The following is a 57,671-nucleotide window of genomic DNA, read 5'->3' as shown; positions in this document are numbered from 1 at the left end:
TATCATTTAATGAACGGACTATCTTAACACCAGAGCTGATCATTTCTCCTTGAAGTTCTTCCTGATCTTTTGTAATAAAGTAAGCATCGTACCCATAACCATATAAGTCTCTATTCGGAATGGCCTTTTGTCCATTCGTTTTGATCAGGATTATCTCTGTGGTATCACGATACAGACAAATATGGGGCTCACCCACATTCAAATAAGAAACAGTCTTAAATCCTAATTTCTGCTCATAAAAATTTGCGGTTTTTATTATATCATTAGTTGGAAATATACAATGTGACTCTATTAAAAGGTTCTTCATTTTCTATCTCCTTAAATATTGGTTAGTTTTTTTATTTATTTTAGAATTCCTATTCTAATCAGGATACGTCAAATCAAGATTTTAAATAAAATAAGGAATATAGTATATAAAACTAAATAATATCCCAAGAATAGAAAATAGATAAATTCCTATTAAAACCGGATTAAGTCTTAACCTAAAAACTTTGACTTTATAATCTATTCCACCTTGATACCTATCTGTGACTTGCTGATTATTTCCATGGTAATTACCAAAATAGGAAATCATCCAAGTCAGGCATAATATTAAAAAGCATGCAACAAAGAGCGTATCAATAAAAGAGAAATGGTATATCACAGTTATTGCTAAGATGAATAGTAATTGAATAATCATTGTTATCCCTATCTTTATTACTTTTCTCACTTTAGTTTCACCCTATTCTTTTCAAGTTTACCTGCAATATAATCCCATAAGAAGGCGATGGGAATAAATACAGGTTTAAAAATCCCTACTATCATTATGCTTGTAAATCAGTAAATAGAATCTATTCATTTACTTTAACTGATTACCATCTCGGTACGAAGTCAAAATTATAAAAAGTTACTAATCCCCCATGTATGTTATATAAACTATGAAGTATCATAGAAGGGATGATGGATTTGGTTTTGTACCAAAGAAAAAAAGAAATAAGTGCGAAGAAACCAGTTAGAACTGGTTTATCTATATGCAGCAAAGCAAAAATCACTGCTTGTACAATTACTCCTGACCAGACTGGAATAAATCTGGTTAAGAAAATCATTGCACAAACTCGATTAACTAGCTCCTCCCAAATAGGAATTAGAAGACAAGAATTTAATAAGTACAGTAAAAATTCCGGAAAAGAAATAAATGTATACCTAATCCCTAAGCTATGGAAACTAACTAACTCCTCATTCATAAAGAATCCATATTTAAAGAAAATATGGTTAAGATAATAGAATAATAAATAAGCCAATACAATCCAGAAATAAGTAGAAATTTTTTTCATTACCGAAAAATCTAATACCCTTGTATACAATTTTCTTGTTGGTTTATAGAGGAAGCTAATCAAAATAATAAGAAAAGCTGAGATTATTCTAAATACATTTGGATACAGGTAATAAGAAGTATTCAAAATAGCTCCTGCACTAAAAATAATTGCTACTGCAAATATGTATATTAACAAAGAAGTTGTGGAAATATCCTGCCCCAGTTTTTTTACATTCATTGTGCACTGCACCCCATATTTATTAGTGAACAATCTAATTATACCCATTTTGGAGAATATTTCCAATATAATTTTATTGATTAATCTTAATCTCCCAATTATAATATTTATTTTGATATGTTCATGGAGATAGCTTTTTTGTATCATTTTATTAAACTTATAACTAAATCCCGGCAAAGATTAATTAATCCATGGATCTTAAATTAAGTTATCGCTAAAAAAGAAAGAAGGTTTTTCTATGAAATCTGTTTTACTAATTGGACAATCAAATATGGCTGGAAGAGGATTTATTAAGGATGTATCACCGATTTATAATGAGCACATAAATATGTTGCGAAACGGCAGATGGAAGATGATGGCAGAACCGCTTAATTTTGACCGTCATATATCTGGTGTTGGACCAGCTGCTTCTTTTGCTCAGGCTTGGACGGTGGATCATCCTGGAGAGTCCATTGGGTTGATACCATGTGCCGAGGGAGGAAGCTCTATTGATGAGTGGTCAATTGACGGACTATTAACAAGACATGCGGTTTCTGAAGCAAAATTCGCTATGGAAACAAGTGAAATAGTTGGAATTCTATGGCATCAAGGGGAGAGCGACAGCTATGGAGAACGCTATAAGACTTACGAAGATAAATTGCTTTCATTATTTAAACACTTGAGAGAAGAATTGAATACACCAGATATTCCAATTATTATCGGTGAGCTGGGACATTACCTTGGAAAGACCGGATTTGGAAAAAGTGCTGTAGAGTATAAACAAATAAACCAGATATTATCTAAAGTTGCTTACGACGAAAAAAATTGCTATTTTGTAACATCAAAAGGCTTAACAGCAAATCCAGATGGCATTCATATTGATGCTATCTCCCAAAGAAAATTTGGGTTGAGATATTATGAAGCTTTTTCAAAACAAAAGCATGTTGTAGACATTTTGGATATAGAGCATGAATGGATTGAAGAGGAAGCAAAACGCGAACTGTCTAAAAATGAACGGATATTTCTTCAAAGTATGAAGTTTGCATTAGGACAATTGAGTTTTGAGGAGTTTTCTACTAACATCTCAAGTATTAATGAAAGTGAGTAAGCAAAAATAATTTTATTAATTGATAGTCGATAAAGCAGACATGGACTGTTTGATGCATGATAAACAGGAATTGATTTTTACAAGAGCTAGTATACGCGTTTGATGGCACACTGATTTATGCTTGGAGTGTAACTTACAGAATAAAAAAGCACTTCCCAAATAAATGAGAAGTGCCATAAACGTTGATATAATAATATTAACGCTTCGAGAACTGAGGTGCACGACGTGCTTTTTTAAGTCCGTATTTTTTACGTTCTTTCATACGAGCATCACGAGTAAGGAATCCTTCAGTTTTAAGTGATCCACGATATTCTGGATCTGCCTGTAACAATGCACGTGCGATTCCGTGACGGATTGCACCTGCTTGACCAGTGAATCCACCGCCGTGTACATTTACAAGAACATCATAAGTTCCTTGTGTTTCTGTAGTAGCAAGCGGCTGGTTCAAGATTAATAATTGTGTTTCATATGGAAAATAGTCTCTAGCATCGCGACCATTGATTGTAATGTTTCCTGTACCGGGTACCAGACGTACGCGGGCAGTTGACTTTTTACGGCGTCCTGTGCCATAGTATTGTACTTGTGCCAATTCATTTACCTCCCTTTAATTATCCGCGAAGTTCGTAAACTTCTGGTTTTTGAGCCTGATGGTTGTGCTCAGCGCCTCTATATACATACAATTTTTTCTTCATTTTACGTCCTAAAGGTCCTTTTGGAAGCATTCCTTTGATTGCAACTTCAAGCATTTCTTCAGGATATTTCGTACGCATTTCGTATGCGTTACGAGCTCTCAATCCACCTGGATGATGGGAATGATTGTAGTACATTTTGTCGTTGATTTTGTTACCTGATAATTCAATTTTGTCTGCATTGATGATAATTACATAATCACCAGTGTCTGCATGTGGTGTGTACGTAGGTTTATGTTTACCGCGTAAAATAGCAGCTACTTCGCTTGCTAAACGTCCTAAACGTTGCCCTTCCGCATCCACAACTAGCCATTTGCGTTCGATATTCGCTTCATTTGCCATGAAAGTTGTGCGCATAATTTTTTCCCTCCATATATCAATCATTCTTTACTATTCGTAATCATATTTTTATTCTTAACATAATTAGATTCCGGGGCTAATCATGGTTTAGAAATAAAATGCCATATATCATCTTATATCTTTCAAGACCAAAAGTCAAGCCTAGTATGAAAGTAATTTAAAAAATTCTCGTTTTTTCTTCCTCTTTTTCATTCAATCTCTGAAATGCTTCTTTTCTCCCTATTCATGATACCTTACTTCCCATAAATACAAACCACTCGGAGAAATCGTCTTGCCAAGCTTTCCTCTTTCTTCTGCGGCTAAAAGTGCCGGTATATCCTCTGGATTCCGCTTGCCAGTACCTACATCCAGCAAGGCACTGACCATAATCCGGACCATATTGTATAAAAAGCCGCTTCCGCGAAAAATAAATTCAATATCATTTTCTTTTTTCCTGCAGGAGGCATGATACAATGTCCGCACTTTTGAGCCCTTTACAGTCGATTTTGCTGAAGAAAAGGTAGTAAAGTCGTGTGTACCCTCTAAATACCTGCAGGCGGCTTGTATGGCTTCTATATTGACCCTTTTGGGAAAGTGCAGTGCATAGTTCTGGCGGAATACATCCGGATCTTCCCTGTTTAAGACAATATAATGATACTCTTTCTGCTTCACACTATAACGGGCATGAAATGAATCCTGGACCTTCTCAACATGGCTTATCCAGACATCATCTGGCAGGAGTGCATTGATAGCCCGCTTCCAATTTTGTTCAGGAATCGTTAAAGGTGTATCAAAATGGATGACCTGCCCGACCGCATGGACACCAGTATCTGTCCTTCCTGACGCCTGGATCCGGATTGCTTCGGCTTTATGAATTTTTTCTAAAGCTTTTTCCAATATACCCTGAACAGTCCGTTGGCCAGGCTGTACTTGAAAGCCGGCAAAGCCTGACCCGTCATAAGAAATCGTGCATTTTAACCTTTCCATTTCCAAATTCCTTTCCTTCCATTACTGTCTTAAGAAAAACAACGCAGCCAGCATTAGTACAAAACCGGTTAAAACCAGAATATCCTTTGTACCTATATGCAATTCACGGAGCTTGCTTCTTCCTTCCCCGCCTTGGTAGCCGCGGGCTTCCATCGCCATTGCCAGATCCTCAGCGCGCTTAAATGCACTGACAAACAATGGAACCAATAGTGGGATAACTGCCATTACCCGATCCTTGACAGGTCCTGTACGAAAATCAACCCCCCTGGCTGCCTGGGCACGGGATATTTTATCTGTTTCCTGCATCAGCGTTGGAATAAAGCGCAGGGAAATAGACATCATCAATGCCAGCTCATGGACAGGAAACTTTATCTTTTTCAGTGGATGAAGCATTTCCTCCATCGCATCGGTAATTTCAATCGGCGTTGTTGTTAATGTTAATAAAGAAGTCGTCAGGATAAGCAGGAAAAAGCGTAAGGAAATCGCAAGCCCTTGGATAACTCCACCGCTGTAAATCTTGATAAATCCCCAATTGACTAAAAGGTTCCCTTCATTTGTGATGATTAAATGCAGGATAAAAGTAAAAATAATTAAAAACCAGACGGGCAGAAGTCCTTTTAATATAAATTGCAGCGGCACTCGTGAAATAAGCACACAAAGCACTGAAAATGCCGTTAACAAGCTATAGGAAGGTACATTATTTGCAAAGAATACAATAATAACAAAGAAAAAGACTATTGTAATTTTCGTTCTTGGGTCCAGCCGGTGAATAAGTGAGTTTCCAGGGACATACTGGCCAATAATCAGAGCATTATTCATGAGAACCCACCTCCAGCTGCTTCTTTATCTCTTCTGCTAACTCCGGCATGGATTGATACTGATAGTTCAAAGAAGTGCCGAAGCGTTCATTATACTGATTTAGAAAATGAATGACCTCCGGGACACCTAGTTGGACCTTTTGCAGCTTTTCTGTTTGTTTAAACACATCCAGCGGAGAGCCTTCCATATATTTTTGTCCTTTATTTAGAATAATGATTTTATCAGCATAGGCCAGCGCATCCTCCATACTGTGTGTCACTAATACCGTCGTCAGGTTTTGCTCCTGATGCAGCTGATAGAACATATCCATGATTTCACGCTGTCCGCGCGGATCAAGCCCGGCAGTCGGCTCGTCCAATACAAGAACTTCCGGAGCCATTGCCAATACTCCTGCAATAGCCACACGACGCTTTTGCCCTCCACTTAAATCAAAGGGGGAACGCTCTAATAGTTCCTCAGAAAGGCCTACAGCAGGGAAAAGCTTCTCTATCCTAAGATTGATTTCCTCCTGCTTAACGTCAAAATTCTTTGGACCAAAAGCAATATCTTTGGCAACTGTCTCTTCAAATAACTGATGCTCCGGATATTGAAAAACAACACCGACTTTTCTTCTTAAATCACGGATATTCTTTGGTTTCCCATCTGCACTCAACCGAAAATCACCTATCGTTATTTCTCCCCTGCTCGGAAGGCTCAGTCCATTTAGATGCTGAATGAGTGTTGATTTACCGGATCCTGTATGACCGATAACCGCCACAAATGAACCAGAACCCACCTTAAAGGAGATGTTCTCAAGGGCCTTATGGGCAAAAGGTGTATTCTCTTGATAAATATAACTTACATCTTTGAATTGAATTTCCATAATTCCTCCAACAACTCTTCGTGGTTTAATGCTGCTTCTTTTAATGGAACTCCCTGTTTCCTCAGCTCATCGGTTAATTGGGCAACAAATGGCACATCCAGTCCAATTTCTCGTAATTCCTCGCGCTGTAAAAAAAGCTCTCTTGGTGTTGTTTCCTTCCAAATCTGTCCCTTATTCATCACAATCACACGGTCCGCCTGAACAATTTCCTGCAGATCATGCGTTATGGTAATCAGGGAAAGCCCCTCTGATTCCTGTATATCATTCACCGTGTGCATAATTTCTTTTCTGCCTGTCGGGTCGAGCATAGCAGTTGCTTCATCCAAAATTAGTACCTTTGGAGCTATTGCCAGGACACTGGCAATGGCTACACGCTGCTTTTGTCCGCCGGATAGACGGTGCGGCTCTGTTATTAAGTAATCTTGCATTCGTACAGCGGATAAGGTGCGCTGGATTCTCTCTCTCATCTCTTCTCTGGGAACACCTCTGTTTTCCATACCAAATGCAACATCATCCTGAACAGTCGCACCAACAAATTGATTATCTGGATTCTGAAAGACCATTCCTACATCTTTCCGTATATCCCAGACAGTATCATCATCTACTTTTTTACCATCGACAATGATTTCCCCGTCCTTTGGCATCAGCAGTCCATTAAGCAGCTTGGCTATGGTTGATTTTCCAGAGCCATTGTGGCCGATAATAGCAACCCATTCGCCTTCATAGATATCAAAAGAGACTTGATTTAACACAAGCGCTCCTTCTTCTTCATATTGAAAGGAAACATTCTTAAACTCTACTAGCTTTTTTCTATCCATCCAGACACCCCCTTCTCCTATTGTTTATTATGTAATTCGCTTTATCTATTATGGTTATTATTTTACTCATAGCGGCTGATGAACGAAAGTATTTACTTAAACATTAAACAAAAGTTAATAAAGTTTAAGGGCATCTCTAGCCAACGCTCCGGAAATACACTACGCTTTCCGTGGGCTTGTCCTCAGCCTCCTCAAAAAAAAGAAGTTCGCTTTTTTTCTCCGGGGTCTTCACACTACGCATTCCCACAGGAGTCTTCGTGTATTTCCTCCGCTGGGTATTGAGTAAAAAATTTCGTTCTTCTCTTCCCTATAAACCAAAAACAATGAATATCTTAATCGAAACAATATATATCAAAGCTTAGTGAATAATCATTTTCCAATACAAAAAAAGGGCTTGGATAACCTCTGAGAGAGATTGAGTCCTGCCCCTTGCCGTTTTTAGTAAATTAAACCAACTCAATGATTGCCATTTTAGCGCCATCGCCTTGGCGTTCACCAAGTTTAAGAACGCGTGTATATCCACCTTGTCTATCTTCATAGCGCGCAGCAACATCATCAAATAATTTTTGAATTACGTTGTTTTCTTCATCCGCTTCTTTGTTGTATAAAAATGCTGCTGCTTGACGGCGTGCATGTAAATCGCCACGCTTTCCAAGAGTAATCATTTTATCTACAACCGATCTTAACTCTTTCGCTTTTGCTTCTGTTGTTTCAATGCGTTCATGAATAATTAAATCAGATGCAAGGTTGCGAAGAAGAGCCATACGACTATCTGTTGTACGTCCTAATTTTCTAGCCACGGACTATCCCTCCCTTTTCGAAACTCTACAGGTGACTGGTTTATCAGTCATCATCTCGAAGACCTAGTCCTAGATCCTCTAATTTTACTTTTACTTCTTCTAATGATTTACGTCCTAAATTACGAACCTTCATCATATCTTCTTCGGATTTATTTAATTTCCACGTTCTGTGCCTCATCCGTTAAGCCGACAAAAATATTCAAATGCTCCGTAATAATTTTCGCTCCTAGAGAAACAGCTTCTTCAGGGCGAATACTACCGTCAGTTGAAACATCCAATGTCAGTTTATCATAATTAGCAATTTGACCTACACGTGTATTCTCTACTTGATACGTAACACGTGATACTGGTGTGAAAATCGAATCAATTGGAATAACGCCAATCGGTTGATCATCAAAATTATTTTCATCTGCGGGACGATAACCGCGACCTCTTTCAGCAGTTAACTTCATATGAAGGTTAGCTTTACTGTTTAATGTAGCGATATGAAGCTCTGGATTCATCACTTCTACATCACTATCATACGTTAAGTCTGCAGCTGTTACGACTCCTTCACCTTGAACATCAATTTCTAATGTTTTCGGCTCATCAGAGTAGATTTTAAGTGCAAGTTTTTTCAAGTTAAGAATGATAGTTGTTACATCCTCTACAACCCCGTCAATCGTTGAAAATTCATGCAGTGCTCCGTCGATGTGAACGGTTGTCACAGCAGCACCTGGTAGTGAGGATAGTAAGATACGACGCAAGGAGTTTCCAAGTGTGGCACCATATCCACGTTCTAGCGGTTCAACTACGAATTTACCAAAAGTAGCATCATCGCTAATTTCAAGCGTTTCAATTTTTGGCTTTTCTATCTCGATCATTTAACAAACCCTCCTTTAAAACGTCGAAACCCCGGCTAGACCACAAAGTCTAACCGAAATTCCTCAAATAGGCAGTTGGCGTTTCTGCTCTACCTAAAAATCCTTCGTACGAACTGTCTTTGGAATCTGTTTATCTACAACATGTAGATAACCGTACGTTTTATCAACCATTATGACCAAGGCTGACAAATTCTATACGGTTAAATTAAACACGACGACGTTTTGGTGGGCGGCAACCATTATGAGGAACTGGAGTTACATCAACAATTGCTGTAACTTCTAATCCAGCAGCCTGTAAAGAACGGATTGCAGCTTCACGACCAGCGCCAGGTCCTTTAACAGTAACTTCTAATGTTTTCATGCCATTTTCAGTTGCAGACTTAGCAGCTGTTTCAGCAGCCATTTGTGCAGCAAACGGAGTTGATTTTTTAGATCCTTTAAAACCTAAAGCTCCAGCAGAGCTCCAGCCAATAGCATTACCTTGCATGTCCGTAATTGTAACAATTGTATTGTTAAAAGTAGAACGGATATGAGCAATGCCTGATTCTATATTCTTTTTCACACGACGTTTACGCGTATTTGTTTTACGTGCCATTGTAAGCTTACCTCCTTACATTACTTTTTCTTGTTAGCCATTGTTTTACGTGGGCCTTTACGTGTACGAGAGTTGTTCTTTGTCTTTTGTCCACGAACCGGTAGTCCGCGACGATGACGAATACCTCTGTATGAGCCGATTTCGATTAAACGTTTGATATTTAAAGATACTTCACGACGAAGGTCACCTTCTGTAGTGTAGCTATCAATCGCTTGACGGATTCTTGTTAATTCGTCTTCCGTTAAATCACGGACACGAGTGTCTTCAGAAACGCCTGCTTCTTTAAGGACTTCCTGTGCGGTAGTTTTTCCAATACCATAAATGTAAGTTAAAGAAATTACTACACGTTTATCACGTGGAATATCAATACCTGCAATACGTGCCATAGAATGCTAGCACCTCCTGTTTTTTAGCCTTGTTTTTGTTTGTGTTTTGGATTTTCACAAATTACCATTACTTTACCTTTGCGTTTGATGACTTTGCATTTCTCGCAAATTGGTTTTACAGATGCTCTTACCTTCATCATCATTACCTCCTTTTAGATCGGAGCTCGTTTATTTATAACGGTACGTAATTCGTCCTTTGGTTAAATCATACGGAGAAAGTTCAACCGTTACTTTATCGCCTGGTAAAATGCGGATAAAGTGCATACGGATTTTACCAGATACATGTGCCAATACTGTATGGCCATTCTCAAGCTCAACTTTAAACATCGCATTCGGCAATGTATCTGTCACTGTACCTTCTACTTCAATAACATCATCTTTCGCCATTGTGTGTGATCTCCCTTCTTCAAATCAGTTACAACCTTATCTAAATCAAGGATAAAGCCTCATTTCCCTTTTGTGAGTAGCCGTTCTTATCAACGGTATCCTGAAAGGAAATATTAAACGTACATTTAGCGTACTATCATCATTTGAAATGATTTATTAGAACACTGCTTCCTCCATTGGCCAGCGTAGGACAACCGGCCGTTCACAACCGAGACATCAATTGTACTGACCTGAATCACTATCCTGCCTCATACGTACAAATGAATTCTTGCTAAGAGAATCAATTTGTTAACGTATATCAGCACTCACCATCACCTAGGCAATTGTTCGTTTTATATCAAAAGGTTGATGAACCAATTTTTTAGCGTATTTGATAAAAGCATTCCACATTATCTCACCTATTATAACTCTCAGACCTGAGTTTTGCACCTAATCTGTTCATTAAATAGCTGACTTATTTATCCAAAATGGATTCAATGTCGGAGAAGACGTCGTCGATCTCACGATCACCGTCCACCTTCACAAGATATCCTTTATCTTGATAAAAATCAAGTAATGGCTGTGTTTGCTCTACGTTAACGGCTAATCGTTTTTTCACCGTTTCAGGTTGATCATCATCTCGCTGAATTAACTGGGAGCCATCCTTATCACAAATACCTTCCTCTTTCGGAGGATTGTAAACGACATGATAAGTTGTTCCGCAAGTCGGACAAATTCTCCGTCCAGTTAAACGCTCTACCAATTTTTCTTCTGGTACATCCACATGTAATACATAGTCGATGGTTTTATTCAAATCAGCTGTCAATTCTTGCAGTGCTTCAGCTTGAGCGATTGTACGCGGGAATCCATCTAATAGAAACCCATCTGCACAATCATCCTTCGCCAGGCGCTCTTTGACAATACCGATAGTTACTTCGTCTGGAACAAGATTTCCTTGGTCCATATATTCCTTCGCTTTTTTCCCAAGGTCTGTACCTTCTTTAATAGCTAACCGGAACATATCCCCAGTTGAAATGTGAGGGATATTGTATTTTTCATTAATTTTTTCGGCCTGTGTACCTTTACCGGCACCAGGTAATCCCATTAAGATCAAATTCAATTGTTTCCCCTCGCTTTTGTAGGCAGGAAATTTACTTAATAAATCCTTTATAATGCCGCTTCACAAGCTGACCTTCTAATTGTTTCATCGTTGTTAATGCGACACCGACAACGATTATTAAGCTAGTACCGCCGATCTGTACTGTCGATGGTAAATTTGCAAGACTGCCCAAGATAATTGGGAATACAGCAACAGCTGCTAAGAACAGCGCTCCAACAAAGGTCAGTCTATTGATAACCCTTGTTAAATATTCTTCTGTATTGTGTCCCGGGCGGATGCCAGGGATATAGCCACCTTGTCTTTGCAAGTTCTCTGACATTTGCTCCGGATTAACCTGAACAAATGTATAGAAATATGAGAAAGCAATAATCAATGCCACATAGATTACCATGCCAATAGGCTGTGAGTAATCGAAAACATATGTCACGATATTTGCTACTTGGTTTCCTTCAAAAAATCCAGCAATAGTAGATGGAGCAATCATAAAGGCAATCGCAAAAATAACCGGAATTACCCCTGCCGCATTTACCTTAATCGGTAAATGTGTTGATTGACCTCCTACAGGTGAACGATTTACTAACTTCTTCGCATACTGCACTGGAATTTTTCGTAATGCTTGGTTTACGAAAATAATTCCGACCGTAACCGCGATAATAACCAGTACAATTAACGCTACAATAACGATATTGATAAACAGCTCACTTCCCGGATTAGAGAAGTATTGATTGTACAATTGTCCAGCGCCGTTTGGAATAGCAGCAACGATACCGCCGAAGATAATGACAGAAATACCATTACCAACACCGTGAGCAGTAATCTGTTCTCCTAACCACATAAGAAAAGCTGTTCCGCCTGTTAACACGATCGCAATCATTAAGAATTTCATTACGCTAGGATCTTGAATCAGTAAACCGCCTGCCATGGCATTAAAGCCAATAGACATAGCAATCGCTTGAATAAACGCTATAGCAATAGCTGCATAACGTGTGACTTGTGCGATTTTTTTACGTCCCATTTCTCCTTGCTTCTTCCATTCAGCAAACTTCGGAACAACATCCATTTGCAGCAGCTGCATAATGATTGATGCGGTGATATAAGGCATAATTCCCATCGCGAAGATAGAGAAATTTTGCAATGCCCCGCCGCCAAATGTATTGATAAAGCCAAACATGCTTTGCTGATTCATCATAAAATCAATAGCAGCTTTATCTGTAAAAGGCACGGTAATAAACGTGCCGATACGGAATACAATAAGCATAAGCAGTGTAAATACAATTTTATTTCTTATATCTGCTACACGCAAAAAATTGGAGAGTGTCTGAAACAAATTAGATCACCTCAGATTGACCGCCCGCTGCTTCAATTGCTTCTTTCGCAGATGCAGAGAATTTATGAGCTTTAACAGTCAGTTTCTTTTCTAATTGCCCTTTTCCAAGAATCTTAACTCCAGCATTCAATTTGCTTACGACACCAGTTTCTAATAATAGCTCTGGAGTAACTTCAGTTCCTTCTTCAAAGCGATTAAGCGTGTCAAGGTTCACAATAGCATATTCTTTACGGTTAATGTTTGTAAAACCACGTTTTGGTAAACGTTGGAATAAAGGCATTTGACCACCTTCAAAACCAAGTCTTACTCCACCACCGGAACGTGCTTTTTGTCCTTTATGTCCACGACCAGAAGTTTTACCGTTACCTGAAGAAGTTCCGCGACCTACACGGTTTCTTTCTTTACGGGATCCTTCTGCTGCTTTTAATTCATGAAGTTTCATGCGAGCACCTCCTCTTTACACAAAATTTAATTAAACTTCTTTAACTGTCAATAAGTGGGACACTCTGTTGACCATACCGCGAACGGCTGGAGTATCTTCACGTACAACCGATTGACGAATCTTCTTTAACCCTAACGCCTCAACAGTTTTACGTTGAACGTCAGTGCCGCCGATAACACTACGAGTGAGGGTTATTTCCAATTTTTTAGACATTGTGTTTCCCTCCTTATCCTAACAGTTCTTCAACAGACTTTCCACGTAATTTAGCTACGTCTTCAGCTGTTTTTAAATTAGTTAAACCGTTCAATGTAGCACGGATTACGTTGATTGGTGTGTTGGATCCTAATGATTTAGTCAGGATATCACCTACACCAGCAAGCTCTAAAATCGCACGTACTGGACCACCAGAGATAACTCCAGTACCTTCAGAAGCAGGCTTCATCAATACGTTTCCAGAACCAAACTGTCCATGAATCTGGTGTGGAATGGTTGTGCCTACGATTGGTACAGTAATTAAGTTTTTCTTTGCATCATCTACTGCTTTTTTAATAGCTTCAGGTACTTCTTGTGCTTTACCAGTACCGAAACCTACATGACCGTTTTTGTCACCGACAACTACTAATGCTGCGAAGCGGAAACGACGTCCACCTTTTACAACCTTTGCAACACGGTTGACCGTAACAACACGTTCTTCAAGATCTAATTTGCTCGGATCAATATTCGTAATCATTATAGATGGTTACCTCCTTTTACTCTTAAAATTCAAGGCCTTCCTCACGAGCAGCCTCTGCTAAAGCTTTGATACGTCCATGATATAAATAACCTCCACGATCAAATACGATGGATTTATATCCTTTATCAATTGCACGTTTTGCAATAGCTGTCCCTACTTCTTTCGCAGCGTCAACATTGCCGCCGTTAATTTCAAGCTCTTTATCTACTGTAGAAGCGCTTGTCAGGGTTACATTATTTACATCATCAATTAATTGAGCATAAATATTTTTGTTTGAACGATACACATTTAAACGTGGACGCTCTGCAGTTCCTGATAATGTTTTACGTACACGATTGTGACGTTTTTTACGAGTAACATTCTTGTCAGGCTTTGTGATCATCTGGGTCACTCCTTTCTCGGGCTAAAAAACTTACTTAGCAGTTTTACCTTCTTTACGACGTACATATTCATCCGCATATTTAATTCCTTTACCTTTATAAGGCTCTGGCGGGCGGATTGCTCGGATATTAGCAGCAACTGCTCCTACTAATTCTTTATCGATACCTTTAACAATAATTTGTGTGTTTTTAGGCACTTCGATTTCAATACCGTCAATGGCTTCAAGTTCAACAGGATGTGAATAACCAGCGTTAACAACAGTTTTGTTTCCCTGCTTTTGAGCACGGTAACCAACACCATTAATTTCCAATGATTTTTCAAAGCCTTTGCTTACTCCAACCACCATATTATTGATTAAGCTGCGGGTAGTACCATGTAGTGCACGGTGGTCTTTATGATCACTCGGGCGTGCTACAGTTAGAATATTACCCTCAACGTTGATTTTAATATCTGGATGAAAATCTCTTGTTAATTCACCCTTTGGTCCTTTGACTGTTAGTGTAGTTCCGTTGAATTTCAACTCTACACCTTCTGGAATTTCTACAGGCTTAAGTCCGACACGAGACATTCCCTACACCTCCTCATTAAAAAATAGTAATTACCAAACGTACGCTAATACTTCGCCGCCAACTGCCTGGGAACGAGCTTCTTTATCAGAAAGCATTCCGTTAGAAGTTGATACGATAGCAATGCCAAGACCGTTCAATACACGAGGTACTTCATTTGCTTTAGCATATACGCGTAAACCTGGTTTACTGATACGTTTAATTCCTGTAATAACTCTATCTTCGTTCGCACTGTATTTTAAGAAGATACGTAATATACCTTGCTTGTTGTCTTCGACTAGCTCATAATCCTTCACAAAGCCTTCGCGCTTCAGGATATCAGCGATCTCTTTTTTAATTTTAGAAGCAGGAAGCTCTAATTGTTCATGTTTTACCATGTTCGCATTACGAATGCGAGTAAGCATATCTGCAATTGGATCTGTCATAACCATTACTAATTACCTCCTTCCCGAATCGGGGTTTACCAACTTGCTTTTTTGACACCAGGAATTTGACCTTTATAGGCAAGTTCACGGAAACAAATACGGCAAAGTTTGAATTTACGAATTACTGAATGCGGGCGTCCACATCGTTCACAGCGTGTATACTCTTGCACTTTATATTTTTGCGGGCGCTTTTGTTTCGCTATCATAGATTTTTTAGCCAAAATTTTCCCTCCTTTTATTAGCTCATGTCTATTTTTGGAAAGGCATGCCCAATCCAGCTAAAAGTTCACGAGCTTCTTCGTCAGTGTTAGATGTTGTTACGATAACAATATCCATACCACGAACTTTACTTACTTTATCGTAATTAATTTCTGGGAAAATCAACTGTTCTTTCACACCTAGAGTGTAGTTTCCACGACCATCAAATGCTTTTTTAGAAATACCGCGGAAGTCACGTACACGTGGAAGAGATACAGCAACCAGCTTTTGAAGGAACTCATACATGCGTTCTCCACGTAGAGTAACTTTTGCACCGATTGGCATTCCTTCACGAAGACGGAAACCTGCGATTGATTTCTTAGCACGGGTAACTAATGGTTTTTGACCAGAAATTAAAGCTAATTCTTCAACAGCACTATCTAATGCCTTTGAATTTTGTACTGCGTCACCAACACCCATGTTGATCACGATTTTCTCTATTTTAGGTACTTCCATTACGGAATCATAATTGAATTTATTCATTAAAGATGAAGTGATTTCATCCTGATATTTTTGTTTTAATTCGTTCATGCGTTAGCCCTCCTTTCACAGAAAAACTTATTTATCTAATGCTTCACCGGATTTTTTTGCAATACGGATTTTTTTACCATCTTTTACTTCATAGCCAACACGAGTTGGTTCTCCGGACTTCGGATCGATTGGCAATACATTAGAAGCGTGAATTGGAGCTTCGATATTCAAGATTCCGCCTTGCGGGTTGTCTTGGGAAGGTTTCGCATGTTTTTGAATCATGTTCACGCCTTCTACTAATACGCGCTCTTTCTTCGGATATGCTTCTAATACAGTACCCTCTTTACCGCGGTCTTTACCGGATAAAACTTTGACTTTATCACCTTTTTTTACATGCATGCTTTACGCACCTCCTTGATGAGGAAATTTACATTTATAAAACTTCTGGAGCTAGAGATACGATTTTCATGAATTGAGCATCACGTAATTCACGTGCAACAGGTCCGAAAATACGAGTTCCTCTTGGACTTTTATCATCACGAATAATTACGGCAGCATTTTCATCAAAACGGATATAAGAACCATCTTTACGACGAGCGCCAGATTTAGAACGTACAATTACTGCTTTTACAACGTCGCCTTTCTTGACAACGCCCCCTGGTGTTGCTTGTTTGACCGTGCAAACAATTACATCACCAATGTTGGCAGTTTTACGACCGGAACCGCCTAATACTTTAATGGTTAATACTTCACGAGCACCAGAGTTATCTGCAACCTTCAAACGAGTTTCTTGTTGAATCATAACACTGTGACCTCCCTTCGGATACCTTCCGAGCGAACTTTATTAAATAATTACCGCTTCTTCTACTACTTCTACCAGACGGAAACGTTTTGTAGCTGATAGCGGGCGAGTTTCCATGATACGCACGATGTCGCCAGTTTTTGCAACATTGTTTTCATCATGAGTTTTGAATTTCTTAGAATACTTAACACGTTTTCCATAAAGTTTATGGAACTTGTAAGTTTCAACTAAGACTGTAATAGTTTTATCCATTTTGTCGGATACAACACGACCAGTATAAACTTTACGATCATTACGTTCAGACATTGAGGTTAACCTCCCCTCTGGAATCTTTAGTTATTTGCGCTTAGTTCGCGTTGGCGAACTACCGTTTTAAGACGAGCAATTGATTTACGTACTTCACGAATACGTGCAGTGTTTTCCAATTGGCCAGTAGCTAATTGAAAACGTAAATTAAATAACTCCTCTTTTAATGATTTTACATTTTGTTCAATTTCGGCAGTGGTTAAATCTCTTATTTCTTTAGCCTTCATTGCTTTCACCACCAATTTCTTCACGTTTTACGAATTTCGTTTTAATAGGTAATTTATGAGCTGCAAGGCGAAGTGCTTCACGAGCTACCTCTTCAGGTACACCTGCAATTTCAAACATAATTTTACCTGGTTTTACTACTGCTACCCATCCTTCTGGAGCACCTTTACCGGAACCCATACGAACTTCTAAAGGCTTTGCAGTGTAAGGTTTGTCTGGAAAGATTTTGATCCAAACTTTACCGCCACGTTTCATGTAACGAGTCATTGCAATACGCGCTGCCTCGATTTGGCGGCTTGTAATCCAAGAAGCGTCAAGTGCTTGTAAACCATATTCTCCGAAAGAAACAGTTGTACCGCCTTTTGCTTGGCCTCTCATTTTACCACGATGTTGTCTACGATATTTAACACGTTTAGGCATTAACATAGTAATGAGCCCCCTCCCTTATTTATTGGTTTTAGTTGGAAGGACTTCTCCACGATAGATCCATACCTTAACACCTAATTTACCATAAGTAGTATCAGCTTCTGCTGTACCATAGTCAATGTCAGCACGTAAAGTATGAAGTGGCACTGTTCCTTCACTATAATGTTCTGCACGGGCGATATCCGCACCGCCTAGACGTCCAGATACTTGTGTTTTAATTCCTTTTGCTCCAGCACGCATCGCACGTTGGATAGCTTGCTTTTGAGCACGACGGAATGAGATACGATTTTCTAATTGACGAGCAATATTATCAGCTACAAGTGTTGCATCAATATCAACTTTTTTGATTTCAAGAATATTGATATGAACTCGTTTGCCAGTTAAGTTGTTCAAAGATTTACGTAAAGCTTCAACTTCAGATCCGCCTTTACCAATTACCATTCCCGGCTTACCAGTATGAATTGTAATGTTTACACGGTTTGCTGCACGTTCGATTTCAATAGAAGAAACAGCAGCCGTTTTAAGACGTCCTTCAAGATATTCTCTGATTTTAATATCTTCATGCAATAAGTCTGCATAGTCTTTACCAGCATACCATTTAGACTCCCAGTCTTTAATGACACCTACGCGCAGACCTGTTGGATTTACTTTTTGACCCACTGACTATCCCTCCTTCTTTTCAGTTACCACAACTGTGATGTGGCTAGTACGTTTGTTGATTTTGCTTGCACGTCCCTGTGCACGTGGACGGAAACGTTTCAAAGTAGCGCCTTCGTTAACAAATACTTCAGATACTACCAGATTGTCTGCGTCCATTTCATAGTTATGCTCTGCGTTAGCAACTGCAGAATTTAATACTTTTTCTACGACCGGAGAAGCACCACGTTGTGTATATTTTAAAATTGCGATTGCTTCGCCAACCTCTTTTCCTCGAATTAGATCTACAACTAAACGAACCTTACGAGGAGCAATACGAACTGATTTCGCAACGGCTTTAGCTTGCATGCCTAGTACCTCCTCTCATTAGCGTTTTGTTTTCTTATCGTCACCAGCGTGTCCTCTATACGTACGAGTTGGTGCGAATTCACCTAATTTATGCCCCACCATATCTTCAGTGATATATACTGGCACATGCTTACGTCCATCATATACTGCAACTGTATGACCAATGAATTGCGGGAAAATTGTTGAGCGGCGAGACCAGGTTTTTACTACCTGCTTCTTGTCTTCAGTATTTAATACTTCAATTTTCTTCAATAGATGATCATCTGCAAAAGGTCCTTTTTTCAAGCTACGGCCCATGGATAAGCCTCCTTCCAGGGATTAGAGACGGGTACTTTAGCCCGCCCGTTTTTCCGTTTATTTTTTACGTTTACGAACGATATACTTATCAGATGGTTTATTACGTTTACGTGTTTTGTAACCAAGTGTTGGTTTACCCCAAGGTGACACTGGTGATTTACGTCCGATTGGCGCGCGTCCTTCACCACCACCATGCGGGTGATCGTTAGGGTTCATTACAGAACCGCGAACTGTTGGACGGATACCTTTCCAACGGGAACGGCCAGCTTTACCAACACGGATAAGTTCATGCTCAATGTTACCTACTTGACCGATTGTAGCACGGCAAGTTGTTAAGATTAAACGAACTTCTCCAGATGCAAGACGTACTAAAGTGTACTTTTCTTCGCGTCCAAGGATTTGAGCTTCTGCACCAGCAGAACGAGCTAATTGTCCTCCGCGTCCCGGTTTTAATTCGATATTATGAATAACTGTACCTACTGGAATATTTCCAAGCGGTAATGCGTTACCTACTTTAATATCTGCATCTACACCAGATTCAATAACTTGCCCTACTTTAACGTTTTTTGGAGCAAGGATGTAGCGTTTCTCACCATCAGCATAATGAATTAATGCAATGTTTGCTGAACGGTTAGGATCGTATTCAATTGTAGCAACGCGTCCTGGCACACCGTCTTTATCGCGTTTAAAGTCGATAATACGATATTGGCGCTTATGACCGCCGCCGTGATGACGAACCGTTAATTTCCCTTGGTTATTACGTCCACCGCGTTTAGATAATGGAGCTAAAAGGGATTTCTCAGGGGTACTCGTAGTAATCTCTGCAAAATCTGAACCAGACATATTACGTCTACCATTTGAGGTTGGTTTATACTTTTTAATCGCCATCGTTGTCCCTCCTTCTACTTCTAAAATTTATTTATTCGTTTTATTAAGCCTCAAAGAAATCTAAGTCTTTACTATCCTCAGACAGCTGAACGATAGCTTTTTTGCGGTTAGGGCGATATCCACCGTAACGGCCCATTCGCTTAAATTTACCTTTAAGGTTCATTGTGTTTACTTGTTCTACTTTCACATCAAAGACTGTTTCTACAGCATCTTTGATCTGCGTTTTGTTAGCTTTTACAGCTACTTCAAAAGTGTATTTCTTCTCTGCCATTAAGTCAGCAGAATTCTCTGTAATGACAGGGCGTTTAATTACATCGCGTAGATCTTTCATTATGCGAGCACCTCCCCTGCTTTTTCAGCTGCATCTTTAGTGATGATCAGCTTGTCATGCGTAAGCAAGTCAAGTACATTCAATTCTTCTACAGTTAATACTTTTACGTTTTGTAAGTTGTTTGCAGAACGTGCAACTGTGTCATCATTCTCTGAAAGAACGATTAGTGCTTTCTCTTCAACTTTCAATCCGTTTAAGATGTTAATAACTTCTTTTGTTTTTGGAGCATCAATTGTGATTGCTTCTAAAACAAACAAGCCTTCTTCTTTCACTTTAGAAGATAATGCAGACTTCAACGCTAAGCGACGAACTTTCTTTGGTAATTTGTAGCTATAGCTACGTGGAGTCGGTCCGAAAACAGTTCCACCGCCAACCCATTGTGGTGAACGGATAGATCCTTGACGTGCACGGCCGGTTCCTTTTTGGCGCCATGGCTTGCGGCCTCCACCACGAACTTCAGAACGATTTTTTACAGCGTGTGTACCTTGACGTAAAGACGCACGTTGCATAACTACCGCTTCATGAAGTACATGTGTGTTTGGCTCAATACCAAAAACAGCGTCATTTAATTCGATTTCTCCAACATTACTTCCATCCTGTTTTAAAAGTGCTACTTTAGGCATGACATATCCTCCCTTCGTTTATGTGATTAGTTACCTTTTACTGCACTAGTAATTTTCACGTAAGATTTTTTTGCACCAGGAATATTTCCTTTGATTAGAATTAAATTCTTTTCAGCATCTACACTAACCACTTCAAGGTTTTGAATTGTTTTTTGTTCAGAACCCATGTGACCTGGTAATTTTTTACCTTTGAAAACACGCATTGCATCAATTGCAGCCATTGCACCTGGACCTCTATGGTAATGAGAACCATGGGACATTGGTCCGCGTTGTTGATTATGACGCTTGATAGCACCTTGGAATCCTTTACCTTTAGATGTACCTGTCACATCAATTTTTTCTCCGGCTTCAAAGATATCAACGTTGATTTCCTGGCCAACTTCATAGCCTTCAACGTCTGCGCCACGGATTTCACGAACGTAGCGCTTAGGGGCAGTGCCTGCTTTCTCAGCATGACCTTTTTCCGCTTTATTTGTACGTGATTCCTTTTTATCAGCAAAACCGATTTGCAACGCTTCATAACCATCATTTTCTAATGTCTTCTTTTGCAACACAACATTCGCCTCAGCTTGAACAACTGTTACTGGTACAAGTTCTCCATTTTCAGAGAAAAGCTGAGTCATGCCGATTTTACGACCTAAGATTCCTTTCGTCATCCGTTACACCTCCTGTATTTAAAACGAATTATAATTTGATTTCAATATCTACACCTGATGGAAGATCTAAACGCATCAGCGCATCAACCGTTTTTGGTGTAGGCTCAAGAATATCGATCAGACGCTTGTGCGTACGCATTTCAAACTGTTCACGAGAGTCTTTGTACTTATGAACCGCACGAAGAACTGTGTAAATAGCTTTTTCAGTCGGCAGTGGAATCGGACCAGACACTTTTGCTCCGGAACGTTTTGCAGTTGCCACTATTTTTTCAGCAGACTGATCTAAAATACGGTGATCGTATGCTTTTAAACGAATTCTGATTTTCTCTTTTGCCATCATTTTCCCTCCTTCTCGCCTATATTATTATAGACATTCTCCGCGAAAATTTCCTTAGCACCTCGCCATGACAAAGGGGCCGGGTGTGCCAACAACCTTCCGCATCATCGCATTAATTGACCAACTATTACATTATACTAGAATTGTTTGGTCATAGCAAGCTTGTAATTAAGCATCTATAAGTTTGCACATTTTTATATTATACATAGTTCCTTGTACGATTGCAAGCGAATTTTAAAAGTTTTTTTCTTCCTTATATAATAAATGAATTCCTGCTCTCTTTTTATGTCGGAGCACCTCTGATAACCTGCCAATAATATAGACAAATTAACAGGCCGGGGTATTGCTGTGAGTGTTTTATATGCTTTGTATGATTTACTTGAAATTTGAGTTCGAGTAAAAATTAATTCCGTTTTAACATATTCATTTATTTACAGTCAACATAATAAGCGGAGTCGGCTGATTTACCGCTTCACAATTTCTTAATGATCAATGGTAACTATTATAATAGTAGAAAAGCGATTGCAATTAGAATAAAACTAAATAGTAAAATCGTTACGCAAAAACCCAGAATGGCTGAATTATATTGATCCAGGCATTACCCCAGGCGATTAGCAATGTTTATATTCGGATCAAATCCATTTATAAAGAAATGGTACCCGCCAAAAGCGAACCCCCTACCCATAATTCCAATCAGCAGGGACAAGATTCAGCTGTTTTCTAATCTTTATGCCGAAGTTGCCTGTTAACAATCTCAAAACAAAAATTCATCTTTTCAAAAACAGCTTCTATGATCTCTTCCCTTTATATATTATCTTCTCTCTCCCATCACGAAGTTCATAATTATTGCTCTGCCTCATTACTCTTAATGCGGCCCAAAAGTAAATAGTTGAGTAACAAGATTATTTTTTTGAAGCTGATGATACTTGCCCAGCCAAACAAAATCTTTTTAGTCTGCCGCTTTTTTCATATCAAATTCTCGTCTATAGGAGGTGAAGCTTTTCGCAAAGTAAAGAGAATTAACAAGTTTTAAAAGGCAATAACCTTTTCGTACCAAATTTAGCATACTCTAATTGCTTATTTCCGATCTTTTAAACAAAAGATAAAAATAACAAACAAAAATAAATAAAAGATATTGATATAAAACGATAATTATATTACTATTAAATTAGATATTCATTTAACTGCATGTAATGAAAACAATGAATATGAGAAACGTTAGATATTTCTTTTTCACGAAACTAAAACTCTAAAGGAGATGGTAGTTATGAATCAGTTCATTCAAGATTTTCTGCACGTTACTGAGTCAGCAGCACTTGCAACATATCCGTGGATTGGGACAGGAAATAAAATAGAAGCTGATCAGGCAGCCACAGATTCTATGCGCACTTTACTGAATAAAATCCCTATGGATGGTGAAGTAGTTATCGGTGAAGGTGAAATGGACGAAGCCCCCATGTTATTTATCGGCGAAAAAGTTGGAACTGGAAATGGCGCAGGTATCGATTTAGCAGTTGATCCAATTGATGGAACTACCTCTACTTCTAAAGGGAAAAATAATGCCATCGCAGTAATTGCCGCTGCAAAGAAAGGAACATTGCTGCATGCTCCCGATATGTATATGGAGAAGCTTGTAACCGGTCCGGAAGCTGCAGGGAAGATTGATATTGATTATCCACTCGAGAAGAATCTGCGCATTATTGCAGATGCAAAAGAAAAAAAGCTTGAAGAATTAAAAATGATTGTACAGGATAGAGAAAGACATAATCATTGGATAGAAGAAGCACGTGCTTTAGGTGTCAGAACAGAGCTATTTGAAGAAGGAGATGTCATTCCTGCAATAGCAACTTGCATCCATCGGAGTGATATAGATTTATTCATTGGAATTGGCGGTGCTCCAGAAGGGGTTCTGGCGGCTGTAGGAGTGAAAAGCCTGGGTGGAGAAATGCAGGCAAGATTACTCCCTAAAACAGATGAACAATGGAAGCGTTGTGTATCAATGGGAATTACAAATCCTAAAGAAGCGCTTGGTCATAATCAGTTAGTCGGTACAAATGAATGCGCCTTTATCGCTACGAGTATTACTAGTAATATGCTGCTGCAAGGAATAGAAAATAACCAGAATGTCTTTACAACGCATTCTATTGTTTTAGATGGTTTAAATAAATGCTACCGTCATGTAGCAACAGAGCATACCAAGTCCCCTGTCTGATTGCTAAACTTCATTGAAATGAATAGTAAGACATTCTAATATACAAAAAAAGACAGCGTCGTCACGCTGTCTTTTTTATTCAATCATTTATTATTATTTTTGGATAGTAGATACAACGCCAGATCCAACTGTACGTCCACCTTCACGAATAGAGAAACGAGTTCCGTCTTCGATTGCGATTGGTGAAATAAGTTCTACAGTCATTTCAATGTTGTCTCCAGGCATTACCATTTCAGTTCCTTCTGGAAGGCTGATTACGCCAGTTACGTCCGTAGTACGGAAGTAGAACTGAGGACGGTAGTTAGTGAAGAATGGAGTATGACGTCCACCTTCGTCTTTTGATAATACATAAACTTCAGCTTTGAAGTTAGTATGCGGAGTGATTGTACCAGGCTTAGCAAGTACTTGACCACGGTTGATATCTTCACGGGCAACACCACGTAGTAGTGCACCAATGTTATCACCAGCTTCTGCATAATCAAGAAGCTTACGGAACATTTCTACTCCAGTTACAGTTGTTTTAGAAGATTCTTCGTTAAGACCGATGATTTCTACTTCGTCTCCAACACGAACTTGTCCGCGTTCAACACGACCTGTAGCAACAGTACCACGACCAGTGATAGAGAATACATCCTCAACTGGCATCATGAATGGTTTGTCAGTGTCACGTTCTGGAGTTGGAACATACTCATCAACTGCAGCCATAAGTTCAACAACTTTTTCTTCATACTCTTCAACGCCTTCAAGTGCTTTAAGAGCAGAACCAGCGATAACAGGTACATCATCACCAGGGAAGTCATATTCGCTTAGTAAATCACGAACTTCCATTTCTACTAATTCAAGTAACTCTTCATCGTCTACCATATCTGTTTTGTTAAGGAATACTACAATAGAAGGTACCCCAACGTTACGAGATAATAGGATATGCTCACGAGTTTGTGGCATTGGGCCATCAGCAGCAGATACTACAAGGATAGCTCCGTCCATTTGTGCAGCACCAGTGATCATGTTTTTAACATAGTCAGCGTGACCTGGGCAGTCAACGTGTGCATAGTGACGAGTTTCAGTTTCATACTCTACGTGAGAAGTTGCGATTGTAATTCCGCGTTCTTTCTCTTCCGGAGCACCATCAATTTGATCATAAGCCATTGCAGTGCCATCACCATTTCTTTTTGCCATTACTGTAGTGATTGCAGCAGTTAAAGTTGTTTTACCATGGTCAACGTGACCAATTGTTCCAATGTTTACGTGACTTTTCGAGCGGTCGAATTTTTCTTTAGCCATTTATAGTTCCTCCTTTAAATATATAGCAATTTTTATGAGCCGGGAAAATCGGTTAAAATTTCCCAGCCTTTACTAAATGTTATACGTCAGATTGAAGAAAAAATCAATTATTGACCTGCATTTTTCTTGATAATTTCTTCAGTAATGCTTTTAGGTGTTTCTTCATAGTGGTCAAAGTGCATTGTGTATACTCCGCGACCTTGCGTGTTTGAACGTAATGCAGTTGCATAACCGAACATTTCTGCAAGTGGTACGAACGCTTTAACTACCTGAGCAGTTCCGCGTGCTTCCATACCTTCTACGCGTCCACGACGAGAAGTTACATCACCCATGATGTCTCCCATATATTCTTCCGGGACAACAATTTCTACTCTCATCATTGGTTCAAGCAGAACTGGGTTACATTTATTTTTAGCAGCTTTAAGAGCCATAGAAGCAGCTACTTTAAACGCCATTTCGTTGGAATCGACATCATGATAGCTTCCATCATATAATGTAGCTTTCACATCGATTAACGGATATCCGGCAAGAACACCATTTTCCATGGATTCTGCGATACCTTGTTGAACAGCCGGGATGTATTCACGAGGAACAACACCACCAACGATATTATTAACAAATTCAAATCCGGCGCCTTCTTCGTTTGGCTCAAATTTAACCCAAACGTGACCGAATTGTCCACGTCCACCAGACTGACGTACGAATTTACCTTCTACTTCAGCAGAAGCACGGAAAGTTTCTCTGTAAGAAACCTGTGGAGCACCAACAGTGGCGCCAACTTTAAATTCACGTTTTAAACGATCAACAATGATATCTAAGTGAAGCTCACCCATACCAGAGATGATAGTTTGCCCAGTTTCTGTGTTTGTTTCTGTACGGAAAGTTGGATCCTCTTCCGCAAGCTTAGATAAAGCAATACCCATTTTATCCTGGTCTGCTTTTGTTTCTGGTTCAATAGCAACCGAGATAACTGGTTCAGGGAATTCCATAGACTCAAGAATAACGAGATCCTTTTCATCACATAGAGTGTCACCTGTTGTTGTATCCTTCAAACCTACTGCAGCAGCAATTTCACCTGAGTAAGCAACAGAAATCTCTTCACGGGAGTTTGCGTGCATTTGCAGGATACGTCCAATACGCTCACGTTTATCTTTTACAGAGTTCTTCACGTAAGAACCTGAGTTAAGTGTACCAGAGTACACACGGAAGAATGTTAATTTACCAACATAAGGGTCTGTCATAACTTTAAATGCTAATGCAGAGAACGGTGCATCATCCGATGATGGACGAGTTACTTTTTCTTCTGTTCCAGGAATAATACCTTCGATTGGAGGCACATCTGTTGGAGCAGGAAGATAAGCAAGTACCGCATCCAGCATTAACTGAACACCTTTGTTTTTAAATGCAGATCCGCAAAGTACCGGATAGAAGTCTACATTTAATGTTGCCTGACGAATTGCATTTGCAAGCTCCTCGTTAGAGATTTCCTCTCCTTCAAGATACTTCATCATCAGCTCTTCATCTGTTTCAGCAACTGCTTCTACTAAGTTAGCACGCAGCTCTTCAGCTTCGTCTTTTAGCTCAGCAGGAATTTCAGTAGTTTCATCAGTTTGACCTAAATCATCAAGATAGATATGTGCTTCCATCTTAACTAAGTCAATAATTCCATTGAATTCATCCTCAGCACCAATAGGCATTTGGATTGGATGTGCATTTGCACCAAGGCGTTCTTTCAGTGTATTTGTTGAATACAAGAAGTCTGCGCCGGTTTTGTCCATCTTATTAATGAACACGATACGTGGAACACCGTATGTTGTCGCCTGACGCCATACTGTTTCCGTTTGTGGTTCAACACCAGATTGCGCATCTAGAACTGTTACCGCACCATCAAGTACACGAAGAGAACGTTCAACTTCAACTGTGAAGTCTACGTGTCCAGGTGTGTCAATGATATTAATACGGTGATCTTTCCAAGCAGCAGTTGTTGCAGCGGAAGTAATTGTGATTCCACGCTCCTGCTCCTGCTCCATCCAGTCCATTTGAGATGCACCTTCATGAGTTTCACCAATTTTATGAATACGTCCTGTATAGAAAAGAATACGCTCAGTAGTGGTGGTTTTACCTGCGTCAATGTGCGCCATGATACCGATATTACGTGTCTTTTCCAAGGAGAACTCTCTAGCCATGTATTCTTCTCCTTCCTATAGCAAACGAATGCTTTAATTATATTACCAACGGTAGTGAGCGAATGCTTTGTTCGCTTCTGCCATTTTATGCATATCTTCTCTTTTCTTAACAGCAGCTCCTGTATTGTTAGAAGCATCAAGAACTTCATTAGCAAGACGTTCTTCCATTGTTTTTTCTCCGCGTAAACGGGAGTAGTTAACAATATAACGTAATCCTAAAGCTTGACGACGCTCTGGGCGAACCTCCACTGGTACCTGATAGTTTGAACCACCGACACGGCGGGCACGTACTTCAAGTACTGGCATAACATTTTTCATTGCTTGCTCAAAAACTTCCATTGCGTTTTGGCCACTTCTTTCAGCAACTAATTCAAACGCATTATAAAGGATTTTTTGTGCTTTTCCACGCTTCCCGTCTACCATAATCTGGTTGATGAGGCGTGTAACTAATTTTGAGTTATAAAGCGGATCTGGTAATACATCACGCTTTGGTACTGGACCTTTACGAGGCATTGTACATCCTCCTTTCCCTTAATATTATTTTAATTACTTATTTTTTAGGTCTTTTCGTTCCATATTTAGAGCGTCCTTGCATACGGCCTTCTACTCCAGCAGTATCAAGTGCTCCACGTACGATATGATAACGTACCCCCGGTAAGTCTTTTACACGACCGCCACGGATAAGAACAACACTGTGCTCTTGCAGGTTGTGACCAATCCCAGGAATATATGCAGTTACCTCCATGTTGTTAGACAAACGTACACGCGCATATTTACGAAGTGCAGAGTTTGGTTTCTTAGGAGTTAATGTACCTACACGAGTACATACACCACGTTTTTGCGGAGCGCTCTGATCAGTCATTTTCTTTTTAAAGCTGTTGTAGCCTTTATTAAGTGCAGGTGAGTCAGACTTTCTTGTCTTTGTCACACGGCCTTTACGAACTAGCTGATTAATTGTTGGCATTGAATCTTCCTCCTCTCAATTTCAATTTAGTAATCAAATAACAACCTTTTGTAATACCACACATCCAGGTGGTTCATTTTTAGTGATAAAAAAATCTCTCACAATTTTTGCGAAAAATAATTAATCCTATACTCAGATTGCCTTTGTTATTATCGTTTAAAATAAACCGAAGTTCCGATTATGGACTGCCCCGAAAATTACTTTTGCAAGCATAATCAGAAGCACCTTGAATATAATACCACCCTGTATATTGTTTGTCAATATATTCTTAGTATTTTTTCGGTGCTCCCAAAAATAACTTACAATGTGATGACAGGAAGGGGTATGCCCCTTCCTGATCAACATTTCATTTTATACTCTTTGTGTGCTTTCTTCGTCTGTTATTTCTTCATCAGATTCCGGCACATCAAGCTCAGCTTCTAAAGTACGATATTGTGGCATTCCTGTACCAGCTGGAACAAGTTTACCAATAATAACATTCTCTTTCAGGCCAAGTAATTCGTCACGTTTTCCTTTAATAGCAGCATCTGTCAGGACACGTGTAGTCTCCTGGAAGGATGCAGCTGACAGGAATGAGTCAGTTTCAAGAGATGCTTTTGTAATACCAAGTAATACCGGGCGGCCTGTAGCAGGATCTGCGCCTTCTTTGAATACTTTGTGGTTGGCATCTTTGAACTGATGTAATTCAAGCAGTGAGCCTGGCAATACATCTGTATCTCCAGAAGATACAACACGGATCTTACGAAGCATTTGGCGAACCATTACTTCGACGTGTTTATCTCCGATTTCTACACCCTGCATACGATATACACGTTGTACTTCTTTAAGCAAGTAGTCTTGAACGCCTTCTACACCTTTGACGCGAAGAAGTTCTTTTGGATCAACGGAACCTTCTGTGAGCTCTTGCCCTGTTTCCACTTGATCTCCTTCTTGAACTTTCAGACGCGCGTTATAAGGAACAGCATAGCTGCGTTGCTCTACATTACCCTGAATTACAATTTCCTGTTTATCTTTAACTTCCTTCATTTCAAGAACAGTACCGGCAATTTCAGTAATGACTGCCTGCCCTTTTGGATTACGGGCTTCGAACAGCTCCTGGATACGAGGTAAACCTTGTGTGATATCATCTCCGGCAACCCCGCCTGTATGGAAGGTACGCATGGTTAACTGTGTACCCGGTTCACCGATGGATTGTGCTGCGATAATTCCAACCGCTTCGCCAACCTCAACGTCTGATCCAGTAGCTAAGTTACGGCCATAACATTTCTGACATACACCATGCTTCGTGTTACAAGTGAAGGCTGTACGGATGGTTACTTCTTCGATACCTGCTTCAACAATCGTTTTCGCCTGATCTTCATGGATGAGTTCATTTTTCTTCACAATGAATTCACCAGTTTTAGGATGTTTTACATCTTCGAATGCTGTTCTGCCGATCAAACGGTCTAACAATGGTTCAATCACTTCTGATCCATCTACAAGCGCAGCAACTTTCAATCCGCGGTCCGTTCCACAATCTGCTTCACGGATGATAACATCCTGTGCAACATCTACAAGACGGCGGGTCAAGTAACCTGAATCGGCTGTTTTCAGTGCTGTATCGGCAAGACCTTTACGGGCACCGTGGGTAGAGATAAAGTATTCCATTACGGTTAATCCTTCACGGAAACTTGATTTGATTGGAATTTCAATGATTTTACCGGATGGATCGGCCATCAAGCCACGCATACCAGCAAGCTGTGTGAAGTTTGATGCGTTACCACGGGCACCGGAATCACTCATCATATAGATTGGATTTCGATTACTCAATGATCCCATCAAACGGTCCTGAATAACATCTTTCGCCTCTGACCAGATAGCAATTACACGATCATAACGCTCTTCCTCTGTAATCAGACCACGGCGGAATTGTTTTAATACCTTATCTACTTTGGATTGAGCCTCATCTAAGATACCTTGTTTTTCCGGAAGTACAACAATATCGGAAATACCAACTGTCATACCGGCTTTTGTAGAGTAACTGAATCCTAAATCCTTCATGCGGTCAAGCATCTTAGAGGTTTCTGTAATTTTGAAACGCTTGAAGACCTCAGCGATGATATCACCTAAGAAGCCCTTCTTAAATGGTTTAACCACTTCACGATTTTTAATTTCTTCTTTAATATCTGTTCCAGGATCAACAAAATAGTTTTCCGGTGTTTTCTCTTCTAAATTCACCTTTGAAGGTTCATTCATATACGGGAAGGAATCCGGAAGAATTTCATTAAAAATCAGCTTACCAACAGTTGTTAATAATAGCTGGCTATTTTGTTTTTCTGTAAATGTTTTATTATTTAAGCTGGACGCCTGCACTGCAATACGGGTATGCAGGTGAGCATATCCAGTTTGATAAGCAATTAATGCCTCATTTGTATCTTTAAAGTAAGAGCCTTCTCCAATTGAACCTTCACGCTCCAGGGTAAGGTAATAGTTTCCAAGTACCATATCCTGTGATGGTGTAACAACTGGTTTTCCATCCTTAGGGTTAAGGATGTTCTGTGCTGCTAACATTAAGATTCTGGCTTCTGCCTGTGCTTCTGCTCCAAGCGGAACGTGTACAGCCATTTGGTCTCCATCAAAGTCAGCGTTATATGCAGTACATACAAGCGGATGCAGACGGATTGCACGACCATCAACCAACGTAGGTTCGAATGCTTGAATACCCAATCTATGAAGGGTTGGTGCACGGTTAAGCAGTACTGGGTGTTCCTTAATAACATCTTCTAAAACATCCCATACGTCAGGGTGCACTCTTTCAATTTTTCTCTTCGCTGATTTAATATTGTGTGCAAGACCTCTAGCTACTAATTCTTTCATAATAAATGGTTTGAACAGCTCTAACGCCATTTCTCTCGGCAGACCACATTGGTACATTTTCAAATGAGGTCCAACAACGATAACAGAACGGCCGGAATAATCCACACGTTTACCTAACAGGTTTTGACGGAAACGGCCTTGCTTCCCTTTCAGCATGTGAGAAAGAGATTTTAACGGGCGATTCCCCGGACCTGTAACCGGGCGGCCACGACGGCCATTATCGATTAAAGCATCGACAGCTTCTTGAAGCATACGTTTTTCATTTTGAACAATAATGCTTGGAGCGCCTAAATCAAGCAGACGTTTTAAGCGGTTGTTACGGTTGATGACACGACGGTAAAGGTCATTTAAATCAGAAGTAGCAAAACGTCCGCCGTCTAATTGAACCATTGGACGAATTTCTGGAGGAATAACCGGAAGAACATCTAAAATCATCCAGCTTGCATCATTTCCAGAGTTACGGAATGCTTCCATTACTTCCAAACGTTTAATTGCACGGGTACGGCGCTGACCGTGAGCTGTTTTCAGCTCTTCACGCAGTGCATCAACTTCTTTTTCCAGGTCAAGATCCTGCAATAATTTACGGATCGCTTCTGCGCCCATCTGAGCTTTGAAGTTATTACCGTATTTATCATAATAAGAACGGAATTCTTTCTCGGAAAGCAGCTGCTTCTTCTCAAGCGGTGTACTTCCCGGATCTGTTACGATATATGCTGCAAAGTAGATAACTTCCTCTAAAGCACGAGGAGACATATCTAATACTAATCCCATACGGCTCGGGATTCCTTTGAAATACCAAATGTGTGATACTGGCGCAGCAAGCTCAATATGCCCCATACGCTCACGGCGTACTTTCGCTTTTGTTACCTCTACACCACAACGGTCACAGACAACACCTTTGTAACGAACGCGTTTATATTTACCACAATGACATTCCCAATCCTTCTGTGGGCCAAAGATACGCTCACAGAACAACCCGTCTTTTTCCGGTTTTAAAGTACGATAGTTAATTGTTTCTGGTTTTTTCACTTCTCCATAAGACCAAGAACGAATCTTTTCTGGTGAAGCGAGCCCTATTTTCATGTACTCAAAATTATTTACATCCAACAAGGGGCAATCCTCCCTTTTAATGTATGTTCAAAAAGTTCGATGAAAAAGACCAAGAAGTTCAAGGCGACGAGATTTTTACGAACGGAGCGTATGCTTTTAAATACGTGAGTAACGCTCTTGGTGGGGCGAGTAATCGCAGTCCCAACGGAAAAATCTCGTCAACGCAGAAATTCGCTGTGTCATTTTTGTTGAACTTTTTGAACATCCTCTTTTACAAGTTAAGAAAGTTTGAGAAAACCTGGCTTATCGTCATGTCTTGGCGAAAGTCTGGGATTTCTTTAAACGAAATTTTATTGAAAGCGCAGAATGGTTCAAAAGAAAAGGAACTTCTATGTTACCCACATCGTGTGGACAACATAGAAGTCACCACATCACAAGAGAAGTTTGAACCATTGCTGCACAAATTTTATTGATTTAACGGTTCTTCCACTTCAATGTTAAGCTTCGTTGACGTTTGACTGTCGTCGTCCTCTAGTTCACGCATATCAATTTCATCTTCTGTACTAGAGAGCATCTTAACATCCATACCAAGACTTTGAAGCTCTTTGATTAATACCTTAAACGATTCAGGAACACCCGGTTCTGGAGCATTATCACCTTTTACAATGGCTTCATATGTCTTCACACGACCGACTGTATCATCCGATTTAACAGTCAAGATTTCTTGAAGTGTATATGCAGCACCATAAGCTTCTAATGCCCAAACTTCCATCTCACCAAAACGTTGTCCACCGAATTGCGCTTTACCACCAAGCGGCTGCTGTGTTACGAGAGAGTACGGTCCGGTTGAACGAGCGTGCAGTTTATCATCAACCATATGTGCAAGTTTAATCATATACATGACACCTACAGATATACGGTTGTCAAAAGCTTCTCCTGAACGTCCATCATAAAGAACTGTCTTCGCATCTCTTGGCATACCTGCTTCTTCAAGTGTTTCCCAAACATCTTCCTCAGTTGCACCATCAAATACAGGACTTGCTACATGTAATCCAAGCTGTCTGGCAGCCATTCCTAAATGCAGCTCAAACACCTGTCCGATATTCATACGTGATGGTACCCCTAACGGGTTCAACATAATATCGATTGGTGTACCGTCAGGCAGGAACGGCATATCCTCTTCCGGTAAAATTTTGGAGATAACCCCTTTATTACCGTGACGGCCTGCCATTTTATCTCCTTCGTGAATTTTACGTTTTTGAACGATATATACACGAACAAGCTGATTCACACCTGGTGGTAACTCATCGCCATCTTCACGATTAAAGATTTTTACATCTAAGACGATTCCGCCGCCGCCATGAGGAACGCGTAAGGATGTATCTCTTACTTCACGTGCTTTCTCCCCGAAAATCGCATGTAATAAGCGTTCTTCTGCTGAAAGCTCCGTCATTCCTTTCGGTGTTACTTTACCTACGAGAATATCACTGTCAGTTACTTCTGCACCGACACGGATAATTCCATGTTCATCAAGGTTTTTAAGTGCATCTTCCCCGACGTTAGGAATATCTCTTGTGATTTCCTCAGGTCCAAGTTTTGTATCACGAGATTCTGATTCAAATTCTTCAATATGAATAGAGGTATATACATCATCTTTTACAAGTCGTTCGCTCATAATGATGGCATCCTCATAGTTATATCCTTCCCAAGTCATGAAGCCTACAAGAACGTTTTGACCCAATGCTAATTCTCCATCTTCCATAGAAGGACCATCAGCAAGAACCTCACCTTTTGTTACACGGTCTCCTTCAGCAACGATAGGGCGTTGGTTATAACAAGTACCTTGGTTGGAACGTTTATATTTTTGTAATCCGTAACGATCTGCGTCGCCTTCTACTTCTCTGCCATCCACATTGGAAATGCGGCGAACAATAACTGTGCTTGCTTCCACACGTTCCACAACTCCATCATGACGACAGATAACAGCAGCACCAGAGTCTTTACCATTTACATATTCCATACCCGTACCAACGATTGGTGCCTTCGGATTCATCAATGGAACTGCCTGACGCTGCATGTTAGCTCCCATTAATGCACGGTTGGAGTCATCATTTTCCAAGAATGGAATACATGCAGTCGCAGCGGATACAACCTGTTTCGGTGATACGTCCATATAATCAATTTTATCACGGGATACGATAATATTATCTTCACGGAAACGGGCAGTTACTTCCTCGTTTACAAAGAAGTTATCATCATCTAACGGTGAGTTTGCCTGTGCAACGATATAATTATCCTGTTCATCAGCTGTAAGATAATCAATCATGCCCGTTACTTTCCCGGTTTCAGGGTCAACACGACGATATGGCGATTCAATAAATCCAAACTTATTTACTCGTGCATAGCTGGATAGAGAGTTAATCAAACCGATATTCGGACCCTCCGGCGTCTCAATTGGACACATACGGCCATAGTGAGAATAGTGAACGTCACGCACTTCAAAACCGGCACGTTCACGTGTCAAACCACCAGGTCCAAGTGCCGATAGACGACGTTTATGCGTCAATTCACCTAACGGATTTGTCTGATCCATAAACTGTGACAACTGTGAGCTGCCAAAGAATTCTTTAATCGATGCAATAACCGGACGAATATTAATCAATTGCTGCGGTGTTACACTCGAAGTATCCTGAATAGACATTCTTTCACGAACAACACGTTCCATACGGGATAACCCGATACGGAATTGATTTTGTAATAATTCACCAACTGAACGCAGGCGGCGGTTCCCCAGATGATCAATATCATCTGTATCTCCTACCTGATGAAGCAGGTTAAAGAAATAACTGATAGAAGCCAGAATATCAGCTGGTGTGATATTTTTTATTTCTTTCGTTACTTCCCCATTTCCGATTACAGTCAGTTCACGTTCTCCATTTGGATCTGTAGGATCAAGAATTTTCACAGATTGTACCGTGATTTCTTCTTCCAGAACCCCGTCATGCGGTGTAATAGTTTTATCTCCAAAACGATCTTCTTTACGCTCAAGATATGGAAGAATCTTATCTAATAATTTTCTTTCCAGACGATCGCCCTGATTCGCAATAACTTCTCCAGTCTCTGGATCCACAACAGGCTCGGCAAGCACCTGATTGAATAAACGGTTTTTAATATGGAGCTTTTTATTCATTTTATAACGACCCACATGTGCTAAATCATAGCGTTTCGGATCAAAGAAACGAGATACTAATAGACTCTTCGCATTATCTACTGTTGGCGGTTCACCAGGACGTAAACGCTCGTAGATTTCTAAAAGAGCTTTTTCAGCGTTCTCTGTATTATCTTTTTCTAACGTATTCCGTAAATATTCATTCTCGCCTAACAAATCAACAATCTCTTGATCTGTTCCAAATCCTAAAGCTCTTAATAGAACAGTAATTGGTAATTTACGAGTACGGTCAATACGGACATAAGCAACATCTTTTGCATCTGTTTCAAATTCTAACCAAGCACCACGGTTTGGGATAACTGTTGTTGTTATACCGCGTTTACCATTTTTATCAATTTTTTCGTTATAATAAACACTTGGGGAACGTACAAGCTGTGATACAATAACACGCTCCGCTCCATTGATAATAAATGTTCCCGTATCTGTCATTAACGGGAAGTCACCCATAAACACTTCCTGTTCCTTTACTTCTCCGGTTTCATTATTAATTAAACGAACCTTCACGCGAAGGGGAGCATTGTATGTCACGTCTCTTTCCTTTGCTTCGTCTACAGGATATTTCGGATCACCCAAACTATAATCCACAAACTCAAGTGATAGATTTCCTGTAAAGTCTTCAATTGGAGAGATATCCTGGAACATCTCTCTCAAACCTTCTTCTAAGAACCATTCATAAGAAGCGGTTTGGATCTCGATTAGGTTAGGTAATTCTAACACTTCGTTAATACGTGCATAGCTCCTGCGTTGGCGGTGCCGTCCATACTGAACTAGTTGACCTGTCAACTGCTTCACCCCTTAAATCATCCATTTTGGTAGTTGTTTCTACAAAATGTAACTCATATTTAAAAGAACGTCTGAATAAATCATCTGTTCTTTAAAAAATAAAACTATAAACTCATTATCCTATCATTCACACCATGTATCACTTTCCTGTTCTACAGCTTATCTTTCTTCCGGTAAAACTTTATTTTCACCCGATGAAAAAACAACTGTTTTAAGGATATTGTGATTTTAGATTGTGCAGATGAAAGAATTTTGATAAACTATAGAAAAGCAATTTGTCGAATCTTGATTTTCTCGATTCTACAAGCCTTTCCCATTTGTAAAGATTTTATACATTCACCTAATAAAAACCTCCTAGGCAAACGTATCCTCATCTTAGCATCTTCCAATCTTAGCATAGTCCCAATTATTAGTCAAACTTTTTTGCTCGCAATATAAAATAACCTTTTTTCTTTGTAACTACTTCCACATTACCAAAAATCTGTTCCATTTTATCTTTTGCAGATGGCGCTCCCTGCTTTTTCTGAATAACTACCCATAACTCTCCATGATCTGCTAAATGATTATAAGCTTCTTCAAATATAGCATGCACCACTGTTTTACCAGCTCGTATCGGCGGGTTTGTAACAATAGAAGCAAAAGATTTATCTTTCAACTGCTCATATAAATCACTTTGAAGAATCGTTGTATTCGTAATTTTATTGATTTCTGCATTTTTAGCAGCCAGTTCAACGGCCCGTTCATTCACATCAATCATAAAAATTTGTCTTTCCGAAAAATCGGAAGCTAAAGACAACCCGATTGGTCCATAACCACATCCGACATCTAATATCGATCCACTAATCTCAGGCTCCTGAAAAGCCTCAATAAGTACTCTCGAACCAAAATCCACTTCACTTTTTGAGAACACACCAATATCACTCGTAAATTGAAATGTCTTCCCCCGCAAATCAAAAGACCAGCTTTGAGGCGATGACTTCGTCTGGGGCTGCTTTGAATAATAATGCTCTGTCATATGGATTAGCACCCACTTTATATTGGTTAAAAAAAGGCCACCTGTTCAACTAAAAATCATTCTCGTATATAAACTTGAACTTTTTCTAGCGACAAAGGTGACCTTTTATGAATTCGTGATAAAAGAGCCCGTCTAAAATACGACGAGCTCTTTTTCTTATATTCGTTAAATTATTTAACTTCTACAGAAGCACCAGCTTCTTCAAGTTTGCCTTTAACTTCTTCTGCTTCTTCTTTAGATACAGCTTCTTTAATTGCTTTAGGAGCGTTATCTACTAAGTCTTTAGCATCTTTTAAGCCAAGGCCAGTGATTTCGCGAACTGCTTTAACAACTTTGATCTTAGAAGCTCCAGCTTCATTAAGAACAACGTCAAATTCAGTTTTTTCTTCTTCAGCAGCACCGCCTGCAGCACCTGCAGCAGCAACTGGAGCAGCAGCAGTTACGCCGAACTCTTCTTCGATTGCTTTTACTAAATCATTTAATTCAAGTACAGTCATTTCTTTAATTGCACTAATCATTTCTTCGTTTGTCATGATTAAATTCCTCCTGATATAAGTTTGTTTTTTATTTTTAAACCGTTTGGTGTATTATGCACCTTGTTCTTCTTTTTGCTCAGCAACAGCTTTTGTAGCATAAGCAAGATTACGGATTGGAGCTTGAAGTACGCTAAGCAGCATAGATACCATACCTTCGTAGTTTGGCAGGTCTGCAAGCTCTTTAATTTGATCTAGTGAAGCAACATTTCCTTCAATAATTCCGCCTTTAATTTCTAAAGCTTCATGATCCTTACTGAAGTTGTTCAAGATTCTTGCCGGAGCAACAACATCTTCACTAAATGCAATTGCGTTAGGTCCAGTTAATACATCACTAAGCTCGTTTAGCTCAACAGCTTCTACAGCACGGCGAACCATTGTATTTTTGTATACTTTGAATTCAACACCTGCTTCGCGAAGCTCTTTACGTAATGCAGTAACCTCTGAAACGTTAAGTCCACGATAGTCAACTACTACTGCAGTTTGGCTATTACGAAACTTATCTGCAATTTCTTCTACTAATTGTTTCTTTTGTTCAATAATCCCTGACATCTTTCCACCTCCTATAATAACCGTCGCTATTATTACACCGTTCGAACGTGCTTTTCTATAAAAAAAGCTCTCATGCAGACATGAGAGCTTACTTTAGATCGGCAAAACGGTTTGCCTTTCTATAAATAAACACCTCGGCAGGATAATTAAGCTCATGCATAGCCCCTGCTGTCTACGGTATAACATTCGATTTTATTAAACCGAGAATTAGTATATCGAACGTTGGCTTAAAAGTCAACTACTAATTAACGGAAGTTTGAAACGTCAACTTTGATTCCTGGTCCCATTGTAGATGCAATGGAAGCATTTTTAAGGTAAGTGCCTTTAGAAGACTGAGGTTTAACTTTTACAAGTTGATCAGTAAGTGCAGTAAAGTTTTCTACTAATTTTGTTTCATCGAAAGAAACTTTTCCGATTGGAACATGGATATTAGAAGATTTATCAACGCGATATTCTACTTTACCAGCTTTAATGTCCTGAACAGCTTTTTCTACTTCGAAAGTTACTGTTCCTGTTTTAGGGTTTGGCATTAAGCCTTTTGGTCCTAAAACACGGCCTAATTTACCTACTTGAGCCATCATGTCCGGAGTAGCAACGATTACGTCAAAATCAAACCAGCCTTGGTTAATCTTGTTGATGTAATCTTCTTCTCCAACATAATCTGCACCAGCAGCTTCTGCTTCTTTTGCTTTATCACCTTTAGCAAATACAAGAACGCGTTGAGTTTTACCAGTACCATGCGGTAAAACCATTGCTCCGCGGATTTGTTGATCTGCTTTCTTAGGGTCTACACCAAGACGAAAAGCAGCTTCTACTGTTTCATCAAAGTTTGCTTTTGCAGTCTTTTTTGCAAGCTCTACAGCTTCTTTAATTTCATATGCTTTTGTACGATCAATCAGCTTTAGAGCTTCTTGATGTTTCTTACCATATTTAGCCATATTAATATCCTCCTCTTTTGTGGTTATAACGGTTGTACCTCCCACGGGACGAGAGCAAATACTCTTGTCCAGTACACAAATCATCTTTCCGTCCGGCATTCTCACGAATAAGGCTGCGGGTGAAAACAGCCGCAACCCTTAAAGTACGTGTTCAAAAAGCCTGATTACGGAATATCGAATCAGTCTTCGATTGTGATTCCCATACTGCGCGCAGTACCTTCAACCATGCGCATTGCCGCATCAACATCTGCTGCATTTAAATCCGGCATTTTTGTTTCAGCGATTTCTTTTACTTTGTCGCGTTTTACAGTAGCGACTTTTGTTTTATTAGGTTCACCTGAACCAGACTCGATTCCAGCTGCTTTTTTAAGTAGCACTGCTGCCGGCGGAGTCTTTGTAACAAATGTAAATGAACGATCCTCGAATACTGTGATTTCAACAGGGATGATTAAACCTGCTTGTTCTTGTGTTCGAGCGTTAAATTCTTTACAGAATCCCATAATGTTAACACCTGCTTGACCTAGCGCCGGCCCAACTGGTGGTGCTGGATTCGCTTTTCCCGCAGGAATTTGCAATTTTACTAATTTGATTACTTTTTTAGCCACGAGACACACCTCCTTAAAGTCCGTGATGTGGTAATAGGGTCTCTAATTTTATTTACCCTCCCACTCATTTCTTGCTCTCCTTTTAGTTGAAAACAAGAATAACAAAAAAATCTTAGCATGAATTCAGAAAAAAAGCAAGCCTCGATTCATGATAATGCTTTATCCGGAACGAATTGCTGTTTCAGCAATCCGTTCTCATTTAATAGGATCACTCTTTTTTTATTTCGCATTAAAATCTACGAAAGCTTGTCTACTTGAGAAAAGTCCAGTTCAACTGGTGTTTCTCTGCCGAACATATTAACATGTACTTTCAGTTTTTGTTTATCCGCATCAATTTGTTCAATGGTTCCTGTGAAGTTTGTAAATGGTCCATCTGTTACACGGACACTTTCTTTGACTTCAAAATCGATTTGGAGGGCAGGTTCACTGACACCCATTCTTTTCAGCACAACGTCTACTTCATCAGGTAATAACGGTGTTGGTTTTGCGCCATGTCCGCTGGAGCCGACAAATCCTGTAACTCCAGGAGTATTACGAACCACATACCATGAATCGTCCGTCATAATCATTTCTGTTAAAACATAACCCGGGAAAGATTTTTTCTTCACCATTTTCTTTTTACCATTTTTAATTTCTGCTTCTTCATCCTCTGGAACAATCACACGGAAAATCTTATCTTCCATTCCCATAGACTCTACTCTTTTTTCAAGATTCATCTTTACCTTATTCTCATAGCCGGAATAAGTATGAACCACGTACCAATTCTTCTCCATTTGTATCGGACAATAAACTGTCCTGTCCCCTCCTCTTCACGAATCAATATATTTCTTCTTTTTTATTCCAATTTAAAAAACCCGCATAAATCGGGTTTTCGTTGACTTTTATCTTCTGTTCATTATACCTACATTATAACGGAATTATTCAAAAAATGCATCTAAAAGTTGAGATATGCCTAAATCAACAACGAAAAAGAATACCGCCATGAAAACGACTGTAGAGATTACCACAAAGGTATAGTTTCTCAGTTCTTTTCCTTTTGGCCAGCTTACCTTCTTCATTTCTCTTGAAACATTCTTTAAGAACTTAAACATCTGCTGATATCCCCCCGAACTTACGCGAATCTATCCATCAATCTATATCTATTTTGTCTCACGATGCAGGGTATGTGTTTTGCAATGCTTACAGAACTTTTTCACTTCTAATCTTTGCGATTGATTGGCTGCGTTTTTGTTCGTTGAATAGTTCCTGCTAGAACATACTGCACATGATAAGACTATCTTTTTATTCATATATTCCACCCCAATACATAGGGATATAGACTATATTAACATAGCACTTCACTATCATTATGTCAATGTTATCTCTTGTTTTTTCATACTTTATTCTTTTTGAAAATCTTCTTTTAAATAGTGACCCCATTTTCCTCAAGCAGTATCTCCAGCTTCCGCTTCACCCGGACTAAAGCGTTATCAATCGATTTCACATGACGGTTTAACTGTTTCGCAATTTCTTGATAAGTGCAGCCATCCAAATACAGCCGGAGCACTTGTCTCTCCAAACCGCTCAATAATTCTGATAATTTGAATTCCATCGCTCCATACTCTTCCCGGTTAATAAGCATTTCCTCCGGGTCGCTATCCTCCGTACTGCTGATTATATCCAGCAATGTCCGGTCGGATTCCTCCTCATAAATCGGCTTATCAAGAGAAACATAAGAGTTTAAGGGTACATGCTTTTGTCTGGTCGCTGTTTTAATCGCGGTGATGATTTGCCTTGTCACACACAATTCTGCGAACGCTTTAAAAGGAGTCGGCTGATCCATATTAAAATCACGAATAGCCTTGTATAATCCAATCATTCCTTCTTGAATAATATCTTCTTTATCAGCACCAACCAGAAAATAGGTCCTTGCTTTTAATCTTACAAAATTTAAATACCGATGTATCAGGAGGTCTAACGCATAGCTGTCACCTTGATGGATTAATTCCAGCAAATGAATATCTTCTAGCTTGTCCAATTTCTTGCTGCGTGTATTGATTTGCCCGCCGTTCACCAATAATCCCCTCCTAAATCGATATCTCCAAATATCTCCACGATAGGAACTATTATACTAGACGATCAGAAATATCGTCAACGACCCTTTTATGACAGAAGTAGTCGTAATTTGTCGTTTTCGTGGAAAGAAACAAGTCTTTTTACCTATACAACAATTGGATTAAAACGTGCTTATCGCTTTACCTAAAGGCTTCTGAGGCTGTATTTATTTATTCCAAAAAAATATTTTTCGTCATTACAATATGAAGGTCTGCCATTTGTCTTTAGCTGAAAACCGTCGAATATCTGTCGAACCTTATTAACTCAACTTTCACACCTGAGAATAAACATCTATACCTTACAAAGATAAGCATGTTCTTCATTATCCAGCTTGCATTTTGTCACCTTTTTATTGAAATGCAGATTGTGTATAGCGCCTTCAACCAACCACTACGCTTTCCATGGGGACGGCTTCAGCTAACTTGAAAAGAAAAACCGCTTTTCAAGTGGATCTTCAGCTCGCCCTGTTCCCATAGGAGTCTCCGTGGTTGGTCTGCGCTCAGTTAGGCTTCCACAGCGAAAGAAAGAAATCATAGCCTGATGGAGTTAGATGAAATAAACGCTTTTGCTTGATGAAAGATCATTTTAGTGTTTCAAATGGTTAATATGACAATTGAAACTATGACACACCACACAGCATGAATAATAAATATCGGGAATAGCTTTTATAAACAGAAAGTAATCGTGATGGAACATTTTTATATGCACCACGAAAAATATGTTCTTTACTATCTAATTTCTATTGGCTCCGTTGTATTAAAAGGTATAGAATCCCCTTTTAGCGGAGGCGGACCGTTTTGACTCCTGAGGGATTAGCATCATCTGACTGCAAAAAGGGTATTGCTCCTTTTTTGCAGGAATGACTTCTCATGAATTTTCTGAGAAGCACTCCCTTTTCATTACTTCCATGTATTTCTATTTCCCCCGCCGCATCTCTTCAAACCTTTTTAGTAAATCTTGATCTATCGGGATTTTAGCAGCTGGTTTTTCCTTTTGATGTACCTCAAGGCTGATGCGGATCTCCTGATTCATATCATCCATCTCAATCAGAAGCTCTCTGGCTGATTTGCGCAAAGCCCCTTGTCCAAAAATTGTCCGTTGTTCGGCATAATCTGATGTCGCAACATACACTTGCGTTTCAACATTCTTTACTTTCTTAACAAGCTTTTCAATACATTCATCTGCCGTTTCTTTTTCCTTGGTATAAATAACTTCAACTTTAAATTGTTCTTGTTTTGATTCTATTCCACGTACATAGTAGGCATCGAAGACTACAATAACACGGTCGCCAGTAAATGCCTGATATTCTGCAAGGAGCTCAATAAGCCGGTCTCTTGCCTGACCAATATCTTTTTCCTTCAGATGCTCAAGCTCTGGCCAGGCGCCGATGATATTATAGCCGTCTACAATTAATACAACCATTCAGGAACTCCCTAGAGGCTTTCGCTTTCGTAATACTTCATATAGGAGTAAACTGCATGCAACAGATGCGTTTAACGAGGAAACTTGTCCGACCATCGGCAAGCTGACCGTCCAGTCGCATTTTTTCCGGACAAGACGGCTCATTCCTTTTCCTTCATTCCCGATAACAAGCCCAATTGGCAGAGTTCCATCAAGCTGACGATAATCCTCATCAGCATCTGCCTCTGTGCCGACAATCCATACATTTCTTTCTTTAAGTTCATCAATGGTATTAGCAATATTCGTCACTCTGGCAACAGGAATATATTCCAACGCTCCAGCTGCTGTTTTTGCCACTGTAGCTGTCAGTCCGACTGAACGGTGCTTAGGGATAATAACTCCATGCGCTCCAGTTGCATCAGCAGTACGTAAAATAGATCCTAAGTTATGCGGGTCCTCTAATTCATCCAGCAAAATAAAGAAAGGGGCTTCTCCTCTTTCCTCTGCTCTGCCGAAGAGATCTTCGATAGAGGCATAGGGATACGAGGCTACGGAAGCTACCACCCCCTGATGATTTCCTTCCTGCAGCTTATCCAGCTTCGATCTTGGAACTTTTTGAACAACCGCTCCCGCTTCACGGGCAAGCTGTTGTATTTTATGTGCGGCCGTCCCCTGTAATTGTTCGGATACCCAAACTTTATTTACAGAACGGCCGGATTTTAACGCTTCGATTACGGGGTTCTTCCCCATAATCCATTCTTTTTCCTGTGTCACGTCAAGCACTCCCTTCTTCTAAGAATTCCACTGCTTTTGTCATCAATTCCTGCAGCCTTTGTTCATTTTTTAATAGATAGTGATAGCCAATCAATGCTTCAAATGCTGTACTGTACCGATATGTTTGTACACTGATATTTTTAGGGGTACTGCCCGATTTGGCATTTCTTCCCCGGATTACTACTTTGCTTTCTTCTTCTGTTAAAAGGTTACCGTCCAGCCAATGGAGGATAACCTTTGCCTGTGACTTGCCAGATACATATCGAATAGCTTCCTGATGTAATTGATTAGGTTTAATAGTTCCCCGCTCTAATAATAGCTCACGTACATATACTTCATAAATTGCATCTCCAATATACGCCAGAGCGAGGCTTTTCATCTGTCTGACATCACTGTCTTTCATTATTTACCTCTTTTCCATCTTACACCCTGCGGCGTATCCTCTAAGATGATCTTTTCGTTCTTCAATTGATCACGTATTTCATCGGCACGAGCAAAATCACGATTTTTACGTGCCTCGTTTCGTTCTGCAATCAGCGCTTCAATGGTTTCATCCAAAAGCTCTTCCTGTTCTTTTTCGATGTCGATCCCTAACACCTGAAGCATGGAGACAATCGTGTCGCGAAAGGCATCAATCACCTCTGTCGCTGTTTGTTTCTCCTGTACATATACATTCGCTTCTTTAGATAAATCAAATAGAATAGAAATAGCATTGGCTGTATTAAAGTCGTCATCCATTTCCGCTTCAAACCGTTTTTTACGGTCCTCGATACGGTCCAGCCATTCTTTATTATCTTCTCTCAGATCCATACTTGCTTTACGGCGGTGTCCTAAATTGTGATAAGCTGTTTCAATTCTTTCCAGGCTTGTTTTAGCACTTTCTAATAATTCTTCTGTGAAATTAATCGGATTGCGGTAATGTACGGAAAGCATAAAGAAACGCAATACTTTCGGGTCGTGCTTTTCAATTAAATCACGTGCAAGTACAAAATTACCGAGTGATTTCGACATTTTTTCATTGTCGATATTAATATAGCCGTTATGCATCCAGTAGTTTGCAAAGGTTTTATCATTATGTGCTTCCGATTGCGCGATTTCATTTTCGTGATGCGGGAAAGTTAAGTCCTGCCCTCCTGCATGAATATCAATCGTTTCACCTAAATATTTCTTCGCCATCGCCGAGCACTCAATATGCCAGCCCGGGCGCCCTTCTCCCCAAGGAGATTCCCATGCAATTTCTCCCTCTTTTGCTTTTTTCCATAAAGCAAAATCTAAAGGATCTTCCTTTTTCTCACCAACTTGGATACGTGCCCCAGAGCGCAATTCATCAATAGATTGATGAGAGAGCTTTCCATATCCTTCAAAGGAGCGCGGCTTGAAATAAACATCTCCGTCCGCTTCATAAGCGTAGCCTTTGTCAACTAATTCTTTGATAAAGATAATAATCTCTTCCATCGAATCCATAACACGCGGATTTTTAGTTGCTTTTTTAACACCCAATGATTGTACGTCTTCTAAATAAGCATCAATAAACCGGTCAGCAAGTGTACCTACCTCTTCCCCTGCTTCTTTTGCTGCTTTAATAATTTTATCGTCTACATCTGTAAAATTGAGAACATAGCGTACATCAAATCCCCGATATTCAAAATATCTCCGAACTGTATCAAATACAATGGCCGGACGTGCATTTCCGATATGGATATAGTTATACACGGTAGGACCGCAAACATACATAGACACTTTCCCCGGCTCAATTGGTTTGAAATCCTCTTTCTGCCTTGTTAACGTGTTATATATTTGAATCGTCATGATTGTTTATTCTTCCTTTCTTTAAAAGCTCGACTTCCGCTTTTAGTTCTTTAATCTGGTCTTGTAAATCACTGCATTTTTCCGAAACCGGATCTGGAATGTTCTGATGATCCAGATCCCTGTTCAGCCGTATTCCATCCTGGACAACGACTTGGCCGGGAACACCGACAACTGTAGAATTAGCGGGAACATCTTTTAATACGACGGAGCCTCCACCTACCTTCGAGTTCTCTCCAATTGTAATTGCCCCAAGTACTTTGGCACCTGTCGATATCATCGCATTGTCTTCAATCGTGGGGTGACGTTTACCTTGTTCTTTCCCAGTTCCTCCAAGTGTTACTCCTTGAAAAATAGTGACATTATCCCCTATTTCACACGTCTCTCCGATGACAACACCCATTCCATGATCAATAAACAATCGTCTTCCTATTTTTGCCCCTGGATGTATTTCAATACCGGTTATAAAACGGGAGAATTGCGAAATAAAACGGGCCAGAAATTTCAAGTTCTTACTATACAGCCAGTGAGCTATGCGATGAGCCCATATTGCATGTACGCCGGAATAAGTTAACATAACTTCAAAATATGTTCGAGCGGCTGGATCTTGTTCAAATACAACCTCCATATCCTCCTTCATTCTTCGAAAGACCACAATATACAGCCCCTTTATTTAAAATAATTGGAAAAATTCCACACAGCATAAGTGCCCTTGGTTTTCTCTTCTATATCTAGAACAAAAGCGCAGAGCGCCTGCTTAAAAACGTAGAGATTGGAGCGGCGCAACTGAGATAAAGGAAACACGGTGAGGTGACGAACCGATGTTGACTTATCGTAGGGCGTGACGTGAAATCTCCTAGTTTTTGGCGCTCGGAGCTGGACGCGGCTGTTTTTCTATAAATAGTTATCCACAAGGAAATATTTCTATAATTTCCTAGGCTATAAGAAAAGCGTCTCTGTGTTATAAAAAACACAGAGACGCTTTTGCGCGGTCCCACTCTGTTCAGAGAAAGATAGTCCTCTCTCCACTTGGCTCTGTTAACGGTAGAGAACCGCTATCGTGTACTTTATTTTCTACGATAGACTCTGAGGCGCACTTCAAAAAGAAATCTTAAAATCACTCGCAGCACATGTGATTCTCTCTGTGTAAGAAATTCATTTTTACTTTACCCCATCCACGCTTTATGGATATTTCATTTTTATAGGCATTTCTTATAAGGCTAATATATTATATAATGCAGCAAATGTGAACTCTTAAGCTCCCATTTCCTTTAATAATTTATCCAGACGCTTCACAATAACATCTCTTCCTAATAATTCAATAGCAAAAGGAAGCTCCGGACCGTGCATTTGGCCTGTTGTTGCCACACGGATAGGCATGAAAAGTTTCTTACCGCGATGTCCTGTTTCTTTTTGAGTTGCTTTAAATTGCGCTTTGATCGAATCTTTGTCAAACGACTCTAAATGGATTAATTTATCTGTGAACACCTGCAATACTTCAGGAACCTGTTCTTCATTCAGGATTTCACGCTCTGCTTCACCATATGAAATATCCTCTTGGAAAAACAGCTCTGTCAATTCCACGATTTCTGCCCCATAGCGTAATTGTTCGCGATACAGGCTAATCACATTCTCTGCCCATTCGCGTGTCTTATCATCCATATTTTCAGGAAGCTTACCTGCTTCAATTAAATGCGGCAATGCTAAGTCAATTACACGGCTTAAATCGACTTTTTTAATATATTCATTATTCATCCATTTTAATTTATGCTGGTCAAAAATAGCAGCAGAGGTAGATAGCCGCTCCGGATCAAATATTTCAATCAGTTCATCCTGGCTAAACATCTCTTCCTCGCCAACTGGAGACCATCCAAGTAAACTGATGAAGTTAAACATCGCTTCCGGCAGATAGCCCAGATTACGATATTGCTCAATAAACTGCAGGATATGCTCATCACGTTTACTCAGCTTTTTGCGTTCTTCATTAAGAATTAATGTCATATGTCCGTAACGCGGTGCTGCCCATCCAAATGCATCATAGATCATCATCTGCTTTGGTGTGTTAGAGATATGCTCTTCTCCACGCAATACATCTGTAATTTCCATAAAATGATCGTCGATAGCTACGGCAAAATTATAAGTAGGAATACCATTTTTCTTTACAATAACCCAGTCGCCAAAATCACTTGATTCAAATGTAATCTCTCCGCGAACGATATCCTGGAAGGTATATGTTTTATTTTTAGGAACACGAATACGGATACTCGGTTTTCTGCCTTCTGCTTCAAAGCTCCGAATCTCTTCCTCTGTTAAGTTGCTATGTTTTCCGGCGTACTTAGGGACTTGTCCATTCTCACGCTGTTCTTCCCGTTCTGCTTCCAGCTCTTCTTCTGTCATATAGCATTTATAAGCTAAATCACGCTCAAGCAGTTCATCTACGTACTTTTGATAAATATCCAAGCGTTCTGTTTGACGGTAAGGACCGTAATCTCCGCCGATATCTGCTCCTTCATCCCATTCCAGGCCAAGCCATTTTAAATATTTTAATTGACTCTCTTCGCCGCCTTCTACATTTCTTTTATCATCTGTGTCTTCTGTGCGGATAATAAATTTTCCATCAAAATGTTTTGCATATAAATAATTAAATAAAGCCGTACGAGCATTACCAATGTGCAAATGCCCTGTTGGACTGGGTGCATAACGTACACGAACTTCCTTACTCATTTAAAATGCCTCCTTCATTGTTTATATCATCGCTACCTGTTTTTCAGGAGAAACTGTTCAAAAAATCTAATAGAAAGCTTTCTAAAACACCTATCAGAAAAGGAAGCTCCCCCATTTTATATTATTAACAAGTTCTATACGAAAAGTGATAACATATTCATGTTATCACTTTTTTTATCCTTTATCAGTTATACCCTTTTTACAAAGCTTTTTCAAGTAATTTTGGTTTTGCAAAAATCATCCGGCCGGCAGAGGTTTGTAAAACACTCGTAATGACAACCTCAATATTTTTGCCGATATAATCTCTGCCTTCTTCCACAACAATCATTGTTCCATCATCTAAATAAGCAACACCCTGATTATGCTCTTTCCCATCTTTAATCACTTGAACGTGCAGCTCTTCACCCGGAAGTACAACCGGCTTCACTGCATTGGCAAGATCATTTATATTCAAAACAGATACTCCCTGAAAGTCACATACTTTATTTAAATTAAAATCATTTGTCACGACAATTCCATCAATGACTTTTGCCAGCTTAATCAGCTTGCTGTCCACTTCTGGAATGTCTTCAAAATCACCTTCATAGATTTCAACTTTTACAGCGAGTTCTTTCTGAATTCTGTTCAAGATGTCCAAGCCGCGTCTGCCCCGATTTCGTTTCAACGCATCGGATGAATCTGCGATATGCTGTAATTCACCGAGGACAAACTGTGGAATAACGATGGTTCCCTCTAAAAAGTTTGTCTGACAAATGTCTGCAATCCGCCCATCGATAATCACGCTTGTATCTAAAATTTTAGGACTTGGATGCTGGACATTTGAATCTGTATCCTCTTCATCATTACTGCGGCGCTTGTCCTTTTTCGCAGGTTTGAGTATATTCATAAATTCCTCGCGCCGGCGAAAACCAACCTGGAATCCTAAATAACCAAGTATAATCATTATGAAAAGCGGTAAAACCTGTGAAAAAACACGAATACTCATATCCTGCAACGGCATATTAACAAAGTAAGCTATAACCAGACCGACAATTAATCCAATACTCCCGAAAAACAAATCCATGGCTGGTATTTTAACCAGTGCATCTTCCACCCAACGAAAGAAATTCACAATATAGTTTACTAGTAAATAAGACAAGATAAAAAATATAATAGCTCCAACAATCATTCCCAAGATAGATGAAGTTAACCAGCTTGATTCAGAAACATTTAATAACTGAACAATGGCCGGAAGATAGAGATACCCCATGGTACCACCCAATATAATAAAAAATAAATGTACTACTTTTTTCATCAATTCCTTTACACCTCCTGACTAGTATTAGTAGTATTACCAAATCATGCGTAATATATGCTAACCTGCTTGGAATTCTTCAAAAAGTTTATGCTCAAAAAGAGACTGGCAGTTTTCAATGGAATGAGTAATCGTGTTGCTTTTTGAACATTTTTTAAACCTTACTGATGTAACCCAATTTCTAAAGCTTCCTGTACATTGGAAACACCAATTACTTCGATACCCGCCGGATAATTCCAGCCGTCTAAATTATTTTTCGGACAAATTACCCGTTTGAATCCTAATTTCGCAGATTCCTGTACCCGCTGTTCAATGCGGGATACACGGCGAATTTCCCCTGTTAAACCGACCTCTCCTATAAAAATATCATTCGGCTTTGTCGGCTGGTCCCGGAAGCTTGATGCAATGCTGACCGCAAGTGCTAAATCAATAGCCGGCTCATCCAGCTTTACACCACCCGCTACTTTAATATAAGCATCCTGGTTTTGCAGCATAAGCCCGACGCGTTTTTCCAATACAGCCATCAAAAGCGGCACCCGGTTATGATCCACTCCTGTGGCCGTCCTGCGCGGGTTACCAAAGCTTGTCGGTGAAATCAATGCCTGTATCTCTACTAAAACCGGCCGCGTTCCTTCCATCGAAGCAACGACGGTAGACCCGGCAGCACCTTGAGACCTTTCTTCCAGGAAGATTTCAGACGGATTCATTACTTCACGTAATCCTTCCTCCTTCATCTCAAAAATACCCATTTCATTTGTACTTCCAAAACGGTTCTTCACACCTCTTAAGATACGGTAAGTATGATGCCTCTCTCCTTCAAAGTACAATACAGCATCCACCATATGTTCTAATAAACGCGGGCCTGCGATGGACCCTTCTTTTGTTACATGGCCGACAATAAAAATAGGAATACCCTTGGTCTTCGCAATTTTCATCAGCTCCATCGTACATTCTCTAACCTGTGAAACACTGCCGGGAGCACTTGTTATCTCTTCTTTAAAAACGGTTTGAATAGAATCAACGACGACAAAGGAGGGGTTAATTTCTTCTATCTGTCTGCTTATATCCATTAAATTTGTCTCTGATAATACATACAGCTTATCTGTTTTTATATCTAACCGGTCCGCACGTAATTTGGTTTGTCTTGTAGATTCTTCACCAGAAACATATAGAACCGGTAAGTCCTTCTCTGCCAATTGTGCAGATATTTGCAATAAGAGAGTTGATTTTCCAATACCCGGATCTCCGCCAATTAAAACCAGAGATCCTAAAACAACACCCCCGCCCAGCACACGATTAAATTCCCGCATTTTCGTTGTAACCCGCGGTTCTTTCTTCGATTCAATAGAGGTGATTTTTTCAGGCTTTTGAGAGGAGGTTATACCAGACACATATCCTGTCCTGCCTTTTACAGCAGCAGCTTCAATTTCTTCTACCATTGTATTCCATTGATGGCAAGCTGGACATTTTCCCATCCACTTAGCCGATTCATATCCGCATTCCTGGCAGACAAATTTTGTTTTCCTTTTTGCCAATGTTTGAAACCTCCTTCAAGCGATGTTCCATGTCTAATGCAAGTCACTATACATGAAACTAACCTTATTTATTATTATAGACTATTTCTGGTTTTCATAGGTTACAGGAAAGCATCAAATTAAAAAACAATCTTCCATATTTATGCCACAAGTTTTTTTGGAATAATGGAGAAAAGCTAGAAGAACCGTGTTCTTCTAGCTTTTGATACTTTATAGGCAATCCATTTTAATGGAGGACAATAAATTCTCCTTTGCTGTTTAAGCCTATTTTTACCTTTTGCTCTTTTTGAATATTTCCTTTTAAAAGCTCTTCTGATAATAAATTCTCAATATTACTTTGAATAGAGCGTCTCAATGGACGGGCACCATATTCTGGATCAAATCCTTCATTAGCAATTTTTTCAATCGCCTTATCTGTAAGAGAGAGTGTTAAGTCTTGCTCTTCTAAGCGTTTTTGTAATTGTTTCAGCATTAATGATGCAATATCCTTCATGTGTTTTTTCTCCAAGGAATGGAACACAATGGTCTCATCAATACGATTCAGGAATTCTGGGCGGAATGCCTTTTTCAATTCTTCCAGAACCTTTGATTTCATATCCTGATGCTGTCTCTCTTCATTATCTAATGTGAAACCAACGTATTTATTACGCTTCAATTCGCTTGCTCCAACGTTAGAAGTCATGATGATAACAGTATTGCGGAAATCAACAACTCTTCCTTTGGAATCCGTTAAACGGCCATCCTCAAGCACCTGCAAGAGAATGTTAAAGACTTCCGGATGTGCTTTTTCCACCTCATCCAGCAGGACAACAGAATATGGTTTACGACGAACCCTTTCTGTTAATTGCCCTCCTTCTTCATAACCTACATAGCCTGGAGGAGAACCAACTAAACGGGATGTTGCGTGTCTTTCCATATACTCAGACATATCAATTCGGATCATAGCATCCTCATCAGCGAACATTACTTCTGCAAGCGCACGGGCAAGCTCTGTTTTACCAATACCCGTTGGTCCAAGAAATATGAAGGAGCCAATAGGACGTTTTGGATCTTTCAACCCTGCGCGGGCACGGCGAATTGCTTTTGCTACAGCATTTACTGCTTCAGATTGGCCAATGACACGATCATGAAGAATTTCTTCCATGTTCAGCAGACGCTGACTCTCATCTTTGGTCAGCTTAGAAACAGGAACTCCTGTCCAAATTGATACAACTGCAGCAATATCTTCCATGGTTACTTCGGAATCAATCTGCCCTTGCTTTTCCTTCCATTCATCCTTGGTTTTCTCAAGGTTTTCCCGATAACGCTGTTCGGAATCTCTCAGGGATGCTGCCTTTTCAAATTCCTGACTTTGTACTGCAGCATCTTTTTCTTTTCTTACCTCTTCTAATTTCTGTTCCAGCTCTTTTAAATTTGGCGGAACAGTATATGAATTCAAGCGTACTTTTGAGCCGGCTTCATCGATTAAATCAATTGCCTTATCGGGCAGGAAACGATCTGTAATGTACCGGTCAGATAAGGTTGCTGCTGCTTCAATTGCTTCATCTGTAATTGTCACACGATGATGTGCTTCATAGCGGTCTCTTAAGCCTTTCAGGATTTGAATGGTCTCATCAAGTGTCGGTTCATCCACCTGAATTGGCTGGAAACGGCGTTCTAATGCAGCATCCTTTTCAATATATTTCCGATACTCATCTAAAGTTGTTGCTCCAATACATTGTAATTCGCCGCGGGCAAGTGATGGCTTAAGAATATTAGATGCGTCAATTGCACCCTCTGCTCCACCGGCTCCAATAAGGGTATGAAGCTCATCAATGAATAAAATAACGTTCCCTGATTGACGAATCTCTTCCATTACTTTTTTCAAACGGTCCTCAAACTCACCGCGATATTTTGTTCCTGCAACAACAGTACCCATATCTAATGTCATCACACGTTTATCACGCAGTGTTTCCGGTACCTCGTTATCAATAATTTGCTGTGCTAATCCTTCTGCAACAGCTGTCTTTCCGACACCGGGCTCACCAATAAGCACAGGGTTGTTTTTTGTACGGCGGCTCAGTACTTGAATAACACGTTCAATTTCCTTGGAACGCCCAATAACAGGATCTATCTTCCCTTCTTTCGCACTGACCGTCAAATCACGGGCTAAAGAATCTAAAGTAGGGGTGCTTGCGTTTGTCTGCTGCCCTGTACGCCCTTGACGCCCTGCCTGGGACTCATTACTCCCTAAGAGCTGAAGCACCTGCTGCCGGGCTTTATTTAAGCTTACACCAAGGTTATTTAAAACACGGGCAGCAACTCCTTCTCCTTCACGGATTAAACCTAAGAGAATATGCTCTGTTCCAACATAGGAGTGGCCCAGTTTTCTGGCCTCATCCTGAGATAATTCAACAACCTTCTTCGCTCTGGGAGTATAATGAATAGATTGAGAAGGCTGTTTGCCAACACCAATCAGCTTTTCAACTTCTTCTTGAATTTTGGATACTTCCAAGCCAAGAGATTGCAATGCTTTCGCAGCTATGCCTTCTCCTTCACGTACCAAGCCAAGAAGAATATGCTCTGTTCCAATATTATTATGGCCTAATCGTACAGCCTCATCTTGAGATAATGCTAATACTTTTTGTGCTCTCTCTGTAAAGCGACCAAACATCATATGTTATTTCCTCCTACTTTTTCAAATTTAATCTTTCACGAATGATGGAAGCTCTTCGAATATCACGTTCATCAGAGCGTAATGCTTTATTAGCATAATGCTGCAGGAATCCTGGTTGTGTTAAAACCATCAGCTCATTCAGTATATTCTCGGAAATGTTTTCTATTATGCCTAAATCTATACCTAAACGCAAATTTGAAATACAAATAGCCGCTTCCTTCGAATCAATAATTCTGCTATTTTTTAATGTTCCATATGAACGAAAAACGCGATCCTCCAGACTGATCTCCGATTGTTCGTAAATATATACACGAGCCATGCGTTCGTGTTCCACAAGCTGGTTGACAATGCTCTCTAAATCTTCCACAATATCCTCTTCTGATTTGCCCAGCGTAATTTGATTCGATATTTGAAATATATTTCCTCTCGCCTCGCTGCCTTCACCATATATTCCTCTGACAACAAGACCTAATTGATTAATTGCAGGGATCAGCCGATTGATTTGCTTTGTCAGTACTAGAGCAGGTAAGTGCATCATAATAGAGGCCCGCATCCCAGTTCCAATATTGGTAGGACAACTGGTGAGGTAGCCTTTTGTCTCATCGAATGCGTAGTCGGCCTTTTCTTCCAGCCAATCATCTAAGTAGTATGCTTCCTCCAAAGCTTTCCTTAGCTGAAGTCCTGGATAATACACCTGGATACGCAAATGGTCCTCTTCATTTACCATAATTGAAGTCTGCTCCTGTGCAGATAATAACACTGCAGCATGGTCACTATGCTTAATTAAATGTGGACTTATTAAGTGTTTTTCCACCAAAACAAGTTTTTCAATCATACTTAGATTTTTCATTGGTATAAATGAGATGGAATCCTGTTCCGTATCTTCCTGCTGAGTATAATTTTTTCTAATAAATTGCAGTACCTCTTCCAAAGCTTCTTGATTGCCGGATGTCGGGTATAATTTATCAGCAAAATTGCGGGCCAAACGAACACGGCTGCTCATCACAATATCCTTATCTGGACCATCCTCCAGCATCCATGGGCTGATTGCTTCATTTATAAATGATTCTAATGTCACGTGTTATCACCCGCTTCCTTATTTTGGTGATTTTCCTTTTCCAGTTCTCTGATTTTATCGCGAAGAACAGCTGCTTTTTCAAACTCTTCTTCTTCAATCAGCTGTTTTAACTCTTCTTTATGAGAAGAAATTAACCGCTTTTGCTGGATATACTTTCCTGCACGCTTCGGTATCCTTCCTGTGTGCTTCGTATTTCCAGCATGTACACGCCTTAAAATTGGTTCTACCTTGGCTCCAAAGGAAGCATAGCAATTTGCGCAGCCAAATTTTCCAGCCTTTTTGAATTCACTAAACGTTCTGCCGCAAGAAGCGCATTTCAACTCTTGAGACTGATTAGATTTTGTTGCTCCTGTTGAACTCAAATTTAATCCATCCTTTTGAAACAGCCCTGATAAAAGATCGTTTAAAGAATACCCTTCTTCTGGATAGCTTAAATAACCTTTCTTTTTAGCGCAAACTTCACAAAGACTGATTTTTGTCTCCTGGCCATTTATTATATGTTTAAAGTGTAATGTGGCCTTTCTTTCATGACATTCCTGGCATTCCATACGACTCACGGCTCCTCCCCTTCAGATAATTAATCGTTCAGATACTTAAGTGCAGTTAATGCAGATTTAAGTATACGTGCACGCAATTCATCACGTAACGGTAATTGAAAAGCTAATGTTGTTCGGTCAATACTTGCTAACATCAACTTCGCTTCACGTGCTGTTATCAGTTCCTCCTCTAAAAGCCTCTCTAAAATATCTACGGCAGCACGTTGAGGAATCGAATCACCGATTAAAAAAATAATTTCATCGATTAACTCTGATTGATCCTGATGACGTATACGCATAATCCGAATATAACCGCCGCCTCCACGCTTACTTTCAACTATATACCCTTTCTCCACGGTGAAACGTGTATTAATCACATAATTTATTTGAGAGGGTACACATTGAAATTGATCTGCAATTTCGCTTCTTTTAATTTCTATTGCTTGCTGCTCCTCTGCCTGTAATACTTTTTTCAAATATTGTTCAATGATATCTGAAATGTTACTCATCCTTCGCACCTCAAATCAAATAATTTATTGGATAAATTAGTTCTTTTGACTTTGACTAACTTTGACTATGACTTTATTATAATATAAATTCTTTAAGTTGCAAATGGATGGTATTTCTATTTTTGACAAACAGACAAGAAATCAAAACATAATTATTGAAACTCTATGAAAATATTTAAAATTTAACTTCGTTTTGTTATATTTACCACTCCTGGAAGCTTGGATATATCATCAAATAAATTAACTAAATTTTTATTCGCTTTCATATTCGTCCATATATGAATTCTGCGCTGCTTACCTTCCAACAATTTTATCTCTATTTGTTTAATATTAAAATGATTCTTTTCAATCGACTTTACTGCTTCATACATTTCAAATTCCTCTGTTGCAATAACCTCAATAAAATTACTTAATTTAAATCGGGGAAAGAAATGCTCTATTTGGTTTAAAAAAATTAAACTAGCGAGGATAATAAGTGTCGTTACAATAGCAACACTGTACATCCCGGCTCCGACAACTAATCCAATACCTGCTACAGCCCATATAGAAGCAGCTGTTGTTAAGCCTTTGATAGTCCCACCATAAACAATAATTGTGCCAGCGCCCAAAAAGCCAATGCCGCTAATTACATAAGAAGGAATCCGGGCAGGATCGAATCGGATATTATCATACTGTTCCATGAAAGAGATAAAACCAAAAATGGATAAAATCATCATTAAACAGGAGCCTACTCCTACCAGTATATGTGTGCGGAAGCCAGCAGAGTGATTATTAATTTCCCGTTCAAAACCAATTAAACCAGATAATATTAAAGCAATAAATAAACGTGATACAATAACAAGAAAATCCTCACCAATAAATTGTGCCAATTTTACTTACTCCTTTATATAGAATTTAAAATGCAATTATATCTTTACGTAATCGTTTCATCTTTTATGCATATTCCAATATGTAGAAAGAAACGACTTACCCCTCTATCATTTCTATAAGATACATCTTTAATTTTATCATGTCTAACTTCCATTATATTCTAATCCCGTTGATTTGCTAGTAATAAAATGATAATTATCTATTCTTGATTACCATTTTTAATAAGCTCATTTAATTATTCTATGATTTCGAATCTAAGATAGAAGATTTAGTCATACAAAAAAAGAAGCTAAGCAAATGCTTAACTTCTTTTTTTGTTTAATGTGCCTGGCAACGTCCTACTCTCGCAGGGGGAAGCCCCCAACTACCATTGGCGCTGAAGAACTTAACTTCTGTGTTCGGCATGGGAACAGGTGTGACCTCTT

The 57,671-nt window shown here is 39.6% G+C and carries 67 protein-coding genes, 1 rRNA gene, 1 pseudogene and 2 other annotated features (1 of these 71 running past the window's edge); of the genes and pseudogenes, 3 read left to right on the top strand and 66 right to left on the bottom strand.

Going from position 1 to position 57,671, the window contains the following annotated elements:
* Together IEX29_RS21655 and IEX29_RS21650 are read right to left on the bottom strand one after the other, a co-directional pair.
* On the bottom strand, positions 1–307 hold the 5' portion of the coding sequence (locus IEX29_RS21655; protein WP_188737141.1) for a VOC family protein. 95 nt of this gene lie to the left of the window's left edge; the window shows 307 of its 402 coding nt (coding positions 1–307); the start codon lies at positions 305–307; its stop codon lies beyond the left edge, outside the window.
* 544 nt (positions 308–851) lie between these two features.
* Positions 852–1,532, bottom strand: coding sequence for a CPBP family intramembrane glutamic endopeptidase (locus tag IEX29_RS21650; protein ID WP_188737139.1), 681 nt, complete (start codon positions 1,530–1,532; stop codon positions 852–854).
* A 238-nt stretch (positions 1,533–1,770) separates the two neighbouring features.
* On the opposite strand from IEX29_RS21650, the gene IEX29_RS21645 reads away from it, so the two are divergent.
* Positions 1,771–2,619, top strand: coding sequence for a sialate O-acetylesterase (locus IEX29_RS21645; RefSeq protein WP_188737138.1), 849 nt, complete (start codon positions 1,771–1,773; stop codon positions 2,617–2,619).
* Between the two features lie 196 nt (positions 2,620–2,815).
* Here the strand turns inward: IEX29_RS21645 and rpsI are convergent, their stop codons facing one another.
* The 35 genes and pseudogenes from rpsI to rpsJ all read right to left on the bottom strand — a co-directional run bounded on the left by rpsI (position 2,816) and on the right by rpsJ (position 21,762).
* Complete coding sequence (gene rpsI, locus IEX29_RS21640; RefSeq protein WP_188737136.1) at positions 2,816–3,208, bottom strand: 30S ribosomal protein S9; 393 nt, start codon at positions 3,206–3,208, stop codon at positions 2,816–2,818.
* 19 nt (positions 3,209–3,227) lie between these two features.
* Entirely contained in the window at positions 3,228–3,665 is a 438-nt protein-coding gene (rplM, locus tag IEX29_RS21635) for a 50S ribosomal protein L13 (RefSeq protein ID WP_188737134.1), read from the bottom strand.
* Positions 3,666–3,887: 222 nt separating this feature from the next.
* Positions 3,888–4,634: a tRNA pseudouridine(38-40) synthase TruA gene (truA, locus tag IEX29_RS21630; protein ID WP_188737132.1), complete on the bottom strand. Its 747-nt coding sequence runs from the start codon at positions 4,632–4,634 to the stop codon at positions 3,888–3,890.
* A 21-nt stretch (positions 4,635–4,655) separates the two neighbouring features.
* Positions 4,656–5,453, bottom strand: coding sequence for an energy-coupling factor transporter transmembrane component T family protein (locus IEX29_RS21625; RefSeq protein ID WP_188737130.1), 798 nt, complete (start codon positions 5,451–5,453; stop codon positions 4,656–4,658).
* On the bottom strand, positions 5,446–6,315 hold the full coding sequence (locus IEX29_RS21620; protein ID WP_188737128.1) for an energy-coupling factor ABC transporter ATP-binding protein: 870 nt from the start codon (positions 6,313–6,315) through the stop codon (positions 5,446–5,448). Before IEX29_RS21620 ends, IEX29_RS21625 begins: the two co-directional genes overlap by 8 nt.
* Positions 6,291–7,133 (bottom strand): energy-coupling factor ABC transporter ATP-binding protein, encoded by an 843-nt coding sequence (locus tag IEX29_RS21615; RefSeq protein WP_188737126.1) that lies wholly within the window; start codon positions 7,131–7,133, stop codon positions 6,291–6,293. Before IEX29_RS21615 ends, IEX29_RS21620 begins: the two co-directional genes overlap by 25 nt.
* Positions 7,134–7,579: 446 nt before the next feature.
* A complete protein-coding gene (gene rplQ / locus IEX29_RS21610; RefSeq protein WP_188737124.1) occupies positions 7,580–7,933 on the bottom strand; it encodes a 50S ribosomal protein L17 in 354 nt (117 codons plus the stop codon).
* Between the two features lie 43 nt (positions 7,934–7,976).
* Positions 7,977–8,796 (bottom strand): annotated as a pseudogene (locus IEX29_RS21605) (DNA-directed RNA polymerase subunit alpha).
* 205 nt (positions 8,797–9,001) lie between these two features.
* Positions 9,002–9,391, bottom strand: coding sequence for a 30S ribosomal protein S11 (gene rpsK, locus IEX29_RS21600; RefSeq protein WP_188737123.1), 390 nt, complete (start codon positions 9,389–9,391; stop codon positions 9,002–9,004).
* A gap of 20 nt (positions 9,392–9,411) precedes the next feature.
* Positions 9,412–9,777 carry a 30S ribosomal protein S13 gene (rpsM, locus tag IEX29_RS21595; protein WP_077605102.1) on the bottom strand — a complete coding sequence of 122 codons (366 nt, stop codon included), beginning with the start codon at positions 9,775–9,777 and terminating at the stop codon, positions 9,412–9,414.
* Positions 9,778–9,800: 23 nt separating this feature from the next.
* A complete protein-coding gene (rpmJ, locus tag IEX29_RS21590; RefSeq protein WP_010095733.1) occupies positions 9,801–9,914 on the bottom strand; it encodes a 50S ribosomal protein L36 in 114 nt (37 codons plus the stop codon).
* A gap of 31 nt (positions 9,915–9,945) precedes the next feature.
* On the bottom strand, positions 9,946–10,164 hold the full coding sequence (infA, locus tag IEX29_RS21585; RefSeq protein ID WP_040985051.1) for a translation initiation factor IF-1: 219 nt from the start codon (positions 10,162–10,164) through the stop codon (positions 9,946–9,948).
* 454 nt (positions 10,165–10,618) lie between these two features.
* Entirely contained in the window at positions 10,619–11,263 is a 645-nt protein-coding gene (locus IEX29_RS21580; protein ID WP_188737121.1) for an adenylate kinase, read from the bottom strand.
* Positions 11,264–11,294: 31 nt separating this feature from the next.
* Positions 11,295–12,590 (bottom strand): preprotein translocase subunit SecY, encoded by a 1,296-nt coding sequence (secY, locus tag IEX29_RS21575; protein WP_188737118.1) that lies wholly within the window; start codon positions 12,588–12,590, stop codon positions 11,295–11,297.
* A gap of 1 nt (position 12,591) precedes the next feature.
* Positions 12,592–13,032: a 50S ribosomal protein L15 gene (gene rplO / locus IEX29_RS21570; RefSeq protein ID WP_077605105.1), complete on the bottom strand. Its 441-nt coding sequence runs from the start codon at positions 13,030–13,032 to the stop codon at positions 12,592–12,594.
* A 30-nt stretch (positions 13,033–13,062) separates the two neighbouring features.
* Complete coding sequence (gene rpmD / locus IEX29_RS21565; RefSeq protein WP_077605106.1) at positions 13,063–13,245, bottom strand: 50S ribosomal protein L30; 183 nt, start codon at positions 13,243–13,245, stop codon at positions 13,063–13,065.
* 13 nt (positions 13,246–13,258) lie between these two features.
* Positions 13,259–13,759: a 30S ribosomal protein S5 gene (gene rpsE, locus IEX29_RS21560; protein WP_139089182.1), complete on the bottom strand. Its 501-nt coding sequence runs from the start codon at positions 13,757–13,759 to the stop codon at positions 13,259–13,261.
* A gap of 28 nt (positions 13,760–13,787) precedes the next feature.
* On the bottom strand, positions 13,788–14,147 hold the full coding sequence (rplR, locus tag IEX29_RS21555; protein ID WP_188737116.1) for a 50S ribosomal protein L18: 360 nt from the start codon (positions 14,145–14,147) through the stop codon (positions 13,788–13,790).
* Positions 14,148–14,177: 30 nt separating this feature from the next.
* A complete protein-coding gene (gene rplF / locus IEX29_RS21550) occupies positions 14,178–14,714 on the bottom strand; it encodes a 50S ribosomal protein L6 (protein ID WP_188737114.1) in 537 nt (178 codons plus the stop codon).
* Between the two features lie 30 nt (positions 14,715–14,744).
* Positions 14,745–15,143 (bottom strand): 30S ribosomal protein S8, encoded by a 399-nt coding sequence (gene rpsH, locus IEX29_RS21545; protein ID WP_077605109.1) that lies wholly within the window; start codon positions 15,141–15,143, stop codon positions 14,745–14,747.
* Between the two features lie 29 nt (positions 15,144–15,172).
* Complete coding sequence (locus tag IEX29_RS21540) at positions 15,173–15,358, bottom strand: type Z 30S ribosomal protein S14 (protein ID WP_010652082.1); 186 nt, start codon at positions 15,356–15,358, stop codon at positions 15,173–15,175.
* A 28-nt stretch (positions 15,359–15,386) separates the two neighbouring features.
* Complete coding sequence (gene rplE, locus IEX29_RS21535) at positions 15,387–15,926, bottom strand: 50S ribosomal protein L5 (protein WP_077605110.1); 540 nt, start codon at positions 15,924–15,926, stop codon at positions 15,387–15,389.
* A gap of 27 nt (positions 15,927–15,953) precedes the next feature.
* A complete protein-coding gene (rplX, locus tag IEX29_RS21530) occupies positions 15,954–16,265 on the bottom strand; it encodes a 50S ribosomal protein L24 (protein WP_077605111.1) in 312 nt (103 codons plus the stop codon).
* A 34-nt stretch (positions 16,266–16,299) separates the two neighbouring features.
* Complete coding sequence (gene rplN / locus IEX29_RS21525; protein WP_077605112.1) at positions 16,300–16,668, bottom strand: 50S ribosomal protein L14; 369 nt, start codon at positions 16,666–16,668, stop codon at positions 16,300–16,302.
* Between the two features lie 42 nt (positions 16,669–16,710).
* The gene (gene rpsQ / locus IEX29_RS21520; RefSeq protein WP_077605113.1) at positions 16,711–16,974 is read right to left on the bottom strand and encodes a 30S ribosomal protein S17; all 264 of its coding nucleotides are present in this window, start codon (positions 16,972–16,974) and stop codon (positions 16,711–16,713) included.
* Between the two features lie 26 nt (positions 16,975–17,000).
* Complete coding sequence (rpmC, locus tag IEX29_RS21515) at positions 17,001–17,201, bottom strand: 50S ribosomal protein L29 (protein ID WP_077605114.1); 201 nt, start codon at positions 17,199–17,201, stop codon at positions 17,001–17,003.
* Positions 17,191–17,625 carry a 50S ribosomal protein L16 gene (rplP, locus tag IEX29_RS21510; protein ID WP_188737112.1) on the bottom strand — a complete coding sequence of 145 codons (435 nt, stop codon included), beginning with the start codon at positions 17,623–17,625 and terminating at the stop codon, positions 17,191–17,193. The genes rpmC and rplP overlap by 11 nt, the downstream gene beginning before the upstream one ends.
* 18 nt (positions 17,626–17,643) lie before the next feature.
* Complete coding sequence (rpsC, locus tag IEX29_RS21505; protein ID WP_147211530.1) at positions 17,644–18,285, bottom strand: 30S ribosomal protein S3; 642 nt, start codon at positions 18,283–18,285, stop codon at positions 17,644–17,646.
* A gap of 3 nt (positions 18,286–18,288) precedes the next feature.
* A complete protein-coding gene (gene rplV / locus IEX29_RS21500; RefSeq protein WP_077605116.1) occupies positions 18,289–18,630 on the bottom strand; it encodes a 50S ribosomal protein L22 in 342 nt (113 codons plus the stop codon).
* A gap of 18 nt (positions 18,631–18,648) precedes the next feature.
* Positions 18,649–18,927 carry a 30S ribosomal protein S19 gene (gene rpsS / locus IEX29_RS21495; RefSeq protein WP_188737110.1) on the bottom strand — a complete coding sequence of 93 codons (279 nt, stop codon included), beginning with the start codon at positions 18,925–18,927 and terminating at the stop codon, positions 18,649–18,651.
* Positions 18,928–18,984: 57 nt separating this feature from the next.
* Positions 18,985–19,815, bottom strand: a complete 831-nt coding sequence (rplB, locus tag IEX29_RS21490; protein ID WP_188737109.1) for a 50S ribosomal protein L2 — start codon at positions 19,813–19,815, stop codon at positions 18,985–18,987.
* A gap of 43 nt (positions 19,816–19,858) precedes the next feature.
* Entirely contained in the window at positions 19,859–20,146 is a 288-nt protein-coding gene (gene rplW / locus IEX29_RS21485) for a 50S ribosomal protein L23 (RefSeq protein ID WP_188737107.1), read from the bottom strand.
* Complete coding sequence (gene rplD / locus IEX29_RS21480; RefSeq protein ID WP_188737105.1) at positions 20,146–20,769, bottom strand: 50S ribosomal protein L4; 624 nt, start codon at positions 20,767–20,769, stop codon at positions 20,146–20,148. Before rplD ends, rplW begins: the two co-directional genes overlap by 1 nt.
* A 26-nt stretch (positions 20,770–20,795) precedes the next feature.
* A complete protein-coding gene (gene rplC / locus IEX29_RS21475) occupies positions 20,796–21,425 on the bottom strand; it encodes a 50S ribosomal protein L3 (protein ID WP_077605121.1) in 630 nt (209 codons plus the stop codon).
* Positions 21,426–21,453: 28 nt separating this feature from the next.
* Complete coding sequence (gene rpsJ, locus IEX29_RS21470) at positions 21,454–21,762, bottom strand: 30S ribosomal protein S10 (protein WP_077605122.1); 309 nt, start codon at positions 21,760–21,762, stop codon at positions 21,454–21,456.
* A 1,267-nt stretch (positions 21,763–23,029) separates the two neighbouring features.
* On the opposite strand from rpsJ, the gene glpX reads away from it, so the two are divergent.
* Positions 23,030–23,974 carry a class II fructose-bisphosphatase gene (gene glpX, locus IEX29_RS21465; protein WP_188737103.1) on the top strand — a complete coding sequence of 315 codons (945 nt, stop codon included), beginning with the start codon at positions 23,030–23,032 and terminating at the stop codon, positions 23,972–23,974.
* A 93-nt stretch (positions 23,975–24,067) separates the two neighbouring features.
* Here glpX and tuf read toward each other — a convergent pair whose 3' ends face one another.
* The 5 genes from tuf to rpoC form a co-directional block, all read right to left on the bottom strand.
* A complete protein-coding gene (gene tuf, locus IEX29_RS21460) occupies positions 24,068–25,258 on the bottom strand; it encodes an elongation factor Tu (protein WP_188737101.1) in 1,191 nt (396 codons plus the stop codon).
* A gap of 107 nt (positions 25,259–25,365) precedes the next feature.
* Complete coding sequence (gene fusA, locus IEX29_RS21455) at positions 25,366–27,444, bottom strand: elongation factor G (RefSeq protein WP_188737099.1); 2,079 nt, start codon at positions 27,442–27,444, stop codon at positions 25,366–25,368.
* A gap of 42 nt (positions 27,445–27,486) precedes the next feature.
* Positions 27,487–27,957, bottom strand: coding sequence for a 30S ribosomal protein S7 (gene rpsG / locus IEX29_RS21450; RefSeq protein ID WP_188737098.1), 471 nt, complete (start codon positions 27,955–27,957; stop codon positions 27,487–27,489).
* Between the two features lie 37 nt (positions 27,958–27,994).
* Entirely contained in the window at positions 27,995–28,408 is a 414-nt protein-coding gene (rpsL, locus tag IEX29_RS21445; protein WP_188737096.1) for a 30S ribosomal protein S12, read from the bottom strand.
* 351 nt (positions 28,409–28,759) lie between these two features.
* A complete protein-coding gene (gene rpoC / locus IEX29_RS21440) occupies positions 28,760–32,374 on the bottom strand; it encodes a DNA-directed RNA polymerase subunit beta' (protein ID WP_188737094.1) in 3,615 nt (1,204 codons plus the stop codon).
* 23 nt (positions 32,375–32,397) lie between these two features.
* On the opposite strand from rpoC, the gene IEX29_RS26865 reads away from it, so the two are divergent.
* Entirely contained in the window at positions 32,398–32,787 is a 390-nt protein-coding gene (locus IEX29_RS26865; protein WP_229720326.1) for a hypothetical protein, read from the top strand.
* On the opposite strand, the gene rpoB is transcribed toward IEX29_RS26865, so the two are convergent.
* The 24 genes from rpoB to rrf all read right to left on the bottom strand — a co-directional run.
* Positions 32,781–36,326, bottom strand: coding sequence for a DNA-directed RNA polymerase subunit beta (gene rpoB / locus IEX29_RS21435; protein WP_188737093.1), 3,546 nt, complete (start codon positions 36,324–36,326; stop codon positions 32,781–32,783). The genes IEX29_RS26865 and rpoB overlap by 7 nt on opposite strands.
* Positions 36,327–36,735: 409 nt before the next feature.
* Entirely contained in the window at positions 36,736–37,341 is a 606-nt protein-coding gene (locus IEX29_RS21430) for a class I SAM-dependent methyltransferase (RefSeq protein WP_188737090.1), read from the bottom strand.
* Between the two features lie 170 nt (positions 37,342–37,511).
* Positions 37,512–37,874, bottom strand: a complete 363-nt coding sequence (rplL, locus tag IEX29_RS21425) for a 50S ribosomal protein L7/L12 (RefSeq protein WP_188737088.1) — start codon at positions 37,872–37,874, stop codon at positions 37,512–37,514.
* A gap of 54 nt (positions 37,875–37,928) precedes the next feature.
* Entirely contained in the window at positions 37,929–38,426 is a 498-nt protein-coding gene (gene rplJ, locus IEX29_RS21420; protein WP_147211545.1) for a 50S ribosomal protein L10, read from the bottom strand.
* Positions 38,427–38,477: 51 nt separating this feature from the next.
* Positions 38,478–38,622: a sequence feature (ribosomal protein L10 leader region), on the bottom strand.
* Between the two features lie 49 nt (positions 38,623–38,671).
* Positions 38,672–39,364 carry a 50S ribosomal protein L1 gene (rplA, locus tag IEX29_RS21415; RefSeq protein ID WP_147211546.1) on the bottom strand — a complete coding sequence of 231 codons (693 nt, stop codon included), beginning with the start codon at positions 39,362–39,364 and terminating at the stop codon, positions 38,672–38,674.
* A gap of 179 nt (positions 39,365–39,543) precedes the next feature.
* Complete coding sequence (gene rplK / locus IEX29_RS21410; protein ID WP_139344913.1) at positions 39,544–39,969, bottom strand: 50S ribosomal protein L11; 426 nt, start codon at positions 39,967–39,969, stop codon at positions 39,544–39,546.
* Positions 39,970–40,205: 236 nt separating this feature from the next.
* The gene (gene nusG / locus IEX29_RS21405; RefSeq protein WP_077605136.1) at positions 40,206–40,742 is read right to left on the bottom strand and encodes a transcription termination/antitermination protein NusG; all 537 of its coding nucleotides are present in this window, start codon (positions 40,740–40,742) and stop codon (positions 40,206–40,208) included.
* 144 nt (positions 40,743–40,886) lie between these two features.
* Positions 40,887–41,060, bottom strand: a complete 174-nt coding sequence (gene secE, locus IEX29_RS21400; protein ID WP_188737086.1) for a preprotein translocase subunit SecE — start codon at positions 41,058–41,060, stop codon at positions 40,887–40,889.
* Between the two features lie 48 nt (positions 41,061–41,108).
* Entirely contained in the window at positions 41,109–41,258 is a 150-nt protein-coding gene (rpmG, locus tag IEX29_RS21395; RefSeq protein WP_077605138.1) for a 50S ribosomal protein L33, read from the bottom strand.
* Positions 41,259–41,371: 113 nt separating this feature from the next.
* On the bottom strand, positions 41,372–42,025 hold the full coding sequence (gene sigH / locus IEX29_RS21390; protein WP_188737083.1) for an RNA polymerase sporulation sigma factor SigH: 654 nt from the start codon (positions 42,023–42,025) through the stop codon (positions 41,372–41,374).
* Positions 42,026–42,978: 953 nt separating this feature from the next.
* On the bottom strand, positions 42,979–43,485 hold the full coding sequence (locus IEX29_RS21385; protein ID WP_188737080.1) for an NYN domain-containing protein: 507 nt from the start codon (positions 43,483–43,485) through the stop codon (positions 42,979–42,981).
* Complete coding sequence (gene rlmB / locus IEX29_RS21380) at positions 43,486–44,214, bottom strand: 23S rRNA (guanosine(2251)-2'-O)-methyltransferase RlmB (protein WP_188737290.1); 729 nt, start codon at positions 44,212–44,214, stop codon at positions 43,486–43,488.
* Positions 44,215–44,239: 25 nt separating this feature from the next.
* A complete protein-coding gene (locus tag IEX29_RS21375; protein ID WP_188737078.1) occupies positions 44,240–44,641 on the bottom strand; it encodes a Mini-ribonuclease 3 in 402 nt (133 codons plus the stop codon).
* On the bottom strand, positions 44,641–46,047 hold the full coding sequence (gene cysS, locus IEX29_RS21370) for a cysteine--tRNA ligase (RefSeq protein ID WP_188737076.1): 1,407 nt from the start codon (positions 46,045–46,047) through the stop codon (positions 44,641–44,643). The genes IEX29_RS21375 and cysS overlap by 1 nt, the downstream gene beginning before the upstream one ends.
* Entirely contained in the window at positions 46,028–46,684 is a 657-nt protein-coding gene (gene cysE, locus IEX29_RS21365; RefSeq protein ID WP_188737288.1) for a serine O-acetyltransferase, read from the bottom strand. The genes cysS and cysE overlap by 20 nt, the downstream gene beginning before the upstream one ends.
* A 331-nt stretch (positions 46,685–47,015) precedes the next feature.
* Positions 47,016–47,231, bottom strand: a binding site (T-box leader).
* A gap of 67 nt (positions 47,232–47,298) precedes the next feature.
* Entirely contained in the window at positions 47,299–48,768 is a 1,470-nt protein-coding gene (gene gltX, locus IEX29_RS21360) for a glutamate--tRNA ligase (RefSeq protein ID WP_188737074.1), read from the bottom strand.
* Positions 48,769–48,967: 199 nt separating this feature from the next.
* Positions 48,968–50,065 (bottom strand): PIN/TRAM domain-containing protein, encoded by a 1,098-nt coding sequence (locus IEX29_RS21355; RefSeq protein WP_188737072.1) that lies wholly within the window; start codon positions 50,063–50,065, stop codon positions 48,968–48,970.
* Between the two features lie 158 nt (positions 50,066–50,223).
* Positions 50,224–51,597, bottom strand: a complete 1,374-nt coding sequence (gene radA / locus IEX29_RS21350) for a DNA repair protein RadA (protein WP_188737070.1) — start codon at positions 51,595–51,597, stop codon at positions 50,224–50,226.
* 226 nt (positions 51,598–51,823) lie between these two features.
* On the bottom strand, positions 51,824–54,253 hold the full coding sequence (gene clpC, locus IEX29_RS21345; RefSeq protein WP_188737068.1) for an ATP-dependent protease ATP-binding subunit ClpC: 2,430 nt from the start codon (positions 54,251–54,253) through the stop codon (positions 51,824–51,826).
* A 13-nt stretch (positions 54,254–54,266) separates the two neighbouring features.
* A complete protein-coding gene (gene mcsB / locus IEX29_RS21340) occupies positions 54,267–55,331 on the bottom strand; it encodes a protein-arginine kinase McsB (protein WP_188737066.1) in 1,065 nt (354 codons plus the stop codon).
* On the bottom strand, positions 55,328–55,879 hold the full coding sequence (gene mcsA, locus IEX29_RS21335) for a protein-arginine kinase activator protein McsA (protein WP_188737286.1): 552 nt from the start codon (positions 55,877–55,879) through the stop codon (positions 55,328–55,330). Before mcsA ends, mcsB begins: the two co-directional genes overlap by 4 nt.
* Positions 55,880–55,908: 29 nt before the next feature.
* Entirely contained in the window at positions 55,909–56,376 is a 468-nt protein-coding gene (locus IEX29_RS21330) for a CtsR family transcriptional regulator (RefSeq protein ID WP_188737065.1), read from the bottom strand.
* Positions 56,377–56,558: 182 nt separating this feature from the next.
* Entirely contained in the window at positions 56,559–57,245 is a 687-nt protein-coding gene (locus IEX29_RS21325; RefSeq protein WP_229720325.1) for an MgtC/SapB family protein, read from the bottom strand.
* A 326-nt stretch (positions 57,246–57,571) separates the two neighbouring features.
* Positions 57,572–57,671: ribosomal RNA gene (gene rrf, locus IEX29_RS21320) — 5S ribosomal RNA — on the bottom strand; the annotation flags it as partial.

Origin of the sequence: Oceanobacillus neutriphilus (assembly GCF_014645515.1) — a bacterium.
Taxonomy (GTDB): domain Bacteria; phylum Bacillota; class Bacilli; order Bacillales; family Amphibacillaceae; genus Oceanobacillus; species Oceanobacillus neutriphilus.
Note: the sequence above shows the minus strand (reverse complement) of the source record. Positions and strands in the feature narration are given on the sequence as shown.

Bases quoted from the DNA above. Each gene is read 5' to 3' on its own strand.
- IEX29_RS21650 (WP_188737139.1), bottom strand. From the start codon at position 1,532: ATGAATGTAAAAAAACTGGGGCAGGATATTTCCACAACTTCTTTGTTA.
- IEX29_RS21645 (WP_188737138.1), top strand. From the start codon at position 1,771: ATGAAATCTGTTTTACTAATTGGACAATCAAATATGGCTGGAAGAGGA.
- rplM (WP_188737134.1), bottom strand. From the start codon at position 3,665: ATGCGCACAACTTTCATGGCAAATGAAGCGAATATCGAACGCAAATGG.
- truA (WP_188737132.1), bottom strand. From the start codon at position 4,634: ATGGAAAGGTTAAAATGCACGATTTCTTATGACGGGTCAGGCTTTGCC.
- IEX29_RS21625 (WP_188737130.1), bottom strand. From the start codon at position 5,453: ATGAATAATGCTCTGATTATTGGCCAGTATGTCCCTGGAAACTCACTT.
- IEX29_RS21620 (WP_188737128.1), bottom strand. From the start codon at position 6,315: ATGGAAATTCAATTCAAAGATGTAAGTTATATTTATCAAGAGAATACA.
- IEX29_RS21615 (WP_188737126.1), bottom strand. From the start codon at position 7,133: ATGGATAGAAAAAAGCTAGTAGAGTTTAAGAATGTTTCCTTTCAATAT.
- rpsK (WP_188737123.1), bottom strand. From the start codon at position 9,391: ATGGCACGTAAAACAAATACGCGTAAACGTCGTGTGAAAAAGAATATA.
- rpsM (WP_077605102.1), bottom strand. From the start codon at position 9,777: ATGGCACGTATTGCAGGTATTGATATTCCACGTGATAAACGTGTAGTA.
- rpmJ (WP_010095733.1), bottom strand. From the start codon at position 9,914: ATGAAGGTAAGAGCATCTGTAAAACCAATTTGCGAGAAATGCAAAGTC.
- infA (WP_040985051.1), bottom strand. From the start codon at position 10,164: ATGGCGAAAGATGATGTTATTGAAGTAGAAGGTACAGTGACAGATACA.
- rplO (WP_077605105.1), bottom strand. From the start codon at position 13,032: ATGAAACTTCATGAATTAAAAGCAGCAGAAGGATCCCGTAAAGAAAGA.
- rpmD (WP_077605106.1), bottom strand. From the start codon at position 13,245: ATGTCTAAAAAATTGGAAATAACCCTCACTCGTAGTGTTATCGGCGGC.
- rplR (WP_188737116.1), bottom strand. From the start codon at position 14,147: ATGATCACAAAGCCTGACAAGAATGTTACTCGTAAAAAACGTCACAAT.
- rplF (WP_188737114.1), bottom strand. From the start codon at position 14,714: ATGTCTCGTGTCGGACTTAAGCCTGTAGAAATTCCAGAAGGTGTAGAG.
- rpsH (WP_077605109.1), bottom strand. From the start codon at position 15,143: ATGGTTATGACAGATCCAATTGCAGATATGCTTACTCGCATTCGTAAT.
- rplE (WP_077605110.1), bottom strand. From the start codon at position 15,926: ATGAACGAATTAAAACAAAAATATCAGGATGAAATCACTTCATCTTTA.
- rplX (WP_077605111.1), bottom strand. From the start codon at position 16,265: ATGCATGTAAAAAAAGGTGATAAAGTCAAAGTTTTATCCGGTAAAGAC.
- rplN (WP_077605112.1), bottom strand. From the start codon at position 16,668: ATGATTCAACAAGAAACTCGTTTGAAGGTTGCAGATAACTCTGGTGCT.
- rpsQ (WP_077605113.1), bottom strand. From the start codon at position 16,974: ATGTCTGAACGTAATGATCGTAAAGTTTATACTGGTCGTGTTGTATCC.
- rpmC (WP_077605114.1), bottom strand. From the start codon at position 17,201: ATGAAGGCTAAAGAAATAAGAGATTTAACCACTGCCGAAATTGAACAA.
- rplP (WP_188737112.1), bottom strand. From the start codon at position 17,625: ATGTTAATGCCTAAACGTGTTAAATATCGTAGACAACATCGTGGTAAA.
- rplV (WP_077605116.1), bottom strand. From the start codon at position 18,630: ATGCAAGCTAAAGCCGTTGCGAAATCAGTTCGTATTGCTCCTCGTAAG.
- rpsS (WP_188737110.1), bottom strand. From the start codon at position 18,927: ATGGGCCGTAGCTTGAAAAAAGGACCTTTTGCAGATGATCATCTATTG.
- rplB (WP_188737109.1), bottom strand. From the start codon at position 19,815: ATGGCGATTAAAAAGTATAAACCAACCTCAAATGGTAGACGTAATATG.
- rplW (WP_188737107.1), bottom strand. From the start codon at position 20,146: ATGAAAGATCTACGCGATGTAATTAAACGCCCTGTCATTACAGAGAAT.
- rplD (WP_188737105.1), bottom strand. From the start codon at position 20,769: ATGCCTAAAGTAGCACTTTTAAAACAGGATGGAAGTAATGTTGGAGAA.
- rplC (WP_077605121.1), bottom strand. From the start codon at position 21,425: ATGACGAAAGGAATCTTAGGTCGTAAAATCGGCATGACTCAGCTTTTC.
- rpsJ (WP_077605122.1), bottom strand. From the start codon at position 21,762: ATGGCAAAAGAGAAAATCAGAATTCGTTTAAAAGCATACGATCACCGT.
- glpX (WP_188737103.1), top strand. From the start codon at position 23,030: ATGAATCAGTTCATTCAAGATTTTCTGCACGTTACTGAGTCAGCAGCA.
- tuf (WP_188737101.1), bottom strand. From the start codon at position 25,258: ATGGCTAAAGAAAAATTCGACCGCTCGAAAAGTCACGTAAACATTGGA.
- fusA (WP_188737099.1), bottom strand. From the start codon at position 27,444: ATGGCTAGAGAGTTCTCCTTGGAAAAGACACGTAATATCGGTATCATG.
- rpsG (WP_188737098.1), bottom strand. From the start codon at position 27,957: ATGCCTCGTAAAGGTCCAGTACCAAAGCGTGATGTATTACCAGATCCG.
- rpsL (WP_188737096.1), bottom strand. From the start codon at position 28,408: ATGCCAACAATTAATCAGCTAGTTCGTAAAGGCCGTGTGACAAAGACA.
- IEX29_RS26865 (WP_229720326.1), top strand. From the start codon at position 32,398: ATGTTCAAAAAGTTCGATGAAAAAGACCAAGAAGTTCAAGGCGACGAG.
- IEX29_RS21430 (WP_188737090.1), bottom strand. From the start codon at position 37,341: ATGACAGAGCATTATTATTCAAAGCAGCCCCAGACGAAGTCATCGCCT.
- rplL (WP_188737088.1), bottom strand. From the start codon at position 37,874: ATGACAAACGAAGAAATGATTAGTGCAATTAAAGAAATGACTGTACTT.
- rplJ (WP_147211545.1), bottom strand. From the start codon at position 38,426: ATGTCAGGGATTATTGAACAAAAGAAACAATTAGTAGAAGAAATTGCA.
- rplA (WP_147211546.1), bottom strand. From the start codon at position 39,364: ATGGCTAAATATGGTAAGAAACATCAAGAAGCTCTAAAGCTGATTGAT.
- nusG (WP_077605136.1), bottom strand. From the start codon at position 40,742: ATGGAGAAGAATTGGTACGTGGTTCATACTTATTCCGGCTATGAGAAT.
- secE (WP_188737086.1), bottom strand. From the start codon at position 41,060: ATGTTTAAGTTCTTAAAGAATGTTTCAAGAGAAATGAAGAAGGTAAGC.
- rpmG (WP_077605138.1), bottom strand. From the start codon at position 41,258: ATGAATAAAAAGATAGTCTTATCATGTGCAGTATGTTCTAGCAGGAAC.
- IEX29_RS21385 (WP_188737080.1), bottom strand. From the start codon at position 43,485: ATGGTTGTATTAATTGTAGACGGCTATAATATCATCGGCGCCTGGCCA.
- rlmB (WP_188737290.1), bottom strand. From the start codon at position 44,214: ATGGGGAAGAACCCCGTAATCGAAGCGTTAAAATCCGGCCGTTCTGTA.
- IEX29_RS21375 (WP_188737078.1), bottom strand. From the start codon at position 44,641: ATGAAAGACAGTGATGTCAGACAGATGAAAAGCCTCGCTCTGGCGTAT.
- cysS (WP_188737076.1), bottom strand. From the start codon at position 46,047: ATGACGATTCAAATATATAACACGTTAACAAGGCAGAAAGAGGATTTC.
- cysE (WP_188737288.1), bottom strand. From the start codon at position 46,684: ATGAAGGAGGATATGGAGGTTGTATTTGAACAAGATCCAGCCGCTCGA.
- gltX (WP_188737074.1), bottom strand. From the start codon at position 48,768: ATGAGTAAGGAAGTTCGTGTACGTTATGCACCCAGTCCAACAGGGCAT.
- clpC (WP_188737068.1), bottom strand. From the start codon at position 54,253: ATGATGTTTGGTCGCTTTACAGAGAGAGCACAAAAAGTATTAGCATTA.
- mcsA (WP_188737286.1), bottom strand. From the start codon at position 55,879: ATGGAATGCCAGGAATGTCATGAAAGAAAGGCCACATTACACTTTAAA.
- IEX29_RS21330 (WP_188737065.1), bottom strand. From the start codon at position 56,376: ATGAGTAACATTTCAGATATCATTGAACAATATTTGAAAAAAGTATTA.